This is a genomic window from Nocardia sp. NPDC056952, assembly GCF_042674185.1.
GTDB lineage: Bacteria > Actinomycetota > Actinomycetes > Mycobacteriales > Mycobacteriaceae > Nocardia.
In genome coordinates this window covers 55,825-113,495 of sequence record NZ_JBHURA010000015.1, presented here as the reverse complement: position 1 = coordinate 113,495, position 57,671 = coordinate 55,825, and the positions used below count along the sequence as shown (strand labels likewise).

Annotated in this window: 44 protein-coding genes and 1 other RNA gene (2 of these 45 only partly in view); 21 read left to right on the top strand and 24 right to left on the bottom strand. The window is 68.1% G+C overall.

All coding sequences use genetic code 11. The annotated features are described in order from the left end of the window. Positions 1 to 877, bottom strand: partial view of a GMC oxidoreductase gene (locus tag ACFTS5_RS32420; RefSeq protein ID WP_378638658.1) — the 5' portion only. Its footprint begins 734 nt before the window's first position; the window shows 877 of its 1,611 coding nt (coding positions 1-877); it begins with the start codon at positions 875 to 877; its stop codon lies off the left edge, out of view. Positions 878 to 995: 118 nt separating this feature from the next. Then, positions 996 to 1,763 (bottom strand): sulfite exporter TauE/SafE family protein, encoded by a 768-nt coding sequence (locus tag ACFTS5_RS32415; RefSeq protein ID WP_378638656.1) that lies wholly within the window; start codon positions 1,761 to 1,763, stop codon positions 996 to 998. Between the two features lie 287 nt (positions 1,764 to 2,050). On the opposite strand from ACFTS5_RS32415, the gene leuA reads away from it, so the two are divergent. Both leuA and ACFTS5_RS32405 read left to right on the top strand, forming a co-directional pair. Next, entirely contained in the window at positions 2,051 to 3,847 is a 1,797-nt protein-coding gene (gene leuA, locus ACFTS5_RS32410; RefSeq protein ID WP_378638653.1) for a 2-isopropylmalate synthase, read from the top strand. A 575-nt stretch (positions 3,848 to 4,422) separates the two neighbouring features. Continuing rightward, a complete protein-coding gene (locus ACFTS5_RS32405; RefSeq protein ID WP_378638698.1) occupies positions 4,423 to 5,901 on the top strand; it encodes an AAA family ATPase in 1,479 nt (492 codons plus the stop codon). A gap of 10 nt (positions 5,902 to 5,911) precedes the next feature. On the opposite strand, the gene ACFTS5_RS32400 is transcribed toward ACFTS5_RS32405, so the two are convergent. Further along, entirely contained in the window at positions 5,912 to 6,811 is a 900-nt protein-coding gene (locus ACFTS5_RS32400; RefSeq protein ID WP_378638651.1) for a LysR family transcriptional regulator, read from the bottom strand. Positions 6,812 to 6,882: 71 nt separating this feature from the next. Between ACFTS5_RS32400 and ACFTS5_RS32395 the strand changes: the two genes are divergently transcribed. The 7 genes from ACFTS5_RS32395 to ACFTS5_RS32365 all read left to right on the top strand — a co-directional run bounded on the left by ACFTS5_RS32395 (position 6,883) and on the right by ACFTS5_RS32365 (position 14,620). Beyond that, on the top strand, positions 6,883 to 7,809 hold the full coding sequence (locus ACFTS5_RS32395) for an EamA family transporter (protein ID WP_378638648.1): 927 nt from the start codon (positions 6,883 to 6,885) through the stop codon (positions 7,807 to 7,809). 186 nt (positions 7,810 to 7,995) lie between these two features. Continuing rightward, positions 7,996 to 9,750 (top strand): FAD-dependent oxidoreductase, encoded by a 1,755-nt coding sequence (locus tag ACFTS5_RS32390; RefSeq protein WP_378638695.1) that lies wholly within the window; start codon positions 7,996 to 7,998, stop codon positions 9,748 to 9,750. 62 nt (positions 9,751 to 9,812) lie between these two features. After that, positions 9,813 to 11,048, top strand: coding sequence for a MurT ligase domain-containing protein (locus ACFTS5_RS32385; RefSeq protein WP_378638645.1), 1,236 nt, complete (start codon positions 9,813 to 9,815; stop codon positions 11,046 to 11,048). Beyond that, on the top strand, positions 11,045 to 11,761 hold the full coding sequence (locus ACFTS5_RS32380; RefSeq protein ID WP_378638643.1) for a type 1 glutamine amidotransferase: 717 nt from the start codon (positions 11,045 to 11,047) through the stop codon (positions 11,759 to 11,761). The genes ACFTS5_RS32385 and ACFTS5_RS32380 overlap by 4 nt, the downstream gene beginning before the upstream one ends. Positions 11,762 to 11,910: 149 nt before the next feature. Next, entirely contained in the window at positions 11,911 to 12,777 is an 867-nt protein-coding gene (locus ACFTS5_RS32375; RefSeq protein ID WP_378638693.1) for an ABC transporter permease, read from the top strand. After that, positions 12,774 to 13,832, top strand: a complete 1,059-nt coding sequence (locus ACFTS5_RS32370; RefSeq protein ID WP_378638640.1) for an ABC transporter substrate-binding protein — start codon at positions 12,774 to 12,776, stop codon at positions 13,830 to 13,832. Before ACFTS5_RS32375 ends, ACFTS5_RS32370 begins: the two co-directional genes overlap by 4 nt. Beyond that, positions 13,829 to 14,620, top strand: a complete 792-nt coding sequence (locus ACFTS5_RS32365) for an ABC transporter ATP-binding protein (RefSeq protein ID WP_378638637.1) — start codon at positions 13,829 to 13,831, stop codon at positions 14,618 to 14,620. The genes ACFTS5_RS32370 and ACFTS5_RS32365 overlap by 4 nt, the downstream gene beginning before the upstream one ends. 1 nt (position 14,621) lies before the next feature. Here ACFTS5_RS32365 and ACFTS5_RS32360 read toward each other — a convergent pair whose 3' ends face one another. From ACFTS5_RS32360 to ACFTS5_RS32340, 5 genes are all read right to left on the bottom strand, one after another. Then, positions 14,622 to 15,494, bottom strand: coding sequence for a bile acid:sodium symporter family protein (locus tag ACFTS5_RS32360; protein ID WP_378638635.1), 873 nt, complete (start codon positions 15,492 to 15,494; stop codon positions 14,622 to 14,624). Positions 15,495 to 15,612: 118 nt separating this feature from the next. Continuing rightward, positions 15,613 to 16,680 (bottom strand): putative zinc-binding metallopeptidase, encoded by a 1,068-nt coding sequence (locus tag ACFTS5_RS32355; RefSeq protein ID WP_378638632.1) that lies wholly within the window; start codon positions 16,678 to 16,680, stop codon positions 15,613 to 15,615. A gap of 3 nt (positions 16,681 to 16,683) precedes the next feature. After that, positions 16,684 to 17,580, bottom strand: a complete 897-nt coding sequence (locus ACFTS5_RS32350) for a transglutaminase N-terminal domain-containing protein (protein WP_378638630.1) — start codon at positions 17,578 to 17,580, stop codon at positions 16,684 to 16,686. Further along, the gene (locus tag ACFTS5_RS32345) at positions 17,577 to 20,699 is read right to left on the bottom strand and encodes a circularly permuted type 2 ATP-grasp protein (protein WP_378638627.1); all 3,123 of its coding nucleotides are present in this window, start codon (positions 20,697 to 20,699) and stop codon (positions 17,577 to 17,579) included. The genes ACFTS5_RS32350 and ACFTS5_RS32345 overlap by 4 nt, the downstream gene beginning before the upstream one ends. Before the next feature lie 190 nt (positions 20,700 to 20,889). Next, positions 20,890 to 25,020 (bottom strand): transglutaminase family protein, encoded by a 4,131-nt coding sequence (locus tag ACFTS5_RS32340; RefSeq protein ID WP_378638625.1) that lies wholly within the window; start codon positions 25,018 to 25,020, stop codon positions 20,890 to 20,892. A gap of 148 nt (positions 25,021 to 25,168) precedes the next feature. On the opposite strand from ACFTS5_RS32340, the gene ACFTS5_RS32335 reads away from it, so the two are divergent. Continuing rightward, positions 25,169 to 25,810, top strand: coding sequence for a hypothetical protein (locus ACFTS5_RS32335; protein ID WP_378638622.1), 642 nt, complete (start codon positions 25,169 to 25,171; stop codon positions 25,808 to 25,810). 50 nt (positions 25,811 to 25,860) lie between these two features. On the opposite strand, the gene recR is transcribed toward ACFTS5_RS32335, so the two are convergent. Both recR and ACFTS5_RS32325 read right to left on the bottom strand, forming a co-directional pair. Next, complete coding sequence (recR, locus tag ACFTS5_RS32330; RefSeq protein ID WP_056822003.1) at positions 25,861 to 26,469, bottom strand: recombination mediator RecR; 609 nt, start codon at positions 26,467 to 26,469, stop codon at positions 25,861 to 25,863. Then, entirely contained in the window at positions 26,469 to 26,786 is a 318-nt protein-coding gene (locus ACFTS5_RS32325) for a YbaB/EbfC family nucleoid-associated protein (RefSeq protein ID WP_228536936.1), read from the bottom strand. The genes recR and ACFTS5_RS32325 overlap by 1 nt, the downstream gene beginning before the upstream one ends. A gap of 298 nt (positions 26,787 to 27,084) precedes the next feature. Here ACFTS5_RS32325 and ACFTS5_RS32320 point away from each other — a divergent pair, with 298 nt between their 5' ends. Genes ACFTS5_RS32320 through ACFTS5_RS32310 form a run of 3 tightly spaced genes read left to right on the top strand, consistent with a single transcriptional unit; the run spans position 27,085 to position 28,883 of the window. After that, positions 27,085 to 27,660, top strand: coding sequence for a hypothetical protein (locus tag ACFTS5_RS32320; RefSeq protein ID WP_378638618.1), 576 nt, complete (start codon positions 27,085 to 27,087; stop codon positions 27,658 to 27,660). Between the two features lie 45 nt (positions 27,661 to 27,705). After that, positions 27,706 to 28,533 carry a MerR family transcriptional regulator gene (locus ACFTS5_RS32315; protein WP_378638616.1) on the top strand — a complete coding sequence of 276 codons (828 nt, stop codon included), beginning with the start codon at positions 27,706 to 27,708 and terminating at the stop codon, positions 28,531 to 28,533. Continuing rightward, positions 28,533 to 28,883: a VOC family protein gene (locus ACFTS5_RS32310; protein WP_378638614.1), complete on the top strand. Its 351-nt coding sequence runs from the start codon at positions 28,533 to 28,535 to the stop codon at positions 28,881 to 28,883. Before ACFTS5_RS32315 ends, ACFTS5_RS32310 begins: the two co-directional genes overlap by 1 nt. A gap of 20 nt (positions 28,884 to 28,903) precedes the next feature. Here the strand turns inward: ACFTS5_RS32310 and ACFTS5_RS32305 are convergent, their stop codons facing one another. Beyond that, entirely contained in the window at positions 28,904 to 29,338 is a 435-nt protein-coding gene (locus tag ACFTS5_RS32305) for an SRPBCC family protein (protein WP_378638612.1), read from the bottom strand. Positions 29,339 to 29,518: 180 nt separating this feature from the next. Here ACFTS5_RS32305 and ACFTS5_RS32300 point away from each other — a divergent pair, with 180 nt between their 5' ends. Then, positions 29,519 to 30,961, top strand: coding sequence for an FAD-binding oxidoreductase (locus ACFTS5_RS32300; RefSeq protein ID WP_378638610.1), 1,443 nt, complete (start codon positions 29,519 to 29,521; stop codon positions 30,959 to 30,961). Further along, the gene (locus ACFTS5_RS32295) at positions 30,958 to 32,274 is read left to right on the top strand and encodes a class I SAM-dependent methyltransferase (RefSeq protein ID WP_378638608.1); all 1,317 of its coding nucleotides are present in this window, start codon (positions 30,958 to 30,960) and stop codon (positions 32,272 to 32,274) included. Before ACFTS5_RS32300 ends, ACFTS5_RS32295 begins: the two co-directional genes overlap by 4 nt. Positions 32,275 to 32,308: 34 nt before the next feature. On the opposite strand, the gene ACFTS5_RS32290 is transcribed toward ACFTS5_RS32295, so the two are convergent. Continuing rightward, the gene (locus ACFTS5_RS32290; RefSeq protein WP_378638606.1) at positions 32,309 to 35,848 is read right to left on the bottom strand and encodes a protein kinase; all 3,540 of its coding nucleotides are present in this window, start codon (positions 35,846 to 35,848) and stop codon (positions 32,309 to 32,311) included. 152 nt (positions 35,849 to 36,000) lie between these two features. After that, entirely contained in the window at positions 36,001 to 37,287 is a 1,287-nt protein-coding gene (locus tag ACFTS5_RS32285; RefSeq protein ID WP_378638604.1) for an esterase-like activity of phytase family protein, read from the bottom strand. Positions 37,288 to 37,310: 23 nt separating this feature from the next. On the opposite strand from ACFTS5_RS32285, the gene ACFTS5_RS32280 reads away from it, so the two are divergent. Further along, on the top strand, positions 37,311 to 37,676 hold the full coding sequence (locus ACFTS5_RS32280) for a cupin domain-containing protein (RefSeq protein ID WP_378638601.1): 366 nt from the start codon (positions 37,311 to 37,313) through the stop codon (positions 37,674 to 37,676). A gap of 67 nt (positions 37,677 to 37,743) precedes the next feature. On the opposite strand, the gene ACFTS5_RS32275 is transcribed toward ACFTS5_RS32280, so the two are convergent. From ACFTS5_RS32275 to ACFTS5_RS32265, 3 genes are all read right to left on the bottom strand, one after another. Beyond that, positions 37,744 to 39,900, bottom strand: coding sequence for a 3-hydroxyacyl-CoA dehydrogenase NAD-binding domain-containing protein (locus ACFTS5_RS32275; RefSeq protein WP_358189672.1), 2,157 nt, complete (start codon positions 39,898 to 39,900; stop codon positions 37,744 to 37,746). A 43-nt stretch (positions 39,901 to 39,943) separates the two neighbouring features. Then, positions 39,944 to 41,158, bottom strand: a complete 1,215-nt coding sequence (locus tag ACFTS5_RS32270) for an acetyl-CoA C-acetyltransferase (RefSeq protein WP_378638597.1) — start codon at positions 41,156 to 41,158, stop codon at positions 39,944 to 39,946. A gap of 189 nt (positions 41,159 to 41,347) precedes the next feature. Continuing rightward, a complete protein-coding gene (locus tag ACFTS5_RS32265) occupies positions 41,348 to 43,960 on the bottom strand; it encodes a DNA polymerase III subunit gamma and tau (RefSeq protein WP_378638595.1) in 2,613 nt (870 codons plus the stop codon). Positions 43,961 to 44,405: 445 nt separating this feature from the next. Here ACFTS5_RS32265 and ACFTS5_RS32260 point away from each other — a divergent pair, with 445 nt between their 5' ends. Both ACFTS5_RS32260 and ACFTS5_RS32255 read left to right on the top strand, forming a co-directional pair. Beyond that, positions 44,406 to 45,230 (top strand): hypothetical protein, encoded by an 825-nt coding sequence (locus ACFTS5_RS32260; protein WP_378638592.1) that lies wholly within the window; start codon positions 44,406 to 44,408, stop codon positions 45,228 to 45,230. A 66-nt stretch (positions 45,231 to 45,296) separates the two neighbouring features. After that, positions 45,297 to 46,574 carry an ammonium transporter gene (locus ACFTS5_RS32255; protein ID WP_378638589.1) on the top strand — a complete coding sequence of 426 codons (1,278 nt, stop codon included), beginning with the start codon at positions 45,297 to 45,299 and terminating at the stop codon, positions 46,572 to 46,574. Here ACFTS5_RS32255 and ACFTS5_RS32250 read toward each other — a convergent pair. Together ACFTS5_RS32250 and ACFTS5_RS32245 are read right to left on the bottom strand one after the other, a co-directional pair. After that, entirely contained in the window at positions 46,571 to 47,596 is a 1,026-nt protein-coding gene (locus tag ACFTS5_RS32250; protein ID WP_378638690.1) for a neutral zinc metallopeptidase, read from the bottom strand. The two genes, ACFTS5_RS32255 and ACFTS5_RS32250, sit on opposite strands and share 4 nt — an antisense overlap. 257 nt (positions 47,597 to 47,853) lie before the next feature. Beyond that, a complete protein-coding gene (locus ACFTS5_RS32245; RefSeq protein WP_062990214.1) occupies positions 47,854 to 48,765 on the bottom strand; it encodes a neutral zinc metallopeptidase in 912 nt (303 codons plus the stop codon). Positions 48,766 to 49,043: 278 nt separating this feature from the next. Here ACFTS5_RS32245 and ACFTS5_RS32240 point away from each other — a divergent pair, with 278 nt between their 5' ends. Then, entirely contained in the window at positions 49,044 to 50,666 is a 1,623-nt protein-coding gene (locus ACFTS5_RS32240) for a DUF2207 family protein (RefSeq protein ID WP_378638585.1), read from the top strand. Positions 50,667 to 50,726: 60 nt separating this feature from the next. On the opposite strand, the gene ACFTS5_RS32235 is transcribed toward ACFTS5_RS32240, so the two are convergent. The 3 genes from ACFTS5_RS32235 to ACFTS5_RS32225 form a co-directional block, all read right to left on the bottom strand. Continuing rightward, the gene (locus tag ACFTS5_RS32235; RefSeq protein WP_378638582.1) at positions 50,727 to 52,007 is read right to left on the bottom strand and encodes an ROK family protein; all 1,281 of its coding nucleotides are present in this window, start codon (positions 52,005 to 52,007) and stop codon (positions 50,727 to 50,729) included. Between the two features lie 365 nt (positions 52,008 to 52,372). Next, positions 52,373 to 53,077: a hypothetical protein gene (locus tag ACFTS5_RS32230; protein WP_378638579.1), complete on the bottom strand. Its 705-nt coding sequence runs from the start codon at positions 53,075 to 53,077 to the stop codon at positions 52,373 to 52,375. 105 nt (positions 53,078 to 53,182) lie between these two features. Next, the gene (locus ACFTS5_RS32225; RefSeq protein ID WP_378638576.1) at positions 53,183 to 53,761 is read right to left on the bottom strand and encodes an HhH-GPD-type base excision DNA repair protein; all 579 of its coding nucleotides are present in this window, start codon (positions 53,759 to 53,761) and stop codon (positions 53,183 to 53,185) included. A gap of 76 nt (positions 53,762 to 53,837) precedes the next feature. Between ACFTS5_RS32225 and ACFTS5_RS32220 the strand changes: the two genes are divergently transcribed. Further along, entirely contained in the window at positions 53,838 to 54,644 is an 807-nt protein-coding gene (locus ACFTS5_RS32220) for a methyltransferase domain-containing protein (RefSeq protein WP_378638688.1), read from the top strand. Between the two features lie 42 nt (positions 54,645 to 54,686). Here ACFTS5_RS32220 and ACFTS5_RS32215 read toward each other — a convergent pair whose 3' ends face one another. The 3 genes from ACFTS5_RS32215 to ACFTS5_RS32205 all read right to left on the bottom strand — a co-directional run bounded on the left by ACFTS5_RS32215 (position 54,687) and on the right by ACFTS5_RS32205 (position 56,824). After that, the gene (locus ACFTS5_RS32215; protein WP_378638574.1) at positions 54,687 to 55,970 is read right to left on the bottom strand and encodes an aminotransferase class I/II-fold pyridoxal phosphate-dependent enzyme; all 1,284 of its coding nucleotides are present in this window, start codon (positions 55,968 to 55,970) and stop codon (positions 54,687 to 54,689) included. A 166-nt stretch (positions 55,971 to 56,136) separates the two neighbouring features. Further along, positions 56,137 to 56,231, bottom strand: an RNA gene (ffs, locus tag ACFTS5_RS32210) — signal recognition particle sRNA small type. 26 nt (positions 56,232 to 56,257) lie between these two features. Then, complete coding sequence (locus ACFTS5_RS32205; RefSeq protein ID WP_378638571.1) at positions 56,258 to 56,824, bottom strand: TetR/AcrR family transcriptional regulator; 567 nt, start codon at positions 56,822 to 56,824, stop codon at positions 56,258 to 56,260. A gap of 154 nt (positions 56,825 to 56,978) precedes the next feature. On the opposite strand from ACFTS5_RS32205, the gene ACFTS5_RS32200 reads away from it, so the two are divergent. Further along, positions 56,979 to 57,671, top strand: the 5' portion of a protein-coding gene (locus ACFTS5_RS32200; RefSeq protein ID WP_378638569.1) for a hypothetical protein. It continues 294 nt past the right edge of the window; only the first 693 of its 987 coding nucleotides appear in the window; the start codon lies at positions 56,979 to 56,981; the stop codon falls past the right edge of the window.

Genomic DNA, 57,671 nt, shown 5'->3' with positions numbered 1-57,671 from the left:
CCTGGGCGATGGCGTCGACGCGGTGGCCGGGGAACACCTGGGACTTGCCGGTCTCGCGGGCGTAGCGCAGGTAGTTCTGGTTGAGGTCGAACTTGGCGCCGTTGGAGTTGCCGAGGTTCGAGCGGGCCGAGGTGGCGGACGCGCGGGAGGTGCCCGCGAGCTCGCTGCGCAGCACGTCCCAGGTGAAGATCGAGTCGTTGGGCAGCGGCTGGTATCCGGCCGCGCGCACCTGGTCGTCCCAGGCGCGCGAGTGCGCGAACGGCGCGGAGTTGTAGATGTCGGCCGGCATCGTGTCGAGCCGCAGCATCTGGCGCACCCGCGGGTAGTAGACGCTCTCCAGCTCGCCGTAATCGACGACGCCACCGAAGACCTGGTCGAACAGTCTGCGTTGCGGAGCAACCATCGCCCCGCTGAAGATCACCGAGCCGCCACCGACCGCGGCGGCGCGCCACACGTCGATCCCGGAATATTCGGTCACATCCAGCACGCCGCCGAACGCGCTGAAACTCATCGGCACCTTGGTGACGCCGGTGAAGCTGGTGCGATGCCAGAACCCGCGACCGTCGGGCAGGTCGTCGCCGGTGAAGATCTCGCGCCACGGGTCGTTGGGCCAGTGCGAACCGCGCTCGAGCACGGTGTTGGCGATCCCGGCCTCGGCCAGGCGCAGCGCGGTCACGGCGGCGCCGAAGCCGGATCCGATGACGATGGCCTGCGTGTGCGCGGGCGCGTCCGGGATCGGCGCGAAGATCTCCGGCACCCAGGACTGGAACATCGCCTGGCGCGGATCCGCCGAAGCGGGCGCGCTCGCCAGCGTCGTTCCCACGGCACCGGCAACAGCCGCCAGTCCCGCCGCCTTGAAAAAGGCACGTCTGTGCACCAGGCCACCTCCCTCATCACGCATGGCCGACGCGAAGAATACCCCGCAACATGAAGGATCGCCCGGTGGCGACCACATTTGTCACAAGTCACGACGAGCGCGTGAGGCTACCGGGACCTCAGCTGGTGAGCAGGCGGACCACCGCGATGGTGCCGACCACCACGATCACCCCTCTGAGCACATTCGGCGACAACTTCCGCCCGACCTTCGCGCCGAGCTGCCCGCCGATGATCGAGCCGATCGCGATCAACGCGACCACCTGCCAGTCCACCTCGGCGATCGCGATGAAGATCACCGCCGACACCCCGTTGACGATCAGGGCGAGCACGTTCTTCACGCCGTTGAGCCGCTGGATGTCCTCGTGCACGAACACCCCGAGCAGACCGATCAGCAGCACGCCCTGGGCAGCCCCGAAGTAGCCGCCGTAGATGCCGGTGGCGAAGACCGCGACCAGCAGAATGGGCCCACCGTGTTCCGGCGTCGCCGACGCGCCGTCCGCCCGGCGCCGCTTCACCCACGCGGCCAGTCGCGGCTGCACGACGACGAGGATCAGCGCCACGATGATGAGGACGGGAACGATCGCCTTGAACGCCGCCGCGGGCATCGTCAGCAGCAGGATCGCGCCGGTGATGCCGCCGAGTAGCGACGCGGTGCCCAGCTGCAGCAGTCGGGACCGCTGTCCTTCCAGTTCCCGCCGATAGCCGATGACCCCGCTCACCGAGCCGGGGACGAGCCCGATCGTGTTCGACACATTCGCTGTCACCGGCGGCAACCCGAACGCGAGCAGCGTGGGAAAGGTGATCAGCGTGCCCGATCCGACGATCGTATTGATGCCACCCGCCGCGATACCCGCGGCGAAGATGGCCACCTGTTGTAACCAAGTCATTCGAATTCCTTTGGTACGTCTCGTCGGACGCGAAGGTCCGTACAAGCGTGCGTTATGGGGGAACCGTACTGGTCAACTGGTGAGCGAAATCGGTGAGGTCGATTCTCCAGGCCGCTTACAAGCAGGGGTGGGCACGCGGTAAGCTCGGAGGATCATGCTGCAGCGGGCTCTTCTTCTCGGCCGCCGCGACGGGTCCTGATACGGACCGGCTCCCGTCGCGGGGTTCCAACGCGCCGGTCGACCCGCTCCCATTCACGGGAATCCATCACACCCACGGAGAAACTTGCATGTCCTCGGCTGACGCATTCGTATCCGCTTCGCGCACCATTTCGGCCCCCGGCAAACCCGCACCGGCCGACCAGCCCGCCTGGAACACCCAGAAGAACTCCTCGATGCCCTCGTTCCGGTATCGCCCCTTCGCCGAAGAGGTCGAACCGATCACGGTGCCCGACCGCACCTGGCCGGACAAGATCATCGATCGCGCCCCCGCGTGGTGCGCCGTCGACCTGCGCGACGGCAACCAGGCCCTGATCGACCCGATGAGCCCGGCCCGCAAGCGCCGCATGTTCGACCTGCTGGTCCGGATGGGCTACAAGGAGATCGAGGTCGGTTTCCCGGCCGCGAGCCAGACCGACTTCGATTTCGTCCGCGAGATCATCGAAGACGGCGCGGTCCCCGCCGATGTCACCATCCAGGTCCTGACCCAGTGCCGCCCCGAGCTGATCGAGCGCACCTTCCAGGCCTGCGCGGGCGCACCGAACGTGATCGTGCACTTCTACAACTCCACCTCGATCCTGCAGCGCCGCGTGGTCTTCCGCGCCGAGCGCGACGCGGTGAAGAAGATCGCCACCGACGCCGCGTCGCTGTGCCTGGAGATCGAGAAGCGCTACCCCGACACCGAGTGGCGCTACGAGTACAGCCCGGAGTCCTACACCGGCACCGAGCTCGACTACGCCCGCGAGGTCTGCGACGCGGTCTCGGCCATCATCGCCCCGACCCCGGCCAAGCCGCTGATCATCAACCTGCCCGCGACCGTCGAGATGGCCACGCCGAACGTGTACGCCGACTCGATCGAGTGGATGCACCGCAACCTGGCCCGCCGCGATTCGATCGTGCTGTCGCTGCACCCGCACAACGACCGTGGCACCGCCGTCGCGGCCGCCGAGCTGGGCTACCAGGCCGGCGCCGACCGCATCGAGGGCTGCCTGTTCGGCAACGGTGAGCGCACCGGCAACGTCTGCCTTGTCACCCTGGGCATGAACATGTTCTCGCGCGGCATCGACCCGCAGATCAACTTCTCCGATATCGACGAGGTCCGTCGCACGGTGGAGTACTGCAACCAGCTGGCCGTGGCCGAGCGTCACCCCTACGGCGGCGATCTGGTCTACACCGCCTTCTCCGGCAGCCACCAGGACGCGATCAACAAGGGTCTGGACGCGATGAAGGCCGCCGCCGACGCACAGGGCGCCGATGTGGCCGACGTCGTCTGGGAGGTCCCGTACCTGCCGATCGACCCCAAGGACGTCGGCCGTACCTACGAGGCCGTCATCCGGGTGAACTCGCAGTCGGGCAAGGGCGGGGTCGCCTACATCATGAAGACCGATCACGGTCTGGTGCTGCCGCGCCGGCTGCAGATCGAGTTCTCGCAGGCGATCCAGGCGATCACCGACGGTGAGGGCGGCGAGGTGACGCCCAAGGAGATGTGGGACGTCTTCGCCACCGAGTACCTGAACCCGATCCTGCCGCTCGAGCGGATCAAGCAGAAGGTCACCGCGGCCGAGACCGACGGCGGTGTCGACTCGATCGTGGTGACTGTGAAGGTCGACGGCGTCGAGCAGGAGATCAGCGGTTCCGGCAACGGCCCGCTGGCGGCGTTCGTCGACGCGATCGCGACCGTCGGTTTCGAGGTCCGCGTCCTCGACTACAGCGAGCACGCCATGTCCGCGGGCGACGACGCCCAGGCCGCGGCCTACGTCGAGGTAGCCATCGGCGACAAGGTCGTCTGGGGCGTCGGCATCGCCACCTCGATCACCACCGCCTCGCTGCGAGCGGTCGTCTCGGCCGTGAACCGCGCGGCGCAGTAGCTTGCTCTATGGCGGCCGGGACCTGAGGTCCCGGCCGCTTCTGTGCCTGTGGATAGATTCCCGGGCCTGTGGACAACTTCGGTTCGCCCGGTCGGCCTCGTCCCGGATATACCGGTTGAGCTGGGAGCATTCGAATTCGCTCTGGGACATGGGAGCTACTGCCCCCGACGCGCGAAAATTGCCTCCGTGTTAGCGTTTTAGGGCATATTCAGCGCCGAGCTTTCCTGCTCGTTCAGCGAGCAAGTGGGGGAACTGTGACCAACAACGACCATAATCCGACCTCGCCGCCGTGGCTGCAGAGTCCGTCGGCTGACGCGTCCGAAGCTGCGTCCGGTCCCTCCGGTGTGCAGACCGCGACCGAGGACGACATCGAGCCCGCCGACACCGCGGCCGAGCCGACCGGTGACGCCGTCGAGCCGTCGACCGGTGAGCAGCCCGTCGCCGAGGCCGGCCCGGCCGGCCTCGCCGACCAGACCGTGTACCAGCCCGCCGGTTTCGCGCCGCCGGGCCAGTTCGCGCAGGGCGCTCCGTACTCCGTGCCGGATCCGTACCAGAACAATGGCGGACAGCCGCCGATGAACGGCCCCGAACAGCAGCCGTGGCCGGGTCAGCCGGGCGAGCAGCCGTGGCTTCCTGGTCAGCCGGGCGCTGAACAGCCTTACCCCGGTCCGCACGCGACGGGCGAGCAGCCGCAACCCGGCGTGCCGCCGCAGTACCCCGGCGCCGAGGGTCAGCCGTACCCCGGTCCCGAACAGCAGCAACAGTTCCCCGCCCAGGAGCAGGGCCCGCAGTCCGAGCCCATCTACAGCTGGGCGCCTCCGCCGCCGCCGATGTACCAGCAGCCGATGCAGGGTGGGATGCCGCCCGGTCAGCAGCCGGAACAGCTGGGGCAGTTCCCCGGCCAGCATCCCGATCAGGGACAGTTCCCCGGTCAGCAGGGGCAGTTCCCCGGTCAGCTCGGCCAGCCGGGTCCCCCGCCGGGTCAGCAGTGGGGCGGCGGACCGGCCCCCCAGCAACAGCAGCCGTTCCAGCCGCAGCACATGCAGGCACCGGGCCAGCCCGGCCATTCGGTGAACGACCTGAACCTGCTCAAGCGCGCGCGGAAGTCGCCGCGCAGCGGGTGGCGCAAGGCTGTGCACAAGGTGTCCGGCGGTGTGATCAACCCGGGTGAGTCGGCGGCGGACGTCGTCTACCGCGATCTCGGCGAACGGGTCAACCAGCCCGTGCGCGGCGACTACCGGATCGCGATCCTCTCGCTCAAGGGCGGTGTCGGCAAGACCACCACCACGGTCGGTCTCGGCTCCACCTTCGCGTCCCAGCGTGGTGACCGCGTCATCGCCATCGATGCCAACCCCGACCTCGGCACGCTCGCCCACCGGGTACCGCGCCAGACCCGTTCGACGGTGCGCAATCTGCTCGAAGACCAGCAGATCACCCGCTACTCGGATGTCCGCGCACACACCTCGCAGGCCCCGAGCCGACTGGAAGTGCTTGCCTCCGAACAGGATCCGGCCGTGTCGGAGGCCTTCAGCGAGGCCGACTACCGCAAGGCCATCGGCATCCTGCAGTCGTTCTACAACATCATTCTCACCGACTGCGGCACCGGCCTGATGCACTCGGCGATGTCGGGCGTGCTGGACATGGCGAGCTCGCTGGTGCTGGTCACCTCCCCCGCGATCGACGGTGCGCGCAGCGCGTCGGCGACGCTGGACTGGCTCGATCACCACGGCTACTCCAAGCTGGTCGAACGCACCGTCGTCGTCGTGAACGCTTCGCGCCGTGGCGCTTCCACGGTCGACCTGGATCAGCTGCGCAAGCTGTTCCTCGACCGCACCCGTGCCGTGCAGATCGTCCCGTTCGACGATCACCTGGCCGAGGGCGCCGAGATCGACCTCGAGCTGGTCAGCAAGCCGACCAGGCGGGCCCTGCTCGAACTGGCCGCGATGGTCGCCGACGACTTCAGCTACCACGGTCAGCAGCAACACCAGCAGCAGCAGCCGTATCAGCCGGGCCAGCCCTACCCGGGTCAGCAGTACCAGCCGGGTCAGTTCTGAGATAGAACCGTCAGCGCGCGATCACCTCGCGCGCCGCGGCCTCGAACGCGTCGAGCACCGTCGCGATGGCGGGGCCGCGGTGCGCCTGTGGGCGGGTGATGATCTCGTAGACCCGGGCCGCGCGGACCCCGGCCAGCGGTAGCACCGACAGGTCGGGGTGGGCGACGGCGTAGCGCGGCATCAGCGCGACACCGTAGCCGGAGGCCACGAGCGTTTCGATCACCCGGAACTCGTTGAGCCGCTGCGCGATCCGTGGCCGCACCCCGGTGACGGTGGCGATGGACTCGAGCACGTCGTCGACCGGGAACCCGCCGCGCACGCTCACCCAGGTCTCCTCGGCGAGTTCTTCCGGGCGCACCGACGAACGCCCGGCCAGCGGATGATCCGGTGCGACAACGACATCGATCGGCTCGCGCATCAGCACCCGCGCCGACAATCTCGGCCCGGCCAGCGACGGCGCGCGTTCGTCGCGATGGGTGAGCACGATGTCGTAGTCGGCCAGCAGTTTCGACGCCTCACTCGGCGGGAGGTCCTCGTCGCCCGCGACCAGTTCGACCCCGCTGGTGGCCAGCGTGGCGAGCACGGGTGGCAGCAGCAGTGCCGCGCCGGACGGGAACGACGCCACCCGCACCTGTCCCCGCGGTGAGCCCCGGTAGTGGGCCATCTCGGCGGTGGCCCGGTCCATCGCGGCGAGCACGTCGTCGGCCCGCAGCACCAGCGCCTGGCCCGCGTCGGTGAGCCGCACCCGGCGTCCGTCCGGTTCGAGCAGCGCGACCCCGGCCTCTCTGGCCAGCACCTTCAACTGCTGCGAGACCGCCGACGGGGTCATCGACAGCACCTCGGCGACGGCGGCGACCGTGCCGCGGTCGGCCAGCTCGCGCAGAATGCGCAGTCGCTCTATCGAGAACATGAAGTAAAACTACGTTATCCCTCCATATTTATTCGATTGTGCCGATCTTTAGCGGCCCGCACGATAAGGGCGTGACCTCCCGTGATCGCCTGCTCGGACTGACCGTCGTTGTGCTCTGGGGCCTGAACTTCCTGGCCATCCGCATCGGCCTCGACCACTTCCCGCCCTTTTTCTTCGTCGCGCTGCGCTTCGCCGTCATCGCGATCCCCGTGCTGATCTTCATTCCGCGTCCGGCCGTGCGCACCCGCTGGCTGCTGCTCTACGGCACCGGCTTCGGCATTCTGCAATTCGCGTTCCTGTTCACGGCGATGCGCACCGGCATGCCGACCGGCCTCGCCTCGCTGGTCCTGCAGTCCTCGGCACCGTTCACGGTGCTGCTGGGCGCGGTGCTGCTGCGCGAACGCTTGCGGCCGGTGCAGGTCGCCGGACTCGCGGTCGCCGTGTTCGGCATGGTCATCATCGGCGCCGACCGCATGGCCAACGCCACCCTGCTGCCGGTCCTGCTGACGTTGGCGGGTGGCCTCGGCTGGGCGTTCGGCAATATCGGCGCCCGCCAGGCCGGTGCCGACTCCCCCGGCTACAACCCCTTGCACCTGACGCTGTGGATGTCGGTGGTTCCCGTCGTGCCGATGCTGGCGCTGTCGATGGCTGTCGAGGGGCCTGGCACCGGTTTCCGCGCGGTCGGCGCCGCGTTCTCCGCCGACGGCCTGCCCGCGCTGGGCGCCGTCGCCTATATCGCCGTGCTGGCGACCGTGTGCGGTTCGGGCCTGTGGACCTATCTGATGAGCCGCTATCCGGCAGGCACCGTGGCGCCGTTGTCGCTGCTGGTCCCGGTCGTCGGCATCGCCGCGGCCTGGGTGGTCCTCGACGAACAGCCGTCGGTGGCCGCGCTGATCGGCGGGGCGATCGTGATCGCGGGCGCCTTCGCGGCAACCACCGGCCGGGGCCTCCCGAAGGCACCGTCGCCCGCCCCCAGCCCCGAATTGGCCCGAGCCTGAATCCGAATTCAGCCCATGACCGCTCGAGCTCTGGCTAGCATGTGACCGGTCGCCCGATGTGTTTCCGTGCGACCGGTCGGTTTTGAGCTCGCGAACGACGCACAGGTCGATACAGCCAGGTCTTCGCCGCGCTCTAGAGTGGTAGCAAATCCCAGGCAATACTCGAGCAAGGCAGCTGAACAGCGTATGGCGGAACAGCGGTGGCCCGTTTCGCGAAGGAACCTTCTTCGTGGCACGGTCGCAGCGGGGGTGATATCGGCGGGGGCCGTAGCGGGAGCGCCGGGATTCGCCGCGCCACCGGGGCGCCGGGTCGCGGTACTGGGCGGCGGTGTCGCCGGGCTCACGGCCGCGCACGAATTGGCCGAGCGCGGATTCGAGGTGACCGTCTACGAGGCACGCGCGCTGGGCGGCAAGGCGCGCAGCGTGGGGGTGCCGGGTACCGGCCGCGACGGCAGACCCGATCTGCCCGGCGAGCACGGGTTCCGTTTCTTCCCCGGCTTCTATCAGAACCTGCCCGACACGATGCGCCGGATCCCGTATCCGGGCAATCCCGACGGCGTGTGGAACAACCTCATCGCCGTGCCGGAGGCCAGGTTCTCCCGCCGCGACGGCGACGACATCACGCTCGCGCTGCCCGACAGCATCACCGCCGCGCAGGCGACGCCGGATTCGATCCGCGAAACCCTGGCCGCCACCATCACCACGACCGCCAAGATGTCGGCGGCCGAAGGCCTGTACTTCGCCAATCGGCTGATGGTGTTCAACACCAGCTGCGATGCCCGCCGCTTCGGCCAGTGGGAGCACACCTCCTGGTACGACTTCGTGCACGGGCACGAACGTTCGCACGAGTTCCGCGCGATCGTGTCCCGGTCGCTGACATCCATCATGGTCGCCGCCAAGGAGAACCTGGCCAGCACTCGCACCATCGGCAGCATGGGCGAACAGTTCCTCGGCAACCCGCTCGGCCTCGGCAACGACGGCGGCCTCGACCGCGTGCTCAACAACACGACCAACGCGGCCTGGATCGATCCGTGGGTGCGGCACCTGCGTGAGCTGGGCGTGCGTTTCGAACTCGGCGCACGGGTCAGCGAACTCGAGGTGCGCGACCGGCGAATCCAGGCGGCCCGGATCACCGGCGCCACGGGCGCGCGCACCGTCGACGCCGACTATTTCGTGGTGGCGCTGCCGGTGGAACACGCGAGAAAACTGTGGTCGTCGCAGGTGCTCGCCGTGGCGCCCGAACTCGCCGCGACGGAGCGGCTCTTCGTCGATTGGATGAACGGAATACAGATCTATTTCCGTGCGCCCCTGCATATTTCGCGCGGACACACGGCCTATGTCGATTCGCCGTGGTCACTCACCTCGATCAGCCAGAATCAGCTGTGGACCGATAAATTGCCGTCCTTCGGCGACGGCACGGTGGCCGATTGCCTTTCGATCGATATCTCCGACTGGAATTCGCCGGGAATGCTGTACGGCAAACCCGCCACCGCGTGCACCCACGAGGAGATCTTCCGCGAAGTCTGGGCACAGTTGAGCAGCCATCTCAACGATCGTGAACAATTACTCCGGCCCGCCGACGTGCATTCCTGGTTTCTCGATCCGGGAATCACCTGGCAGGGCAGTCACAACGCGAATGCCGACCCGTTGCTCATCAATACCGCCGGCTCGTGGGATGCCCGCCCCGAGGCGCACGGGTCGATCGAGAATCTCTTCCTCGCCGGTGACTACGTGCGCACCGATGTGGACCTGGCGACCATGGAGGGCGCCAACGAGTCGGCCCGTGCCGCGGTGAACGCGCTGCTCGATGTGGCGGGCTCGTCGGCGCCGCGCTGCCGTGGTTTCCGGCTGCGCCGCACCCCCGAACTCGAGCCGCTGCGCATCATCGATGCCGACCGCTACGCCAAGGGGATGCCCAACCTTTTCGACGAGCCGACCTGACCCGGACAAGCTCACACCGCTCCCGCACGCGCGCCCGGACCGCGCGCACATAGACTCGCGGCGTGGCAGACATCTCGGTGCGTGGGCGCTTGGCCTTGCGAGCAGCGGCGGCAGCGTCGTGGGCTTCGCAGAAGGCGGGTCGCGGCAAGGGTTCGATGATCGGCGGCCTGATCGCGTTGAAGATCGATCCGTCGATCATGACGCAGCTCGGGCGCGGTCGGCGAACGGTGCTGATCACCGGCACGAACGGTAAGTCGACCACCACCCGGATGACGACCGCCGCGCTCGGCACGCTCGGCGACGTCGCCACCCAGGCCGACGGCGCCAATATGGACGCGGGCATCGTGGCGGCGCTCAGCCTGCACCCGGGTGTGGCGCTGGCCGCGATCGAGGTCGACGAGCTGCACCTGCCGCACGTGAGCGACGCGCTCGATCCGGCCGCCGTGGTGCTGCTCAATCTGAGCCGCGACCAGCTCGATCGGGTCGGCGAGATCAACATGATCGAACGCAAGCTGCGTGCCGGGCTGCTGCGTCATCCCGACACGGTCGTCATCGCCAACTGTGACGACGTGCTGGTGGCTTCCATCGCCTACGACCACCCGAATGTGGTGTGGGTATCGGCGGGCAGCGGCTGGGCCGTCGACGCGACGAGCTGTCCGCGCAGCGGCGAGCCGATTGTCTGGGAGGGCGAGAACTGGCGCTCGACCGGCGCCGATTTCCATCGCCCGCAGCCGGTGTGGTGGCTCGAGGGCGAAGACCTGTGCGGCCCTGACGGTTTCCGCGCTCCGCTGCATCTGGCGCTGCCGGGTCGCGCGAATCGCGGCAATGCCGCGCAGGCGGTGGCCGCGGCGGTCGCGATGGGCGCCGAGCCCGCGAAGGCCACCGATGCCACCGGCACAGTGCGCGAGATCGCTGGCCGCTACCGCACCGTCACCGTCGGCGACCACGACGCCCGGTTGCTGCTGGCCAAGAACCCCGCGGGCTGGCAGGAAGCGCTGTCGATGATCGACCCGGCCTCGGCCGGTCTGGTGATCGCGGTGAACGGTCAGGTGCCCGACGGCGAGGACCTGTCCTGGCTGTGGGACGTGCGGTTCGAGCACTTCGAGGGCGTGCAGGTGGTCGCCTCGGGCGAGCGCGCCACCGATCTCGCCGTGCGCCTCACCTACGCGGGCGTCGAACACACGCTCATCCCGGATCCGGTGCGCGCCATCGCCTCCTGTCCCCCCGGACATGTCGAGGTGCTGGCCAACTACACCGCGTTCCGCGATCTCAACCGTGACCTGGAGGCCCGCAAATGAGCGAGTCAACGCTTCGTATCGGCCTCGTCCTGCCCGACGTGATGGGCACCTACGGCGACGGCGGCAATGCCCTGGTCCTGCGCCAGCGCCTGCGGATGCGGGGCTACGACGCCGAGATCATCGACATCACCCTCGCTGATCCCGTCCCGGATTCCTTCGACATCTACACCCTCGGCGGCGCCGAGGACTCCGCGCAACGCCTGGCCACCCGCCACCTGCAGAAGTACCCCGGCCTCCAGCAGGCCGCCGCCAAGGGCGCACCCGTACTCGCCATCTGCGCCGCCATCCAGGTGCTCGGCAACTGGTACGAGACCTCGGCGGGCGAAAAGGTAGACGGCGTGAGCCTTTTCGACGTCACTACCTCGCCCCAGAAGGTGCGCGCCATCGGCGAGGTCACCACGACGCCGCTGGTCCCCGGCCTGAAAGCACCCCTCACCGGCTTCGAGAACCACCGGGGTGGCACGACTCTGGGCTCCGACGCCACCCCGCTCGCCCGCGTGACCCGAGGTGTCGGCAACGGCGTGGGCGACGGCACCGAGGGCGTGGTCCAGGGCTCGGTCTTCGGCACCTACCTGCACGGCCCCGCGCTGGCCCGCAACCCCGAGCTGGCCGATCTCCTCATCGCCAAGGCCCTCGGTATCCCCGCCACCGACCTGTCTCCCCTCGACCTTCCCGAGGTCGATCGCCTGCGCAAGGAACGCCTGCGCGCCTGACCCGACAGCGGATCGACGCCGTCGCGCCGACTTCCGCTCATCGCGACTTTTAACCTCCCGTAACCGCTACCTGCGCCGATAGCGTCTCCCTTCGCAGTGCTGGGCGAATCCGCCCGGCACTGGAGGTGAGGAGTGCCGAGGTGACCGCAGTGGTGTCGACAGTGGACGCCGACGAAGCGGCCGGTGCGAAACCCAGCACTGCGAAGGCGCCTCGGCGGGGTGGTTCGGCGCTGGCCGCGGTGGTGGCGCTCGGCGTCGTCCTGGCCGGCTGGACGGTGGTGACGGCGGCCGGATTGGTCGATCCGCTGTATCTGCCGTCGCCGAGGGCGGTGTGGGATGCCTTCGTGCGGGCCAATTCCACGCATCGGATCGCCGACGGCGTGGATCGATTCGTGGTCGGCGAGCAGAACTACTACCTGTGGGAACACCTGCTGGCCAGTCTCCAGCGGATCGCGATCGGAGTGGGCGCGGCGATCGTCGTCGGGCCGCTGGTCGGGTTCGTGATGGGGATGGTCGCGCCGGTGCGGTGGGTCACCGAACCGATCCTGAACTTTTTGCGCGCCCTGCCGCCGCTGGGCTACATCGGTCTGCTGATCGTGTGGTTCGGCATCGGCGACACCGCCAAGATCTGGCTGCTGTTCCTCGCCGCGTTCCCGCCGATCGTCATCGCGACCCTGGACGGCGTGCTCGGCGTCAAACAGGACTACCTGAACGCGGCGCGCGCGCTGGGTGCCGGTCGCGCACAGGTTGTTTCGCTTGTCGTGCTCCCCGCGACGCTGCCCAACGTGATCAGCGGCATCCGCATCGCGACGGCCTTCGCCTGGACCACGGTCGTCGCGGCCGAACTCAACAACGGCATTCCCGGCATCGGCGGTCTCGCGTATATCGCGGGCACGCAACTGAATACGCCGCTCACCATCGCCTGCATCATCGTGATCGGCGTGGCGGCGATGCTGCTCGACGCGGTGATCGTGTTCATCGGCACCAAAGCTGTTCCATGGAAAGGCAAGTCATGACATCCACACTGCGCAAGGTCGCCGCGACCTCGGCCGCGCTCTCCGCCGTCCTCGCGGTCACCGCGGGCTGCGTGGAGTCGGGGCGCGAGGACACCGGCGCGGCCGCGAGCTGCCCGTTCGCCGCCGACCCCAGTGTCACCAGCACGGTCCGCCTCGGTTTCCAGGCCATCCCCAACGGCGACCTGCTGGTGAAGGACCGCAACCTGCTGCAGGCGTGCCTGCCGAACGCGAAGATCACCTGGAGCCAGTTCTCCTCCGGCGCCGATGTGGTGCAGGCCTTCGGCGCGGGCGGCCTCGACATCGGCACGCTCGGCTCCAGCCCCGCTACCAAGGCACTGTCGGCACCGCTGAACCTGCCCGTGCAGGTGGTCTGGATCCACGACGTGATCGGCACCTCGGAGTCGCTTGTCGTGCGGGACAAGTCGATCACCACGTTGGCCGGACTGGCCGGCAGGAAGGTGGCGACACCCTTCGGCTCCACCTCCCATTACAGCTTGCTCGCCGCACTCGACAAGGCCGGGCTCACCGGCAAGGTGGAGCTGATCAACCTCGCGCCGGACGCGATTCCCGGTGCGTGGCAGGGCAATCAGATCGACGCGGCCTGGGTCTGGGACCCGACGCTGTCCAAACTCACCGCGGCGGGCGGCACAGTGGTCACCAGCAGCGCCGAGACCGCGGCGGCCGGTGCCCCGACCTACGACCTCGCCATCGCCGACAAGAAGTTCCTCGCCGGCAACGCCGCGTTCGCGAAGACCTGGGCCAAGGTGCAGGACTATGCCGTCGGTCAGCTGAAGAGCCAGCAGGCGGAGGCGGCGGTGTCGATCGGCGCGCAGCTGGGCATCGCTCCCGACAAGGTCGTTCCGCAGCTGGCGGGCTACCAGTACCTGCCCGCCGCCGAGCAGGCCGGGGCGAAATACCTGGGCGGCGGCTTCAGCGCGGATCTCACCGGCACCGCGCGATTCCTGTTGAGCCAGGGCGGTATCGCCGCCGTCGGCACCGAGCAGCAGTACCGCGACGGCATCTCCGCCACCGCTGCGGCGGGCGCGGGCTCGTGACCGCGGGGCCGGTGACCGGCGATGCCGAACGGGTGACGTTGACCGGGGTGAGCAAGAGCTACCCCGGCCCCGACGGTGACATCCAGGTGCTCGCGCCGACCGATCTCACCATCGAACCCGGCGAATTCGTCTGTGTCATCGGCCCTTCCGGCTGCGGAAAGTCGACCCTGCTGAACATCCTCGCCGGATTCCTCCCGCCGACGTCGGGGCAAGTGCGGGTCGGCGATCGCGTGGTCGACGGACCGGATCCCGACCGTGGCGTGGTCTTCCAGCAGGCGAACCTCTATCCCTGGCTCTCCGTCCGCGGCAATGTCGAGTTCGGTCCGAAGGTCCGTGGAGTGCCGAAGCAGACGCGGCGCGCGCAGGCCCAGCGACTGCTCGAGCTGGTCGGGCTCGACCAGCTCGGCGACCGTAAACCGTACGAACTCTCCGGTGGTCAGCAGCAGCGGGCACAGATCGCCCGCGTCCTGGTCAACGATCCCGGCATCGTTCTCATGGACGAACCCTTCGGCGCCCTCGACGCGTTGACCAGGGAGCGGCTCCAGCGCGAACTGCTCACCCTGTGGCGCGACCGCCGCAAGACCGTCTTCTTCGTCACCCACGGCATCGAGGAAGCCGTTCTCCTCGGCACCCGAATTCTGGTGATGGGGACCGAACCAGGCCGCGTCGTACACGATGTCCGGCCCACGTTCGAAGCAGGCGCGGATTTCGCCACGATCCGCGCGCTGCCCGAGTTCAGCGCGCTCCGAGACGAGCTCGCCCGCCACATCTACGCGGCCCACGCCTGATCTAGGCGGTGACGCTCACCTGCCTACGGGTGATGAGCCAGCCGACGAGCGCGGCGAGCGGGAACATCAGCACGCCGTAGACCGCCGCGGGAACGGCCAGCTCGGTGCTGTCGAGCACGCTGATCGCGATGGTGATGGCGATGGTGCTGTTGTGGATGCCGACCTCGAACGAGCAGGCGATGGCCTGACGGTCGGCGACGCCGAGCAGGCGCGGCAGGTAGTAGCCGACCGACAGGCTGATCAGGCAGAACACGACGGTGATGGCGCCGACGTCGGCGAGCGAGTCGGTCAGGGTCTCGCGCTCGCTGACGATGGTGCCGACGATCACCAGCAGCAATGTGATCGCCGACCCGATGCGGACCGGCTTGTCCATCCGGTCCGCGAACTCCGCCGACCAGCGGCGCACCAGCATGCCGAGGCCGACCGGGACCAGCACGATGGCGAACACCTGGATCACCTTGCTCAGCTGCAAACCGACGGAACCGTCCTCACCGCTCGGCTCGAAGTAACCGATGGCGAAGTTGGTCACCAGCGGCACGGTGACGACCGCGATGATCGAGTTGACCGCGGTCAGTGACACATTCAGCGCCACGTCGCCACGGAACAGGTGGCTGAACAGGTTCGCGGTGGTCCCGCCGGGCGAGGAGGCGAGCAGCATCATGCCGACCGCCAGGATCGGCGACAGATCGAACAGCAGCACCAGCCCGAACGCGACCACCGGCAGTACCAGCAATTGGCAGGCCAGCGCGATGGCGACGACGCGCGGCGTTTTCGCGATGCGGGCGAAGTCGGCGCCGGTGAGCGAGAGCCCGAGGCCGAACATGATCACCGCCAGCGCCAACGGCAGACCGACAGATACCAGCGGAGAGTTCATAGCCACACACTTCTCGTCGAGCAGTCCGGGTCGAGGTACCGACCGGATTGAGACGCACCGGTCTCAATCTCGAAGAGTAGCTAGCTGTGACGCTCGTCGCAGCGAAATCGACAAGGTATTACCCCGTCGAGACGACAGCCTCCGGCGCGGCGGCATGACTGCCGGTGCACAGATCGTGGACGAAGCGCATCTTCTCCAGCACCCGTTCGGGCAGGACGAAGGGGTACAGGTCGTCGCGTCCCATCGAGCGGTTGACCATGTTCAGCGACCAGGTCAGCGGCAGCCAGAGCTCGATGATCTTGTCGAACCCGGCGCGGCCGATCTGGGGGCGGTCCAGCGTCGCACCCGCCGGGGCGAGTCCGAAGGCGGCGGCCGTGTCGAGGGTGTCGCGGATGTGCAGGTAGTGGGCGAAGGTCTCGGCCCAGTCCTCGGCGGCGTGCATCGTGGCGTAGGAGGAGACGTAGTCGCGTTTCCAGCCGCTGGGCGCACCCTGGGAATAGTGGCGGTCCAGTGCCGCCTGGTAGTCGGCGAAGGGATCGCCGAACAGGTCGCGAAAGCGTTGCAGGGCAGCGTCGTCGGCGACGAGCACGGAGAAGTAGTAGTGCCCGGTCTCGTGCCGGAAGTGGCCGAGCAACGTGCGGTACGGCTCGGCCATCTCGATGCGCAACTGCTCGCGGTGCGGGTCGTCGGCCTCGGCCAGGTCGAGGGTGACCACTCCGTCCATATGGCCGGTGAGCACGCCGTCGGTCCGGCTGGACAGCAGATCGAAGGCCAGCCCGTGTTCGGGATCCTCGTCGCGGCCGACGATCGGCAGACCGAGCTCGACCAGCTCGAAGATCAATCGCCGTTTGGCCGTCTCGGCTTCGGCGAACGCGGCGAGGCCGTCGGTGTCGGTGTCGTTGGGCCTGGTCCTGGTGAGCTTGCACGACACGCACAGGCCGGGACCGGACGCGTCACCGTCGACCAGCCAATTGCACTGCGCCACATGCAGGTTGTCGCACAGGCGGAAGCGATCGCTGTCGACGACGCCGGCCACGTGGTCGATCGCCTCGTCGCTCGGCGGGTCACCGATCACCACCAGTGCCCGTTCACCCAGGCTGAAACCCAGTGCGCTGCGGCACGATAGGCAGACAGAGTTCTCGAAAGCCAGCTGCTGGCCACAATTCGGACAGACGAAATCACGCACGGACTACACCTCCACCGGGGCTACATCGACCGATACCTTGATTGTGGACTGCTTCGCGTCGGTGTAGATGATGCCACGCAACGGCGGAACGTCCTGGTAATCGCGACCCCACGCCACCGTCACGTACCGCTCGTCGGCGAACTGGTCGTTGGTGGGGTCGAAAGCGATCCAGCGACCGGTGCGATCGGTGTCGTCGACGCCGGGCAGCCAGACCGCGGCCCACGCGTGGGTGGCGTCGACGCCGACCATGCGTTCCTTGCCCGGCGGCGGGTCGGTGGCGAGGTAGCCGGAGACGTAGCGTGCGGCCAGGCCCTGTGCGCGCAGGCACGCCGCGCCGATTCGGGCGAAGTCCTGGCAGACGCCTTCGCGGGCGGCGAACACGTCGGCCACGCTGGTGCTCACCGTCGTGGACCCCGAGCGGTACTGGAAGTCGTTGTGGATGCGCGTGTTCAGCTCGGTCACGGCTTCGAGCAGCGGCCTGCCCGGCGGGAAACTCTCCACGGCGTACGCGACGACGTCGGGGGTGATCTCGGGCGGGAGCAGGTCGAGGGTGAACTCGACGGCCAGCGGTCCGGTGGCAGAGGTAGGACGCGCGGACTCCCATGGCATGTCGGCACCCGGCAGCGCCGCCGGGTCCTCGCCGTCGACATCGATGAGGGACTCGCCGGTGACCTCGAGGTTGCGATGCTCGGAGGTCACGTGGAAATACGTCGTGGTGTTGCCGTAGACATCGGTGCCCACCGAGCGGTCCGAGGGCACCGGGTCGATGTAGATCTCGTGCTCGAGCAGGCGCTGACCCGGATATTCGCGCGGGGTGAGGTACGCGCGACCGTAGGAGCTGGTCACCTCGTCGGAGTAGCTGTAGGTGGTGCGGTGCACCACCATGTATCGCCGGGTCATCCGACCATCCTGGTATTACCCCAGAGGGGCTGGATACCCAGCGGGACAGTGAGTTTGGTGGTCTCGAACGATTCGGCCAGCTTGCGCAGTCGCAAGTGCACCCCCTCCATCAGTTCCACCAGTTCGGTGCGCACGCCGTCGTCGTCGGTGTGTTCCAGGTCGGCCGGGTCGACGCGGCGCAGCATGCGCTGGGCGTCGGCGAGCAGGCGCTGCGAACGCGAGGCGCCGGAACCACCGGGTAGCGCCTGGAAGTCGGCCTCGAGACGGTCGAGCTGATAGATCAGCGACCGCGGGTTGCCCGGGTCGAACAGCAGCAGTCCCGCGAGCGCGGCCACGTGCGCCGAACCACGATGGCGGCGACGGTAACTCACCGCCGACTCGGTGGCGGTGAGCACGGCCTCCGCGACCACCCCTTGCACTTCGGCCGAACTCCGTCGCCCCAGTGCCGCATTGATCAGCGACGTCACGGCCAGCCCGCGCTCGATCCGTTTGCCGATGTCCATGACGTACCAGCCGGTGTCGCGCACCAGTGACTCCGCGCCGATCCCCGACAGCGACAGCAGCGCCGCCAGCGTCAGCGAATGCACCGACGACAACGCCGTCTCCTGTTCGGTACTGGCACTGCGGAATTCGGCCAGTGCGCGGTCGACGGCACCGATGATCATCCAGGTGTCACCGGACAGCTGATCGCGCACCGCCCGTGCGGCGGACCCGTAGTGATCCACCGCGTACGACAACGAACCGGCCAGCTCACGGTCACCGGTCAACGAAGCCAGGTACCCGAACCCCTCGGCTGACGCTCCGGCCACCGCCCGTCGCGCGGCCACACCGTCCTGACCGCTGGAATCCATGGCTCGATGGGTGAACTGACCCTGCGCCTGTCGCGACCGCGCGAGCACCGGCTCAGGCTCGGGGGCCGGCACCGGCTCCGAACCACGCTCCGGCGTGACACCGGTGGTGCGCAGCGCGCGGGCCAGGGCACTGGTCCCCGCCCGCTCCCACGGCGCCTCGGCCTCGGCCTCGGGTTCAGGCTCATCCGCTGTGGGCTGATCCTGACCAGCGGACTGGCTCTGCCCCGCCGACTTCGGTTCAGCGGGCGCATCGTGCTGCACCACGCCCGTTCCTGCCTCTTCGCTGGACGAGGACCGCGATGACCGCGTCGCCGCCGGGTCGGCCGCCTCGGTGCCTACCGAATCACGGTGCCCAGCATCAGGATTCGGATCTTCGGGCGCGGGTCCGTCGCCGGATCGCACGGCCACCAGCTGACCGATTCCGTTGGGCAGCACCGACTGTGGAGCGACGGTGCCCGTGGTGATCGACAGGGCACGCATGAGGATCGGCAAGGCTTCGGCGCCATCGAGCCACGGCCGGTAGCGATAGTCCTGATAGACGTCATGGGTGGCGGCGAGCAAGCGGACCACCGACTCGGCGCGTTCGCTGTAGCGGCCCATCCAGAACAGGTCGTTGAGCACGCGCGGCGAGCTGATCGCCTCGACGACCGGTACCGCCCGGCGCAACCGTTCCTCGTGCGGCGCTTCGGAACTCGCCGCGGGAACCGTGGCCGGAGCCGCGCGGACCCACACGTCCTTCGCGGCCACCTTGATCACGCTGCGGGTCGGTTCGAGCCGCATGCGCTGCTGACCGAGACCACCCGACATCGCCGTATAGCTGCCCCGTCTGGCCAGCGAGAACAACCGCATGCCCACCGGCGCCGGCGCCAGCCCCGCCGGGCCGTCGACCGCGGGCGCGACCGAGAACTCGGCGGGCTCCTGCCCGACCCACTTCCATCGCTCGACCTCGATCCGGGCGGCGAGATCGGCGCGCTCGGCCGCCGACAGGCTCGGTCCGAAGATCGTCGAGCCGTCGACAGCGGAGCGGATCACCAGGTCACCGACATGCGACACCAGGTGCGCGCGCTCGGTCTCGTCGCCGCCCCAGTAGGTGGGGGTGGCATCGAGCAGCAGATCCTCGCCGAGTACCGAGCGGGCGATGCGCGGCAGGAACGGGCTCAGCGCGGGCGATTCCAGCAGCCCGCTACCGAGGGTGTTCACCACCGTCACCGCACCGCGGCGCAGCACCTCGACCAACCCGACCACACCGAGCCGCGAATCGGGGCGCAGATCCAGCGGGTCGGAGAATTCGGCGTCGACACGCCGCAACACCACGTCGACCCGTTCCAAGCTGCCGAGCGAGCGCATCCACAGCGCACCGTCGCGCACCACCAGATCGGAACTCTCCACCAGCGGGAACCCGAGCATCTGCGCGAGATAAGCCTGGTCGAAGGCGGTTTCGGAATGCGAACCCGGGCTGAGTACGACGACGACCGGCTCTTCCCCATCGGCCAGTTCGGGCGCCGCCTCCTCGAGCATCAACCGCATGGCCCGCGCGAACGGGCTGAGCGGACGCGGTCCCGCGTGCTCGAAAGCCTCGGGAATGGCCGAAGCCACCACACGACGGTCGGCCAGCGCGTACCCGGCGCCCGAGGGTGCCTGCGCCCAGTCGGCGAGCACCCGGAACTGCCCGTCACTCCACCGGCTGATGTCGCAGGCGTGCAGGAACAATTGGTGGGTGCCGGGGATCGTGATGCCGTGCGCGGCCCGCACATACCCGGTATTGCCGAACACCACCTCCGGCGGCAACAGGCCTGAACTCAGCAGCCTGCGCGGGCCGTAGACGTCGGTGAGCACCTCGTCGAGTACCAGCGAGCGCTGCACCAGGCCGGTTTCCAGGCGGGTCCAGTCCTCGGCGGACACCAGCAGCGGAATCGGGTCAAGACGCCACGGTTGCGGTATCGCGGTGTCGTCATCGCCGCCCAGGCCGACCTCGGTGTAGGTGACACCGTCGTCCTCGATCTGCCTGCGCACCCGGTGATCGATCCGGTCGATCCCGCCGATCCCCTGGTCGATGAAGTCGGCCGACAGCTCCGACCACATCGACCGCACCCGCCCACGCCCGTCGACCAATTCGTCGTAATAGCCCCTGGTCGGCCTGCCGCACTCGTCGAACCGCGCCCCCGCCGAACTGTCAGCCCGATACCGCGCGAACTGCTCGGCGACCTGAGCGCGAACGCCCGATCCCGGCCGATTCCCGCCCCGTTGCGCTTCATCGCGCTGAGCCACCGAGCCTCCTGTGTTTATTTGCGGCTGGCGCCGCGGGGTTTTGCGGCCCCGATTGTCCCGATTCTTCCCTCCTCCGGTCAGTCCGGAATCGGGACGGCCGCAAAACCCAAAGCCGGTGCCTTCCATCGGTTGATCGACCAGATCGGTCTGCGGGACGACCGAGCGTTCGGTGGCGCGGCGATCCTTTCGACTACTGGCCCCACACTGTTCGCGCGCGGCGTAGGTCCAGGATGCCTGGTGCGCCGACATCGGTCGACTGTGCCGCGATCTTCGCACGGAGTTCGGCGGGATCCATCGGGTTCACCGTATGACCGGCGGCCTCGAAACGGCGGTTGCGGCGCGACTGGGCGGCGACGGCGTTGACGGGTGCGTCGTCATAGGCGCGGCCGCCGGGGTGCACGACGTGGTAGGTGCAGCCGCCGCGGGAAATGCCCGTCGCGACGTCTATCAGGTCGAACACCAGGGGGGCGTCGACGGTGATCGAGGGGTGCAGGGAGTTCGGCGGCTGCCAGGCGCGGTAGCGCACGCCCGCCACCTGCACATCGGATTTGTCGGTGGCCAACAGCGGAACCGGCATGCCGTTGCAGGTCAGGACATAACGGCCACGGTCGGCGCCGACCAGTCGCACCTGCAACCGTTCCACCGAGGAGTCCACGTAGCGCGCGGTGCCCTGGCCGGTGGTCTGTTCGCCGAGGGTGAGCCAGGGTTCGATCGCCCCGCGCAGTTCCAGCTCCGCCTCGCCGATCATGGCGGTGCCGATACGGGGGAAGCGGAATTCGGTGAAGGGGTCGAGCCAGGCGGTGTCGAAGTCGACGCCCGCCGCGCGCAGGTCGGCGGCCACTTCGGCGATGTCGTTCATCAGGAAGTGCGGCAGCAGATAGCGGCCGTGCAGGTTCGACCCGTGCCGGATCAGCGGCGCGCGCAGCGGCTTGTCCCAGAACATCGCGACCAGGCCGCGCACCAGCAGCGATTGCACCATCGCCATCTGGAAATGCGGCGGCATCTCGAAGCCGCGCAGTTCGAGCAGCCCGAGCCGGCCGCGCGCGGAGTCGGGGCTGTACAGCTTGTCGATGCAGAACTCGGCGCGGTGGGTGTTGCCGGTGAGGTCGGTGAGCAGATGACGCAGCGCGCGATCGATATGCCACGGGGCCGACTGGATTTCGTACGGCGTCGGCCCGTGGGCTTGCTCGGCGGTGAGCCTGGCGACCTCGGCGAAGGCGATCTCGAGTTCGTAGAGCGCACCTTCGCGACCCTCGTCCGCGCGGGGCGCCTGCGAGGTCGGGCCGACGAAACGACCCGCGAACAGGTACGACAGCGCGGGATGACGCTGCCAGTAGGTGAGCATGGAGACCAGCAGGTCGGGGCGGCGCAGCATCGGCGAACGCGCCGGGGTGACCCCGCCGAGGGTGATGTGGTTGCCGCCGCCGGTGCCGCCGTGCGTGCCGTCCACGTCGAACGACTCGGTGCTCAGCCGGGCGAGCCTGGCCTGCTCGTAGAGGGTGTTCAGCACCTCGGCCTGCTCGGCGAACGAGCTGGTGGGCATGATGTTCACCTCGATCACGCCCGGGTCGGGCGTCACCGAGAACGTCTGTAGCCGTGCGTCACTCGGCGGGGCGTAGCCCTCCAGCACCACCGGCTGCCCGATCGCCACCGCGGCCGCCTCGACCTTGGCGATCAGATCGAGGAAGTCGTCGAGCTCGGTGACCGGCGGCAGGAACACGTGCAGCCGCCCCTGCCTGACCTCGGCGACCAGCGCGGTCGTCGGCGTGAAATCGGCGGGCTCCACCGCGGCGGGCGGCTCGGCCCGTTCCGCGCGCAGCGGTTTCTGGTAGAGCGGGTCGCTGTCGGGCAGGATCGGCGGCGCGTGCCAGGACACCGACCCGATCGGAAGGCGAAGTCCGGCAGGCGAATCACCATCGGCCAACACGATCCGGCCGCGGCCGCCCTCGGCACGCCCGCGACGCAGCTGCCAGTCGGCACTGGCCCAGCCCGCGCCGTCGGCCCGTCGATGAATCGGCAGCACATACGCCGACGGCTGATCGACCGACTCCTCCAGGCTCTCGAGCAATACCCGCCGCACCTCGGGCGAGTCCTCGGCCGGATCGATGTCGGCGGGCGGCGGATCGCCGTACGGCGCGCTCACGGTCGCCGCCAACCGCGCCAGCGGATCCTCGAACGCGGGCCGCACCTGTCCATCGGGCAACCCCAGGGTGCCCGCGATCTCGGCGATCAGCGCCTTGGCCGCGCCGATATCGGCAGCGGGCGCCCGGTCGGGGATCACCCCGGCGGCCGAGTTGATCGGCTGCGAACGGGCGAGCTGGATGGGCGGGTAGGCCGACGGCGGCGCACTCGCCTTGTCCTTCTTCCCGCGAAGTTTGCTCTTCCGCAGCACTTTTCGCAGTGGGGCCTCGGCCTTCTCGGCAGCCTTGGCCGACTCCTCGGCTTCCTTCGTCGGCTCCTCGGCCTTCTCCGCCTCCTCGGCCTTCTCCGCCTCCTCGGCCTTCTTCGCCTCCTCGGCCTTCTTCGCGGGGCGAACGGAACCGCCGGCTTCAGCGCTGGCCTGCTGACTCTCCGCGGCCCGGCGGTGTTCGGCGGCGACGAACTCGACGGGCTCGTCGATCAGCGCCGGTCCGTCGTCGAACTCCACCACCTCCAGGTCCGCGGCCTCGACAGCAGGTTCCGCCGTTTCCACAAGATCGGCCTCGTCGAACACATCGATACCGACCGGCTCGCTATCGCGCAGGACATCGTCATCGTCGGCGAGCCCCAGCGCGACGACAGCGGCAGCGAGTTCGTCACCGCCCACCCGACGGCGCGCGTCGAAGACCGCGACCATGTCGACCGGGCCCACAGGGGGTAGCTGCGCATCGAGCACCGACACCGCGTCGACCGGCCCCGGCACGTCATCGACCACGTTCACGCCGGACTCGTCCGCCAGGCCCAGCGCGACAACAGCGGTCGCGACCTCGGCGCCGGCGGGGGCGTAGCCGTTCGAGTGCCCGGCGGTCTCGGCGACCGGCTTCACCGGCGTGTGCTGCGAAATCGGTGTCCACGGGTCGGTGAGCAGGTCCTGACGCTGCCAGACCGGCTCGCCATCGGCCCGCCACGCGATCGCGATCTCCCAGCGGGGCAACGGTTCTCCGGGATACCACTTGCCCTGGCGATACTGCACGATGCCGGTGGGCGCGTAGATCGCGCGGAGCCTGTCGGCCAGGTCGACGGCGCGCTCACGTTTGTGCCTGCCGTCGGCGTCGGTGGTCCACTGGGCGCTCACCTGGTCGTCGATGGAGACGAAGGTGGGCTCGCCGCCCATGGTGAGGCCCACATCGGCCGCGGCCATCCGCGCGTCGATCGCGGCACCGGAGGCGACGATGCGGTCCCACTGGGAATCGGTATAGGGCAGCGTGACTCGCGGATCCTCGTGGATACGGCGAACCACGTTGCTGAAATCGAGGGTGGCCTCCGTGATCCCGGTCGCCCCCGTGATCGGGGCGGCGGCGCCGGGATGCGGGGTGGCGGCGAGTGGGATGTGGCCCTCGCCCGCGAACAGTCCGGAGGTGGGATCCATCCCGACCCAGCCCGCGCCGGGCAGATAGACCTCGGTCCAGGCGTGCAGGTCGGTGAAGTCGGCGGCCGGGCCCGACGGGCCGTCCAGCGAGGGCACGTCGGAGGTGAGCTGGACCAGGTAGCCGGAGACGAAGCGGGCGGCCAGCCCCAGCTCACGCAGCACGCCGACCAGCAGCCAGGCCGAGTCGCGGCAGGACCCGAGCGCGGTGCGCAAGGTGTGATCGGGTGTCTGCACACCCGCCTCCATGCGCACGGTGTAGTCGACCGAATTGCGCAGCGCGTAGTTGAGCTCCACGAGGTAGTCGATGGCACGGGTCCGGCCCTGCGGCCGGTGTACCCGCGCCCATTCCCGCAACAACTCGCCAGGGCCGCTGCCCGGTTCCGCCTCGTCGACGCGCCGCAGATAGGGCGCGAGATCCTCGGCGAGTGCGGTGTCGTACTCGAACGGGAAGAACTCCGCGTAATCCTCGATGAAGAAGTCGAACGGGTTGACCACCTCGAGGTCGGCGATCAACCCCACGGTGATCGACAACTCCTTGGTCGGATTCGGAAACACCAGGCGTGCAACGAAATTGCCGAATGCGTCCTGCTGCCAGTTGACGAAGTGCTCGGCCGGCGACACCTCGAGCGAATACGCCTCGATGGGCGTGCGCGAGTGCGGCGCGGGGCGCAACCGCACTTCATGCGGATGCACCTCGACGAGACGATCGAAGGAGTATGCCGTGCGGTGCTCGAGTGACACCTTGATGCCCATCCACCAAGTGGACCACACTCCCCCGACACCGCGCGGGCCGACGAAACCTGAGTTTCCCGACCGGCCCCCCTTTCGAAACACGCTGGTAATAGCGCGGGGCAGGGACCACATCGATTACCGCCGACTCCGCTCCCCGTAGGCTGGCCGGGTGAGCTACGACCACATCCTCCTGCCGTCCGGCGTCGCCAGCTCTGTCGACGAGATCGACGCGTACCTGGCCGCCCAGGAAGGCGTGACCGAGTCCGCATCGATCGCCGAGATCGCGGCCGAGCTGAACGCGCGCAACGCCGAACTGCCGGTGGACGACTCGTTCCTCAGCGTCGAATCCGTCGGCGGCCCCAGCGGCGACACGCTCTACATCCCCTCGCCGTACGACGCCATCGGCTTCGTCCGCAATCTGCTCTTCGACCTCGCCACCCCGCGCGGCTACGCCGTCTACGATCCGCAGCTGACCTGGCTCATCGACCCGGCAGGCCACATCCCGATCAACGTCACACACGGCGGCGCGGGCGAATTCCCCTATCTCACCGAGGAATTGGCCCACCACTGGGTGGCCGGACTCGCCGCGCCCAACCCGTATCTCATCGTCGAGCAGGGCGAACAGCGCTACATCCAGACCTATCGCGACCCGAACGGGCCCTACACCCTCGAATATCGCGACGGCGGCCCCGACCGGCATTTCGGCACGACCCTCGACGACCCGGCGCAGGTCGCCCGCATCATCTGGGAGTGGGCCAACGGCAAGCCCGCCACCACCGACGGCGTCGCCTGGACCCGCGTCGAGCTCTGATCCCGGGACGGACGTGACCGGCGGCGACCAGCGCGCCTGCCCGATCCGTCCTACAGCGTCCGCCTGCCGGACAGTGCCCGTCCGAGGGTCAGTTCGTCGGCGAATTCCAGGTCGCCGCCCATCGGCAGCCCGGAGGCCAACCGGGTGACGGTGAGCCCGGGGAAATCGCGCAGCATCCGCACGAGATAGGTGGCCGTCGCCTCGCCCTCGGTATTCGGATCGGTCGCGATGATCACCTCGCTCACATCGATGCCGTCCTCCTGATTGCCGATGCGGGTGAGCAGTTCCCTGATCCGCAGCTGATCCGGCCCGACGCCGCTGAGCGGATCGAGCGCACCACCGAGCACGTGGTAGCGACCACGGAACTCGCGGGTGCGCTCGATCGCCTGCACATCCTTGGGTTCCTCGACCACACAGATCATCGTGCGGTCGCGGCGTGGGTCGGCACAGATCCGGCACAGCTCACCATCGGCGACGGTGCCGCACGACACACAGAACTGGACGCCGTCGCGCACCTTCTGCAGAGCGGCCTGCAGCCTGTCGATATCCGGCGGCTCCACCTGCAGCAGATGAAAAGCGATGCGCTGTGCGCTCTTCGGACCGACGCCCGGCAGTTTGCCCAGCTCGTCGATCAGATCCTGAACCGGCCCCTCATACATCAGAAGTCGGGCAGACCGGGCATCGAGCCGCCGCCGAGACCCTGCGACAGCGGGCCGAGGCGCTCGGCCGCGAGCTGCTGCGCATTGGCCATCGCGTCGTTGATCGCACCGATGACCAGGTCCTGCAGTCCGTCGACGTCCTCCGGATCGACCACCTTCGGGTCGATCGTCAGCGCGATCACCTCGCCGCTGACCTTGATCGTGGCCTGCACCAGACCGCCGCCGGCCTGACCCGCCACCTCGGTCTCGGCGAGCTCGGCCTGCGCCTGCATCACTGCCTGCTGCATCTGCTGAGCCTGAGCGAGCAGTGCCTGCATATCGAACTGACCATCACCGGGTTGCACAACACTCCTGTGTTTTTGGCGGCTGACGCCGCGGGGTTTTCGGCCCTGGGGGCCTCGCACCCGAGGGACGATACTGCGCCTTCGGCGTTCCGTCTCGCCCCTCGGGTGCGAGGCGGCCGAAAACCGTGGGGTACGTCGGGTGCGGGGCATGGCCGCGTGCGGTAGCCAGTTTAGTCGTGGGAAACGGTCACTGAAACGATGACTCCGCCGGGGAATCGATCATACGATCGTGCTAGCTCGGGCAATGATTCAGCAATCTCTAGGAGATCAGATGAATGCATCCTGTGCGCGCCTGGCATCGATATCAGCCGTGTTCGCGTCCGTCGCCAGCCTGCTTCTTCTCGCACCCACCGCCGCATCGGCCGATTCCGGAACCGACATCACGAACTATGGCAACGGCTGCGTTCTCGACCCCGGCAATCCGGCGGCGACCGTTGATTCGCTGCGCTTTCGCTGCAGTGTCACCCAGCAGGACCAGATCTACCGCGACGCACAGGCGGGCGCGGTGGCCAACGGCCTCACCAACGGCTGGGTGACACGCCCGCCGCAACTCGGAGCGGCCGCACCGGCGCTGTGGATCGGCAAAGTGTTCCGCACCGGGCCCGACGGCGGCACACTGACCAACCGGGTCACCGGGGCCGGGATCGAGGCGTTTCCCGCCGATGTCTATCGAGCACCGTCGATCCTCGACGGCGCCCCCACCTGGGCGCTGAACTACGCGCCGTCACCCACTCCGCAGGTCTACGACGAGATCCGCGAGGTCACCCCTGGCGTCTGGTTCGGCTATTCGTGGTGGCGCGAGGGCTCGTGGCCACTGCTCGCCGCCTTCGTGCTGACGCCCGCCTGATCGGTTCTTGACCCTCCACCCGCTGGAGGGTGTTCCCTGGATCTCATGACAGCAACCGTGGCGATCGGCGAGTTCGCCCGCCTCACCCATCTGAGCGTCAAGACGCTGCGGTACTACCACGAGATCGAGCTACTCGAGCCCGCCGCCGTAGACGCGGGCACCGGCTATCGCCGATATTCCACCGACCAGGTGGAGCGGGCGCATCTGATCCGCCGCCTGCGCGACCTGGACATGCCGCTCCCGGAGATCCGCACCGTGCTCGCCACCGCGGATCCCGCCGAGCGTGACACCACCCTGCGGGCGCACCTCACCAGGATGGAGGCGGCGCTGCAACGCACCCGCGAGGTGGTGGTCTCGCTGCGCGCCCTGCTCACCGCACCCCCGCTGCCGATCGAGGTCGACTACCGGATCGAGCCCGCCTTCACGGCGCTCACGGTCACCGACCGGGTCGAGCGCACCGCCATCGCCGACTGGTGCGGCACGGCGTTCGAGCAGCTGTACACGATCCTGCTGGCGTCCGGTGTCGACCCGGGAGGCGTTGCGGGCGCGACGTATTCGAACGAGTTCTTCACCGAGGACAACGGCGAGGTCACCGCGTACGTGCCGCTGCTGCCCGGTGCCGATTTCGTCCCCACCCGGGGCTTCGCCATCGTCGGCTTTCCCGCCCGCCACTTCGCCGTGGCGGTGCACGACGGCCCGTTCGAGGACTTCGACCGCACCTACGGCGCACTCGGCAGCCACGTCGCCGAGCACGGCACCGCACTGCCCGACGAGCCGGTCCGCGAGCGCTACCTCGTGGGACCCGACATCACCGATAACCCGGCCGACTACCGCACCGAAGTGTGCTGGCCGATCACCGAAGGAGAGATCTGATGACCATCGCCCTGGCGAACATCACCATGGACTGCCACAACGCCACGGCCCAGGCCGAGTTCTACGCGCAACTGCTCGACGTACCCGTCGACCCGGAGGCCTCGCAGTTCTTCGCCACCGTCGGCAAATCCGCCGGTCTCGCCCCGATCCTGATGTTCATTCAGGTCCCCGACAAGACACCCGGCAAGAACGTGGTCCATCTGGACTTCCACACAGCCGAGTGGGCCGAGTACATCGAGCGCGCGATCAGCCTGGGCGCCAAGCACATCGGCGACTTCGACGAGTACGGGATCCAGTGGACCACCCTCGCCGACCCCGAAGGAAACCTCTTCGACATCGGCAAGGACTGACCTACTGCGGTGAACTGAGCTCAGGCCAGTTCACGCGAGAGGTTGCCCAGGACCTCGGCCTGGATCTTCTTCAGGCCGAGCGGGGCGAAGATGCCCTCGAAGATGCCCGAGATGCCGCCCGCACCCTTCCAGGTGGTCTCGACGGTGACCTTCGAGCCGGCGCCGTCGGGGGTGACGGTCCAGGTGTTGACCATGGTGGAGTTGGCGTCGCGCTCGGTGAGAACCGAATCGGCCACCGTCACGGTCGCGCGCACGTTGCGTGAGCGCTTCTCGGTAGCCTGCAGCGTCCACTCCACCACGGTGCCCGCTCCGTTGCCGCCCTCGACAACCTTGTAGTCGCGGTAGTGCGAGGAAAGAATGCGCGGCCGGATCGTCTCGTAGTCGCCGATCGCGGCGAGCGTGCGCTGCGGATCCGCGGCGACGACGATCGAACTGCTGGCGCTGACCTGTCCCACTGTTGACTCCTTGCTGGGGGGTGTGGCGATATCTCGACCGGGTTACATCCTGCCCTGTCCCCGACCGCTTCTCCCGACCAGGTTCGGGCCGTGCGGGAACATGTGCGTGACATTTTGTCGCGGCGCGCAAGTATCCGGTGGCCCGGCGGACATGGTCGTACTAGCGTCAAAGGGGTGGCAGTGAGTCTTTTGGGTAGGGCTGGTCACGAACCGGCCACACGCGAGTCCGGATATGCCGCGCATCGAGCGGGAGTGGAGCGACTGCTGGAAAGCTATCGCGCCATCCCACCCGGTGCCGTCGTCCGGCTGGCGAAGAAGACATCGAACTTGTTCCGGGCCAGGGCGGCACCCACCGCGCCCGGTCTCGACGTGTCCGGCCTCGGGCAGGTGATCGCGGTAGACCCGCAGGCCCGCACGGCCGACGTCGCGGGCATGACCACCTATGAGGACCTGGTGGCGGCCACCCTCCCCTACGGGCTGGCGCCGCTGGTGGTGCCCCAGCTCAAGACCATCACCCTGGGCGGGGCGGTGACCGGTCTCGGCATCGAATCCACCTCGTTCCGCAACGGTCTACCCCACGAATCCGTCCTGGAAATGGACATTTTGACCGGGGCCGGGGAGATCGTCACCGCGACACCGACCGGCGAGCACGCCGACCTGTTCCACGGCTTCCCCAACTCCTACGGCACTCTCGGATACTCCGTCCGGCTGAAGATCGAACTCGAACCCGTCCTGCCGTTCGTGGAATTGCGGCACGTGCGCTTCCACGACCTGCGCGAACTGGAAGCCGAACTCGATCGGATCGTCGTCGACCGCCGCTTCCAGGACGAAGCTGTCGACTACATCGACGGCGTGGTGTTCAGCGCGAACGAGAGCTACCTGACCCTTGGTCGCCAGACCGACGAGCCCGGCCCGGTCAGCGACTACACCGGCATGGACATCTTCTACCGCTCCCTGCAGCACGCCGACGGCGTGATCCGGGACCGGCTGACCGTTCACGATTACCTGTGGCGCTGGGACACCGACTGGTTCTGGTGCTCGCGCGCGTTCGGCGCGCAGAACCCGAAGATCCGCAGGCTCTGGCCGAAGTCGCGCCGGCGCAGCAGTTTCTACTGGAAACTGGTCGCGCTCGACCGCAAGTACCACATCGATGACCGCAGGCAGGCCCGCAAGGGCAACCCGCCGCAGGAACGCGTCGTGCAGGACATCGAGGTGCCGGTCCAGCACACCGCCGACTTCGTCGAATGGTTCCTGCGGGAAATACCCATCGAGCCGATCTGGTTGTGCCCATTGCGCTTGCGTGCGCTCGACGACGCGCCGGCGACGGACGGTGCGCGTCCGTGGCCGCTGTATCCGCTCGAACCACAGCGCACCTACGTCAATGTCGGATTCTGGTCGGCGGTGCCGACCGAGCGAGGTCAACCGGAAGGGGCGGCCAACCGCGCCATCGAGAAGATCGTGTCCGCGTTCGACGGACACAAGTCGCTCTACTCGGACTCCTACTACGACGAGGCCGAGTTCGCCGAGCTCTACGGCGGCGACACCTATACCGAACTGAAGACCCGTTACGACCCGGACCAACGACTGCTGAATCTGTATTCGAAGGCGGTGCAACGCAAGTGACGACATTCAAGGACCGATCCGAGGTATTGGCCGAGCTGGGCACCCGGCTCAATATCGCCGAGGTCGTCGAGAGCCTCGTAGACGGCGAAATCCCCGTCCGCCTGACCGCCTACGACGGCAGCGCGACCGGCCCGGAGGACGCGCCCTACGCGCTCGAGATCAAGACCCCACGCGGCATCAACTACCTGGCAGGCGCCCCCGGCGACCTCGGCATGGCGCGGGCCTATATCGCCGGCGACATGATCGCCGAGGGCGTGCATCCCGGCGACCCGTACGACATCTTGAAAGCCATGCAGGACATGAAGTTCCATCGTCCTTCGGCATTGTCGCTGGTCACCATCGCGCGCTCGCTGGGCTGGGAGCGGCTCAAGCCGATCGCGCCCCCGCCGCAGGAAACGCTGCCGCGCTGGCGCCGGATCGCGCTGGAAGGCTTGCGCCACTCCAAGACTCGCGATGCCGAGGCGATCCACCACCACTACGACGTCTCCAACAAGTTCTATGAGTACGTCCTCGGCCCGTCGATGACCTACACCTGTGCGGTGTACGGCGACGAGGACTGGACGCTCGAGCAGGCACAGGAGAACAAGTACCGGCTGATCTTCGAGAAGCTGCGCCTGAAGGAAGGCGACCGGCTGCTCGATATCGGCTGTGGCTGGGGCGGCATGGTCCGCTATGCGGCGCGCCGTGGCGTGAAGGTGATCGGGGCGACGCTATCGGCCGAACAGGCCGCCTGGGCACAGCAGAAGATCGCCGAGGAAGGTCTCAGCGAGCTCGCCGAGGTTCGGCACAGCGACTACCGCGACATCCCCGAGGGCGAATTCGACGCGGTCTCCTCGATCGGCCTCACCGAGCACATCGGTGTGCACAACTACCCGTTCTACTTCGGCTACATCAAGGACAAGCTGCGGGTGGGCGGCCTGTTCCTCAACCACTGCATCACCCGCCACGACAACACCCGCACCACCAAGGCGGGCGATTTCATCGACCGCTACGTGTTCCCCGACGGGGAGCTGATCGGCTCCGGACGCATCATCTCCGATATCCAGAACGTCGGCCTCGAGGTACTGCACGAGGAGAATCTGCGCGAGCACTACGCGCTGACGCTGCACGAGTGGTGCAAGAACCTGGTCGCCAATTGGGACGCGGCCGTCGCCGAGGTCGGCGAGGGCACCGCGAAGGTGTGGGGCCTGTACATGGCGGGATGCCGGCTCGGCTTCCAGCGCAACGTGATCCAGCTGCACCATGTACTCGGCGTGAAGCTCGATGCGAACGGCGCCTGGGACGTCCCCTTGCGCCCCTGGTGGCAGCCGTAGGTCGCTGATCGCGGCCCGGGCTACCGGGCCGCGATCAGGCGAGTAGTTCGTCGAGGAAGTGACCGGGCAGGGCGCGCAGGATCGGATGGTCCTGCCCGTCATGGGATTGCGTGCGCAACACGTGGAGCAGGCCGACGACCCCCGGCCCCGCGTCCAGCAGCGGTCTGGTCCAGCCCAGTTCGGCGCAGGTGCGCAGGACCGGAAGCACCAGCCCGGTCGCCTCCCCGACCCACCCCGCCGACGCGAGACACTCCGCGAGCAGCAAGGTCGCGTCCAATTCCGCCCGCGGACGGCCCTGTTCGAGAGTCTTCGCGTAGATCACCCGCGCGTGGCGGGCCGCGCGATCATCAGCACGCAGCCGTTGCTCGGCCAGTAGCCTCCGAATGTCGGCGATGGCCCGCGCCTCGGTGATCAGCGCGGCGGCGCCCTTCTTGCGCCGTGCGCCGTTACCGGAGCTGTCGGGAACGAAGGTGTCTTCGCCGGTGGGGAATCCGAGCCTGGCCCGCTCGGCCCGCACATGCGCGTCCAGGCGAGCCAAGCCGTTCTCCGCGGCCACTCGCGCGCCTTCGTCGAGGCGGGCCGAGGCGGTGTACTGATCGCCGAGAGCCGCCTTCACCCTGGCACCGACCACGAAGGTCGCGATCAGGAAGTCGACGGGACCGACCCGGGTGACCAGTTCGTGGCTCTCGTCGAGGAGCCGATCTGCCAGCGCCAGATCGCCACGGCGATAGGCCACTTCGCCGAGCAGGGCGGCCGCGATCCGTGCGGCGTCCGAGCGCGGCCCCGACTTGGTGCGCGCGGCCTCGTATGCCTGCTCGAAAGAGGTGGTGGCGGAGGCGATGTCGAGTTGCTCGTAGGCGGCGTCGCCCAGCGCGCACAGCCCGAATACCGGACCGAGTGGGTCCTTGGACTGTGTGTGATAGTCGGCGGCCCAGTCCTGGAGCTCGGTCACCGCGCTGAAGTCGAACTCGCACAGCCGAACGAACGACATCAGATTCGCGGCGGTCGACACCGTCCAGGCGGGCAGATCGCCGGGTTCCTCCAGAATGGGCACCAGACTGTCGGCCACCTCGGCGATGTCGTCGTGGGCTACCCGGTCGGCGGCATCCAGCACCGTTGCCACACAGCGCTGTTCGGTCAGTTCCGGTTCACCGGACGAACTGCGGGCCAGCAGATTCGAGAGCCGGCCGAGCGCGTTGCGGGCGGTCCCCGTCTGCTGCATGTTCATATTCGCCCTGGCCACCGCCATCAACAGCTTCGACCGTGAGGTCACCTGCTGCACAGGTAGTTTCGAGACGGTACCGAGCAGGGTGGCGAGCCGGGATCCGTCGATCAGGTCCATGCCGCCACTCTCGAGCAGGTCGGCGGCGAGTTTGAGATCGGTCGCGGCCAGCGCGTGATCCACCGACTTGCGCAGCAGCTGATGCTCGGCGTACCAGCGAGCGGCCTTGCGGTGCAGGGCTTTCGAACGTCCGGGATGTTCACGGTCGAGACGGGCGCGCAGATGCTCGGCGAACAGCGGTTGCATCCGGTACCACTCCGGATCGTGCTGGATCCGATGCAGGAAGAGCTCACGCTGCTCGGCCTGCTCCAGCATCGCCGCACCATCGGGGACGTCGGCGAGCAGCCCGGCCAGTGACCCGTTCACCCGCTCGACCACCGAGATCGCCATCAGGAACTCCAGCTGCTCGGGCGCCAGCGCGTCGAGCACGTTCTCGGCGAGATACTCGCGCATCCCGTGCCCGCCCTCGGCGAGCGAGGCGAGCAACTGGGCCGGATCGGCCTTACCGCGCAAGGTGAGGCTCACCAGCTGGATCGCGGCGGGCCAGCCGTCGGTCGCGAGGTGGATCTGTTCGACCTGCTCGTCGGTGAGCGCGAAACCGTTGCGCTCCACCAGGATCTGCCGGGTCTCCGATTCGGTGAGCCGCAGCGCGGCCGCGTCCAGCTCGACGAGTTCGTCGCGCACCCGCAACCTGCTGATCGGCAGGCCGGACTGATCGCGGCTGGTGATGACGAACCGCACGTGGTGGCAGCCGTTGTCGAGCAGGGTCGCCATCGCGCGTTGCACGCCGGGATCGCGTACCCGGTGCCAGTCGTCCACCACGACGACCACCGGGCGCCCGCTCGCGTGGATCTCGTCGATCAGGGTGGCGATCACGTAGGCGACCGCGTCGGCGGGCCGCTCCTCCAGAACCTGCTCCAGACCCGCGCCGACATCGGGGCGCACCCGGCGGATGGCCTCGATGAGGTGGGCGAGGAACCAGATTTCGCTGTCGTCGTCCTGGTCGACGCCCAGCCACGCCACCGGAATGTCGCGGGTGGCCAGGTCGGCGCGCCACTGCGTGGCGATGGTGCTCTTGCCGAAACCGGCGGGCGCGTGGATCAGGGCGAGTCGGCGCTCGCCGCCCTCCCGCAGCACGTCGAGCAGGCGCTGGCGCGGGAAGGGTTCGCGTGCGGGCGTGGGCGGGCGGAATTTGGTGGCGGCGGTCGGCGGAAACGTGCCGGTCGTCGAGCTCGGCATGGGCACCGAGGCGCCTGCGGCCTGCAGGGTCAGCGGCCAGCTGCGGCGGCCGGTGACCGACTTCAGGACCTCCGGGGCGTCATCGGTGGTCTCCTCGGAGTCGAGCAATGCCATTTCGTCGGGCATCTGGCCGTGCGCGCGCTGCACGTCGCGGAGCAGTTCGCCGAACTCGTAGGCCGAGGCCGGGCGGTCGGCGGGCTCGGGGGACATGGCCCGTTCGATCACTTCCGCCACGTCGCCGGGGATGTCCTGGGCGCGCAGGTCGGGGACGTGCTGGGTGGTGATGCGCAGGAATTGCGCGACCACCTTCTCCCCCGCCTGGCGTTCGAACGCGGCATGGCCGGTCAGCAGGGCGAACAGGGTCGCGCCGAGGCCGTAGACATCAGACTGCACGGTCGGTTCACTGCCCCTGAGCAATTCCGGCGCGGTGAACGCGGGCGAACCGGTGATCAAGCTGCTCGACGTCTGGAATCCGCCGGGAATGCGGGCGATGCCGAAGTCGGTGAGTTGCGGTTCGCCATACCCGCTGATCAGCACGTTCGCCGGTTTCACATCCCGGTGCAGGATGCCCGCCCGATGCGCCGATTCGATCGCCGCGGCCAGCTTCACTCCGGCGCGCAGGGTGTCCGACCAGGTCAGCGGGCCACGATCGTGGATGAGGCGTTCGAGCGAGCCGCGCGAGGCGTAGGGCATCACGATCAGCGGCAGCCCGGTCTCGGTCACGTCGACCTGCAGGATGTCGACGATATTCGGATGTCCGGACAGCCTGCCCATCGCCTGTTCCTCGCGCAGGAACCGTTCCCGGCTCTCCACATCGATCTCCGAGGACAACACCTTCACCGCGACCACGCGATCCAGCGCCGGCTGCAATGCGCGGTACACCACGCCGAATCCGCCGCGCCCGATCTCCTTGGCCCCCGTGAGTCCCATGGCATCGAGTTCCGCGATCACGGCCTCGTCGGGTACCCCCGGCGCCACCGCCCGCTGCGTATTCAGCCCCACCGGCGCCGCCTCGGCCAGGCCGCGCTCCATACGCGTCTGCTCCGGATCCATGTGACCACCTCTCACCATCGGCGTCACCGGCGTTTCGGTCGGCATGCGGGGAGGTCACCGACATCACCGCACATATCCAAGCTAGCGCGATCCGGCGTCTATCGGGTGGAGATTCGACGCTGTGGCGGCAACGGTTGTCCGAAACCCGCGGTTCAGCGCACCGCGAGCGCGATCAGCTGAGTGCGCTGTTCGGACGCGAAGTTGTTGTCCGCGACCAGCACCAACGTGCGCTCACCCGAGGGCAGTCGCGGGCCCCAGGTCATTCCCTCGATGTTGTCGACGGCCTCGATCCCGAGATCGGCGAGGTCGGCGACGAGCCGCTTGGCCACCGGGCGAGCACCCGCGATCGGCGCGTCGAGCACAGTGCTCGCGGCCGTCGTGTCGATCTCGAAGATCCGCACCCGATTCCCCACCCCCTTGGCGAAAGCCCGTTCGACCACCAGGAATCGGGTCGGATCGACGGTGTCGTCGGCGAGGATCGCGGTGACGCCGTTACTCGCCTGCCCGGCCTCCGGCCGCGACTCGGCGAACACCGGCTCCAGCGGGTACGCGTACTGCGCGAGCACCGGCCCGAACCTGGCCTGGACGGTGATCCGGGTCGTTGCCCCCGCCGTCGTGGTCGCGCCCGGCCCATCTTGGAGCAGCGGCCCCTCCATCGCGGTCACGAACAACGCCCCACCGGCCGCGAACGTCGCCCCCTCGAGCGCCTGGTTCTGCCGTGGCCCCGAATCAGCGCGCATCCGTTCGTTTTCCGGAATCGGCAGCTCGGCGACGAACCCGCCATCCGCGCGGGCCACCCGTACCGAAGGATCGGCGAGCACCTCACCGGCCCGCTCGCCCTCCTGCGTCCAGAAGTAGTCCCCCGTCCACGGATCGACCCGAATATCTTCGGGGTCCACCGATTTCGGCGAATACGTGGCTCCGTCAGCCCGCAGCAGAGGCTTCGTGCCCGTGAAGCCGACGGGGCCGATCCCATCCTCCCCCAACGGAATTCGAGCCGTATACACCCTGGCGGGGCCCTTCTCCGATCGGTCATCGCTGATCAGGACGAATTCGCCGGTGGCGGAACGGTAGTCGATGCCCGACAGCCCGCCGACCACCGTCCCCCCGAATTCGGCATCGTGCCCGACGACCTGCTCCCCCAGCACCCGCACGCCATCGACCGCGGCCCCCGCATCCGGCACCGCGACCCCCGCGACGACAATTCCCAGCACCGCTGCAGCCACCCGACGTCCCATGACCGACAAGCTATCCACCGCACCACACCCCCAGGTGAACACCACCCGAACTGTCGGTCGCCGCCCCACCACCTCGACGCCGCCGAAGCCCGAGCTGGACTCTTGCGTCGCACCGCCGATCGGCGAAGACTTGAACTCTCGGTGGGCGCCGCCGTGGGCCGTGCTGCCCTCCACTCGGTGGACCACGACATCATCGCTCACCACCCGAGCCGAAGTGAGATGTCATGTCCACGCTGGTACGCATGAGTTTCGACGCGCCCGAGGAAACCCGGCCGTTCGAGCAGGGAAAGGGTCGACTCGACCTCGTCAATATGGAAAGCGGCCCGGTGGGCCGCGCGGTCTTCGAACCAGGTTGGCGATGGAGTGAACACGTGAAACCGATCGCGGGCACCGACAGCTGCCAGGCCGCGCACATCGGGTACTGCCTGTCCGGCCGGATCGTGGTGGCGATGGACGACGGCAAAGAGCTGGAGTTCGGGCCCGGCGACGTGATGATCGCGTCCCCCGGCCACGATGCCTGGGTCGTCGGCGACGAACCGTGCGTGGTCCTCGACTGGCAGGGCTACGCCGACTACGCCAAGCCCCGATAACGGCGAACGCCCGCCACCTCACTGAGGTGACGGGCGCCGACCCGGTGCGAAACCGGGAACTACCGACTTACTTGCGCAGCGAGGCCGGGACCTCGAAACGCGGGCCGAACTTCGCGGCCAGCTCATCGGCGCGGGCCACGAAGGCCTCCTGGCCACCGGGGTAGCCGACGATGAACTGGTGCGAGCCACCCGACCAGGCCGGGAAGCCGATGCCGAAGATCGAGCCGATGTTCGCGTCGGCGGTGCTGGTGAGCACGCCTTCGTCGAAGCACTTCTGGGTCTCGATGGCCTCGGCGAACATCATCCGGTCCTTGAGGTCCTGGAAGGTGACACCCTCCGGGAGCTCACGGCTCGAGCTGAAGATCTCGCGCAGCTCGTCCCACAGGCCGGTGGCCTTGCCGTCGACGTACTCGTAGAAGCCCGCGCCGCCCAGCTTGCCCTTGCGGTCGTACTTGTCGATCAGGGTGTTGAGGACCTCGGCGGTCTTCGCGGACGCGGCATTGAGCTCGCCACCGGCAGCAAGGATGGCCTCGGAGGTCTCCTTGTAGATCTTCTGCATGGTGGTGAAGTTCAGCTCGTCGCTGAGCTTCAGCGGCGCGGCCGGGTAGCCCGCCTGCAGACCGGCCTGCTCGACGGTGGCCGGATCGACACCCTCGGCGACCATGGAGATGGCCTCGTTGATGAAGGTACCGATCACGCGCGAGGTGAAGAAGCCACGGCTGTCGTTGACGACGATCGGGGTCTTCTTGATGGCGAGGGTGTAGTCGTACACCCGGGCCAGCGCCTCGTCGGAGGTGTTCTTGCCCTTGATGATCTCCACCAGCGGCATCTTGTCCACGGGGGAGAAGAAGTGGATACCGATGAAGTCCTCGGAGCGCTTCACACCCTCGGAGAGCAGGGTGATCGGCAGGGTCGAGGTGTTCGAGCCGAGCAGAGCATCGGCGTCGACGATGTCCTCGATCTCCTGGAAGACCTTGTTCTTGAGGTCCGGGTTCTCGAACACGGCCTCGATGACGAAGTCGACACCCTTGAAGTCGGCCGCGTCGGCCGACGGGGTGATGCGAGCCAGCAGCGCGTCGGACTTCTCCTGGGTGGTCTTGCCACGCGAGAGTGCCTTGGCCTCGATGGCCTCGGCGTAGCCCTTGCCCTTGACGGCGTTGGCGAGCTCGACGTCCTTGAGCACGACCTCGTAGCCGGCCTTGGCCGAAACGTAGGCGATGCCCGCGCCCATCATGCCGGCGCCGATGACACCGATCTTCTTGATCTCACGCTTGGGCACATCCTCGATGGACGGACGCGAGCCGCCACCGTTGATGTGGTTGAGGTCGAAGAAGAACGCCTGGATCATGTTCTTCGCGACCGGACCGGTCAGCAGGCTCGTGAAGTAACGGCCCTCGATGGTCAGCGCGTTGTCGATGTCGACCTGCGCACCCTCGACCGCCGCGGCCATGATGGCGCGCGGGGCGGGCATGTTGGTGCCCTTGATCTGCTTGCGCAGGTTGGCCGGGAACGCGGGCAGGTTCGCCGCGAAGGCCGGGGTGGACGGGGTGCCGCCGGGGATTCGGTAGCCCTTCTTGTCCCACGGCTGCGCCGCTTCGGGGTTGGCCGCGATCCACACCTTGGCGGCGGGGATCAGTTCCTCGACCGTGGCGACGACCTCGTCGATCAGGCCGATTTCCTTGGCCTTGGTGACGCGGTGACGCTGGCCCTGCAGCAGCACCTGCATCAGCGCGTTCTGCAGGCCGAGCATGCGCACGGTGCGGGTCACGCCGCCGCCGCCGGGCAGCAGGCCCAGGGAGACCTCGGGCAGGCCGATGGCCGAACCCTTGACGTCGGCCGCGATGCGGTAGTGGGTGGCCAGCGCGATCTCCAGGCCGCCACCGAGGGCGGCGCCGTTGATGGCGGCGACGACCGGCTTGCCGAGCTGCTCGAGGCGACGCAGCGGGGCCTTGACGTCGGTGACCATCTTGACGACCTCGGCCGCGTTGTCCGGGCCGACCTTCATCATGTTCTTCAGGTCGCCGCCGGCGAAGAAGGTCTTCTTGCCGGAGGTGATGACGACACCGGTGATGTCGTCCTTCTCCGCCTCGAGGCGGTCGACGGTGGCGTTCATCGACGCGAGGTACGCGTCGTTCATGGTGTTGGCGCCCTGGCTGGGGTCGTCGATAGTGAGGACGACCACGCCGTCGGCGTCCTTCTCCCAGCCGATGATGTTGTCAGTCATAGTTTTTCGTTCTCTCCTATGAGAAGTGAAAGTCGGCCGGAGCTCAGACGCGCTCGATGATGGTGGCGACGCCCATGCCGCCGCCGATGCACAGGGTGATCAGGCCGTAGCGCGCGTTGCGACGCTCCAGCTCGTCGAGCACCGTGCCGGTGATCATCGCGCCGGTGGCACCCAGCGGGTGGCCCATCGCGATCGCGCCACCGTTGACGTTCAGCTTCTCGTCCGGGACGTTCAGGTCCTTCTGGAACTTCAGCACCACGGAGGCGAAGGCCTCGTTGATCTCGACGAGGTCCATGTCCTCGATCGTCAGACCGGCCTTGGCCAGCGCCTTCTTGGCGGCCGGGGTGGGACCGGTCAGCATGATGGTGGAGTCCGCACCGGAGGTGGCGGTCGCGACGACGCGGGCACGCGGGGTCAGACCCGAGTTCTTGCCCGCTTCTTCGGAACCGATCAGCAGCAGGGCGGCGCCGTCGACGATGCCCGAGCTGTTGCCACCGTGGTGGACGTGGTTGATCTTCTCGATGTAGGTGAACTTCTGCAGCGCGACGGCGTCGAAGCCACCCATCTCACCGATGCCGGCGAAGGCCGGGTTCAGCTTGCCGAGGTCGGCGGCGGTGGTGCCGGGACGCATGTGCTCGTCGTTGTCGAGCACGACCAGGCCGTTGATGTCCTTGACCGGGACGATCGACTTGGCGAAGTAGCCGCCGGTGGTCGCCGCGGCGGCCAGGTCCTGCGAGCGCACCGCGTAGGCGTCGACGTCATCGCGGGTGAAGCCCTCGATGGTGGCGATCAGGTCGGCCGAGATGCCCTGGGGCACGAAGTAGCCGTCGTAGTTGGTGGCCGGGTCGAGCGCCCAGGCGCCGCCGTCGGAGCCCATCGGTACGCGCGACATCGACTCGACGCCGCCGGCGATGACGAGGTCGTCGAAGCCGGAGCGAACCTTCTGCGCGGCCAGGTTCACGGCCTCGAGGCCGGAAGCACAGAAGCGGTTGAGCTGGAAGCCACCGACGGTGTCGGGCAGGCCGGCGATGGTGACCGCGGTGCGGGCGATGTCCATGCCCTGGTCACCGACGGGGGTGACCACGCCGAGGATGAGGTCCGAGATCTGGTCCTCGTCGAGGTTCGGGAAGCGGCCACGCAGCTCCTGGATCAGACCAACAGTCAGATCGATCGGCTTGACCGAGTGCAGCGAGCCGTTCTTCTTGCCGCGGCCGCGCGGAGTGCGGATGGCCTCGTAGATGTAGGCCTCTGTGGTCATATCGGAGTGTTTCCTTCCTTGGGGTGCGGTGGCCGCACGAACGCCACGACCAATTGTCTCGACGCCGTACAAATCCCGGCAAACACCAGCGGAGCATAGAACCATGCTCATCCGGTGAAACCGGCCACCCGTTCATACTACCGTGGTGTGCGAACTCCGGTTAACTTAACGCGGTACGGACGGTGGCTGTCAACCATCCAGACTCTTTGCTCCGAACTGTTCACGTAGCAACGCCAGCGCGACCTCGTCCGGGTCTTGACGGTCACCGGGAGCCACCGGCACCGCGGCGGCGGCCAGCATCTCCCGTTCTTCCTCCGGGGTCGGCGGGGCGAGAACGGCGGCACTGCGCGCGGAATCGCCGCCCGACCGGGAGTCGGACCCTTCGTCCGGGCCGGGGTCGTCGGGGAGGTCAGGGAAATCCGGCGGCGGAATGTCATCGTCGGACGGCCGGTTCGCCCGGTTCGGCGACTGATTGCCCGCCGCCTGGCTCGGCCGCGAGAACTTGGGACGTCCCGCGGGCTTGCTCTCCGGATTTCCCGGCCCCCGCGCGGGCCCGGCCTTGGCGGCGGGCGCGGGTCGCGGCGCGGGCGCACCGGTCTCCCAGCGCACATCCAGTTCACGCCCGAGCACGGCCCGCACCGCCGAACGCACCGCCTCGATATTGCGCGGATCGGACAACCGCTGCGCCAACGGCGCGGCCGGATGCGCGAAAACGATCACCTCGCCCTCGACCCGCGACACCGCCGCCCCCGACAACAGCGCCTGCAAGGTAGCCCCGAACTCCCGCACCCTGCCCTTGATCTCCGGCCACGCGGCATCGACGATCCCGACCAGATCCTCGGTGGGTGCCGCGCCGACCTGCGGCGCCGCCTGCGCGGCGACAGACTCGACCCGCGGCGGCGCGTCGGCGTCGCCCAGGTCGGGTTCTGGCTGAGCCGACGAATCCGCCTGCGACGCTGCTGCTTCCGATGCCGGAGTCGAGTCGTTGTCCGCGCGAGGCGTGTCACTGCCGGTCGACGGCCTGGAGAACCGTTCGGGGCCCGAGCCTTCCGATCGAAGGCCGGAGTCGGACTGCGCGGGGCGGTCCGCTTCGACCGGGGGAACCTCTGCCGCAAGCTGTTGGGGAGCAACCCCTTCCGCAGGGGTATCGACGTCGCTCCGCCCAGAATCGATCGGTGGCGCGGCGGGGGTTGGCGACTCAGGCGTCGCCGGGGGCACGCTCGGTGCGGTAGTCACCGGTGACGGCGGCACGGCCGGCGCCGTCGGCGCGGCCGATACGGGTGACTCGGCCGCTTTGGGCGGCGTAACCGATGTGGACGGCGCGGGTGCAGATGCGGCCGGGGGCACGCTCGATGCGGAAGTCACCGGTGACGGCGGTGCGGACTCGGCGATCGGCGCAGCCTCATCAGGGGGCGGTGCGGAAGTTCTGGGCGCGGCCGGGGTGGCGGCCTTCTGCTCCGCGGCGACGGGACTCGCGGGGCCGGGCGTCGGCGAACCGCTGGTCGCCGCCCCCTTTTCAGCCAGAGCGGCGGCGAGGAGTTCCGCACCACTACGGCGGCTCTCACCACTCGCCGAGGGCACAGCGGGACGTTGCGCAGCAGGCTCACCCGCGGAGGATCCCGGGCGGGCCGAGGCGGGGACCGATCCGCTCGCGAATCCGCGTTCCAGCCGTTCCAGCCGTTGCAGGGTGGCCGACTCGGCGTCGGACACCGACGGCAGCAGCATGCGGGCGCAGATCACTTCGAGGAGCAGGCGCGGGGCGGTGGCGCCGCGCATTTCGCCGAGGCCCTCGTGCAGGAGTTCGGCGTAGCGGGTGAGGGTGGCGGGGCCCAGGCGTTCGGCCTGGTCACGCATTCTTTCCATGACGTCGCCGGGACCGGAGACCAGGCCGCGGTCGGCGGCGTCGGGAACCGCGCGCAGCAGGATCAGGTCGCGCAGCCGTTCGAGCAGGTCGACGGCGAAGCGGCGCGGGTCGTGGCCCGCTTCCATCACCGAATCGACCGTGTTGAACAGGGCCGCACCATCATTAGCGGCCAGCGCGTCGATGGCGTCGTCGATCAGCGCCACGTCGGTGACGCCGAGCAGCGAGACCGCGCGCGGGTAGGTGACACCGTCGGGCCCGGCGCCGGCCAGCAGCTGGTCGAGCACGCTCAGGCTGTCGCGCGGCGAACCACCACCGGCGCGGATGACCAGCGGATACACCGCCTCCTCCACCGGTACGTGCTCCTGCTCGCAGATCTTGCCGAGCAGTCCGCGCATGGTGGCGGGCGGCAGGAGCCGGAACGGATAGTGGTGCGTGCGTGAGCGAATCGTCGGCAGCACCTTGTCCGGCTCGGTGGTGGCGAAGATGAAGATCAGGTGGGCCGGCGGTTCCTCGACGATCTTGAGCAGCGCGTTGAAACCGGCCGTGGTGACCATGTGTGCCTCGTCGACGATGAACACGCGGTAGCGCGACTCGGCGGGCGCGTAGAAGGCGCGATCGCGCAGCTCGCGGGTGTCGTCGACACCACCGTGACTGGCCGCGTCGAGTTCGATCACGTCGAGATTGCCCGAGCCACCCGGCCCGAGCGCCACACACGACGAGCACGTACCGCACGGGGTCGACGTCGGCCCGTCCACGCAGTTCAGCGACCGCGCGAGGATGCGCGCGGACGACGTCTTACCGCAACCACGCGGCCCGGAGAACAGATACGCGTGACTGATCCGTCCGGTATCCAGCGCTGTACTCAGCGGGTCGGTGACGTGCTCCTGACCCACTACTTCTGCGAATGTCGCCGGTCGATACTTCCGGTACAGAGCCACGACCCACAGGCTACCGAGAGCGTCCGACAGGGTTTATCGGCGGATGGCACTGTACCCACGCGCGGTAACGAAGCCTTGATAATGATGTGATCCAAATCACATTGAATTTCGCGGTATGGAGCGTAGGTGCAAAGCGTGCCGCTAGGCGCAACGGCTGAGCTATCGACTGCTGCATACGTGGCGAATCCGCCATCGAACAGTCTGTTGATACTGGTTGCCACGGCAATGCAAACCAATTCCCCGGTTGACGGCCCCTTACCGGATGTAACGAAATAATGAACGGTCGTGACAGCGGCGCAAGTGCCTGGCTACCGTGGATCTCGGCAACTTCGGTGGCCAAACCTTCATCAGGTTGGTGACCCCGGCCGGTCCCTCATCCCGACCGGGGCACAACCTTCGCGCACCGATCGCTCCCCCACCGCACCGACCGGAGGAACGTTTCACCGTGCTGTCGTGTGATGACATCGCAACCGCCTGGCTCGCCCACACCGACTTCGCCGGCGACAACGCCGCAGTCGGGCTACTGAGCCGGGCGATCAGCCCACAAGACTTCGACATCAAACGCGACTCGTTACCCGTCGCTGCCGCAGCCGACCCGGCGACCGCCGACGCCATCCTGCAACTGCTCGAACGCGGGCAGGTGCCGACGATGGCGGCCATTCGCACGCTCACCGCGCAGAACGAGATGCGCCGCGAGGCCGAGCGGATCGAGCGGCTCGGCCGTCGCGCCCAGCGCAGCATCGACGAGTTCGGCCGCGTCCTCGCCCGTCTCGCCGCCGCGCACTGGACCGACCACGATATCGGCCCTACCAGGCGCGATATCCTCGCCGATGCCGAGGTCTGCACGCTCATCGCCGAACGGGTGGGTGAGATCGCGCCGTCGGCGGTCAAGCATCTGTGGCTGATCGAGCGGGCACAGCGCGCGGGCTGGATCGCCTCGAACGCGAGCCCCGGTTCACTGTGCCCGGCACGGCGCTGGCACACCACCAAATACGGCAACCGGGTCTCGCAGAAGCCGGTCAACATGATCGGCAAGCTGGTCGCCGGCTTCGTCGTGGAGCACACCGCCGACCGGGGCAAACCGCCGAGCTGGGCGGTGCTCGCCCGCGACGCGCGCGACGATCGCGGCCGCCGCCTGTTCTTCGACGTGGCCGACGCACATGCCCAGCGACGCTGGCTCACCACCGCCGAGTGGCTCGCGGACGGCGATGACCTGCCCGTTCCCGGCAAGCGCGGCACGCGGGCGCTGGCCAAGGAAAACCGGGGCTAGCGCCGCCATCCGTGGTGAGTGTTCGGTAACTTTCTCGCAACGCATCCACGCGTGAAAGGAGTTACCGTGCCCGCAACGATCGACCCGGCGGCCACTGCTTGGCTACTCGCGGCCACCGCCATGGTGCTGTTGATGACGCCGGCACTGGCCGTCTTCTACGGCGGGATGGTGCGCTCGACCGGCGTGCTGAACATGCTGATGATGAGCTTCATCGCGATCCCGCTGGTCACCGTGGTCTGGCTGGTCGCCGGCTACAGCCTCGCGTTCGGTGACGACGCGGGTGGTGGCCTCATCGGCGATCTCGAGCATCTCGGGCTGGCCGGGATCAATCCCGACTCCGTCCGCGGCACCATTCCGGAACTGCTGTTCGTCACCTTCCAGCTGACGTTCGCGATCCTGACCGCCGCCCTGGTCTCCGGCGCCATCGCCGACCGTGCCAAGTTCGCGGGCTGGATGGTGTTCGTTCCGCTGTGGACGCTGGCGGTGTACGCGCCGATCGCGCACTGGGTCTGGGGACCGGACGGCTGGCTGCTGAACTTCGGCGCGCTCGACTACGCGGGCGGCCTGGTGGTCGAGATCGCCTCCGGCGCTTCCGCACTGGCCCTGGCGCTGGTACTCGGACCGCGAATCGGTTTCAACATCGATGCGATGCGTCCGCACAACCTGCCGTTCGTGCTGCTCGGCGCCGGTCTGCTGTGGTTCGGCTGGTTCGGTTTCAACGCGGGCTCCGCACTGGGCGCCACCGGCACCGCGGCAGCTGTCTTCCTGAACACCCTGGTCGCGGGCAGTCTCGGCATGCTCGGCTGGCTCATCGTCGAACAGATCCGCGACGGCAGGCCGACCACGTTCGGTGCGGCCTCGGGCGCGGTGGCCGGTCTGGTCGCGATCACCCCGTCCTGCGGCGTGGTGAACACTCTCGGTGCGGTGCTGGTCGGCCTGGCCGCCGGCGTGGTGTGTTCGTTCGCGGTCGGCTGGAAACACAAAGCGGGCTACGACGATTCGCTCGACGTGGTCGGCGTGCACTTCGTGGGCGGCATCGTGGGCACGGTCCTGATCGGCCTGCTGGCCACCCAGGTGATGACCGGCGGCGTGAACGGGCTGCTCTACGGCGGCGGCCTCGCCCAGCTCGGCAAGCAGCTCGTCGCGGTCCTGGTGGTGGCGGCCTATGCCTTCGCGGTCTCGTGGATGCTCGGCAAGGGCATCGACAAGATCATCGGCTTCCGCGTGAGCAAGGAAGACGAGACAGCGGGCATCGACTTCGCCCTCCACGCCGAAACCGCCTATGCCGAAGGGGTGCACGGCTCCTCTCCCCGCCGCTTCGGCGAGGGTCACTACGGGACTTAGCTGACTTCGTCGGCTGGTGCCAGCCAGGTGTTGCATTGGAAGTTGCGGTTCTTCGTGTAACCCTGGTTGTACCAATTGCCGTTGTGGTCGGGGGTGCCGTGATCTCGGTGGCGGCCGTTGCCGTCACCGAGGTCGTAGTGGTGCTTCACCGCGGCGTAGCCCTCCTGCGAGGTCCATGAACCGCCTGCTTCCGAAGAGCCGATGTACATGCCGCCGAAACAGCTGGCCTGCAACTCCATTCGACGCGACGTCTCCAGCCCGCCCGCCGACATCGTGCCCTGCTCACGACGCTGATTCGACGACGCCTGCATCACGCCGGTGAGCCCCTGAACGTGGTGACCGTACTCATGCGCGTAGATCGACAGCGCTTCCATCGGCGGATACGGCGTGTTGTGCAGGACCAGCCCCACCGTCGACATGTAGATGGTGCTTGAAGCGCTGCAGTAGAACGCGCCGCTGGACGAGCCACCGCACGGCGATGACAGCTCCGAGGAGTTCTCCGCGACAACAAGCCCCGGACTCTTGAAGGGCAGATTCGCGGCGGCCAAGTTCGACCGCCACATCTGATCGAGGCAGACCTGAGCCGCCGCGAAGAAGGCTTTGGCCACTGCCGCGGCGGTCGACCAGCGCGGCAGATCGCAGTCCATGTTCGTCAGCCCCGCGTCGTCGTCCTTGAACAACGGATGCTGACCGAGGGCGATCACGGGTTGCGGCCCCGCCGGTTTGGTCGTTGTCGGCGTGGTGGTGCGCGCGGTGGTCGTGGCTCGCGCCGACGTGGGATTCGTGGTCGGCACCGGCGAATTCGAGCTGTAGGTGAAACTCGGCGGCGTCGTCTTGGCGACCGAGCCGGGCGAGCTCTGATCGGACAGGGCCACCGCGGCGACCAGCAACCCGATGACCCCGAACACGGTCAACACCGTCAGCACCGCACCGACGGCCCCCGATCCACCGCGACGCGGCGGCGGATACCCCTGCGGCGCATAACCGTACGGCGGCGGCAACGGCCTACCGTAAGGCGGCATCACGGGCCGACCGTACTGTGGCATCTGTCCCCCATACGGCGGCATCTGCCCGCCATACGGCGGCAGGGGCCTACCGTACGGCGGCTGCGGAGGAGGCGGCGGATACATAGAAATCACCTGACAACTGATCACGCACGGACATGGGTAACTCACCGGGAACGGGCTGACTCACCCCGCACCACACCGTCAGCCGCCAACGCTACCTACGTGGCACACGAGTCCGGCCAGAAGACGCGGGGAGGCGGAACAGCACAGCCTCAGTTCACTTCGCTCGCGGACACCGTGAAGGTGTTGCACTGGGCCGTGAGGTTGCGATCCAAGCCGGTTTCGAACCACTGGCCGCCGTGCTCGGCGGTGCCGTGGTCGCGCATGTCGCCGGGGCCGTCACCGCGGCCGTAGGAATCCTTGGTGGCGACCGTGACCTGCGAGGAGGTCAGCGAGCCACCGCCCTTCGAGGAGGCGATGAACATGCCGTCGAAGCAGTTGGCCTGCAACTCGACTCGGCGCGAGAGCTCGAGACCCTTGGCCGAGCGGGCGCCCGCGTCGACGCGCTCGCTGTTGGCCTTGCGCAGGATGCCCGACTGAGCCTGCACGTGGTGGCCGTACTCGTGCGCAAACACCGACAGGTACACCACCCAGTTGTCGCGGAACTGCTCGGTCTGCAGCTGGCTGATCGGCATGTAGATGGTCTTGTTCGCCGGGCAGTAGAAGGCGGCGAAGTTACTCGTCGACCCGGTGCACGGGGTGGTGATGCCGTCGGTGGTCGCGGTGACGCTGAGCGTCGGCGACTCGAAGGGCAGATTGTTCTCCGCCAGCAGCGGTTTCCATGCCGACTCGAGGCACTTCGCGGCCGACTCGAAGAAGGCGCGCGCCTTGTCCACCTGGGTGCCCCACGGCGCGTAGTTGCACGATGCCGGGACCAGGGTGCCGTCGGAGTCGGTGAGCAGCGGATTGTCGCCGGTCGCGGCGGGCGCGGTACCGGGCTGCGGGGTATAGGTGGTGGTCGGTTTCGGGCCGATCGCGCCGATGCCCAGGTCGACGCCGGTATTGACGGCGTACTTCACCAGACCGCCGACCAGCAGGAAGATGACGACCAGGATTGCCGAAGTGAAGCCACCGCCCCGCTTTCGCGGCGGCGGAGTCGGCCTGCCCGGCGGCCCGTAGGGCATCGGCGGCGGGCGGTATCCCGGCGGCGGACCATACGCCGGACGCTGCCCATAACCCTGTGGATAGCCCTGCGGCTGTGGATAACCTGGCTGCCCGTAACCCGGTTGTGGCCGGTATCCCGGGGGCGGACCATAGCCGGGGGGTGGTGGAACCGGTCGTCCACCTGGGCCGTTCGGCCCATAACCGTACGGTGGTTGAGTCACTCCCCCGTACCCCCCTCGTCTCATGAGTCGTCGACAGCCGCTGACGCAGAATAGCAAGCTGTCTAGAGTAAGCACCCATGCTGACTTTTCGGGGGGGCGCCGCAGGCGCGCTGCTGCTCGCTGCGGCGGGTTTGCTCGTGGCCGCGCCGGTAGCCCATACGGAGCCCTCGACCTCCGGTGTTTCGATCACCGCCGACCTCACCCTCACCGAAACCGGTGTGCTCGAAGTCATCGAAACTGTCGCGGTCCCCGCCGACGGAAATTTCACGATGTCGCTGCCGTTGCGCCTCAAGGTCGGTGACGACGTCGAACGGGTCTTCAAGGTCACCGATGTGACCGCGAGCGGTACCGGCACCGCCACCACCGTCAACGACCAGTTCGTCGTCGAGGCGAAGCCGGGCGAATCGAAGTTCACGTATACGGTGCACAACACCGTCTCCGACATGCCGGGCACGCAGGTGTTCCACTGGCTGGGCGTGCTCAACGCCGATATCGCCGTGCTCGACGTCTCGGTGATCAGCCCGAGCTTCCAGATGGGCATCGTCGACTGCAAACTCGGCTCGGCGGGCAATGCCAAGCCGTGCGCCGATGTCCACACCGAACCCGACGGCGTGCTCTATCTGCACCAGACCGACCTGCGCAAGGGCGATGCCATCGACCTCACCTTGCAGATGCCGCCCGGCACCGTGCCCGCGAATGCCGATGTGCGCGGCGGCGGTACGGGCCCGTTCGCCTTCACCACCCCCGTGCTCGCGGCCTTCGGCGCCTTCCTGCTCGCGCTGGCCGGCATGATCGCCTACGTGCTGCTGGCACGGAAGCGGGCCGCCGCCGCGGTGGCGGGCAGCGACGCCTTCGATCCGCTGATCCAGCAGGCAGGCCGCGTGGAGTTCACCTCCCCCGATGGCGTGCTCCCCGGCGAGGCCGGCCTGATCATCGACGAACACGCCGATCCGGTCGACATCGCCGCCACCGTCGTCGATCTCGCCGTCCGGCGCTACCTGTGGATCACCCCGGTGAACGCGCGTGGCGAAGACGATTGGCGCATCAGCCGCGTCAACGCTCCCGACGACCAGCTGCGCGAATACGAGCGCACCGTCTACGACATGCTGCTCCCCGAAGGCACCGACACCGTCGCCGTCCGCGAACTGCGCGCCCCTGGCCGCCTGCAACTGGACCCGATCCGCGCGGCCATGCGCAACGACGCCGTCGCGACCGGCGCCTTCGCCGACCCGAAACAGCGCGCTCTCCCCCGCTGGATCGGCGCCGCCCTGATCGTCCTCGGCCTGATCATCACCGTCACCCTCGCCCTGACCGCGGGCCACGCCCTGGTCGGCGTAGCCATCGCCCTGGCGGGCGGAGCGGCGATGCTGCTGCCCAACTACCTCCCCACCCGAACCCCACTCGGCGACACCGTCGCCGGCCGAATCCGCGCGATGCACCGTGGTCTCGACACCGTCGTGCGCGATGGGATCCCGCCCATCGACCAGGAAACGATCTTCTCCCGCGCCCTCCCCTACACGGTGATCAGCGGCCGAGCGGACAACTGGATCCGCACCTTCCGTGACATGAACCCCGCAGCCGACTCCCAACCCGGCCTCTACTGGTTCGCCGGCTACGACCGAGACCCCAACCTGCACCGCTTCGCCGCCCAGTTCCCGTTCTTCATCACGGCACTGGAGGGAGCCTTCAACCCGCGCTGAGCGACCCGGGATACGAAAAGGCCCTGCTACTCGTCAAGAGTCGCAGGGCCTTTCGCTGTGCTATACCCGGCGGACAGCCGCCAGCGGGTCCGCGTACAACGCGCTCAACGACGTCACCACCGCGGCGAATTCCTGGACCTTCCCCCCGAATCCGCTGATCCGGATATCGGTGGCGGCCAGCTGCGTGCTCTGCGAAAACGCCCGAGCCACATGCCCCAGAGCGGGCCGGTACCCCGTGAAAGCCTGCCCGCCCAGCACAACTCGATCCGGGTTGAGCATGTCGCGAACCAGCGCGACGGTCTGTCCGAGCATCGTCGCCCGCTCGGCGAGCAGTTCCCGCGCCGATTCGGACCCGGACTCGGCCGCCCGATACAGATCATTGATCGTGGTCCCGGCAGTCCCGTTGTGGGCCGGAATGATTCCGCGTCCGACAGCCCGAGCCTGCAGGGCCCGATCACCGACGGTCACTTCCAGGCATCCACGCCGGCCGCACGTGCACTGCACATCGGAGCCCGTCGGCAGATGCGCGATCGACCCGGGCCCATTGCTCGGGGTGTGTACCCGGCCGTCGAGGGTGACGGCGATGCCCGCGGTCTCGCGGACGTAGAAGTAGAGGCTGCTGCCGTGCTGGGCAGCGGGAAGTTCGGTATCGGGCTCGGGCCTGCGCGCGTCGAAGGTGGGCAGCAGCAGCTCCGAGGCCGCCATCGCCTCGACGTGCGGTGCGACGGAAACCGGCAGCTCGAGCACATCGCCGAGCACCTGCCCGATCGGCGCGCCCTTCCATTCCAGCTTCGGATGGTCGACCACACCGCTCTGCGGATCCACCCGCCCACCGATGGCCACACCGGCCCACAGCGGCGTCCGCCGATGCCACCGCTGCAGGAACGCCTTGGCGCTGCGCGCGACGGTGGTGACCGCGAATTCCTGCCCGGTCTGGGGTGTGGCGATGGCGAGCCCGCCGAGAATGCGGCCACGCAGATCAGCGGCGACGATCTTCGTCGCCTCGGCGCCGATATGAATGCCCAGCGTGAGGTAGGCGTCGTGATCGATCTCGAAGGGCACCCGCGGCCTGCCGACCGCGCCCGCGGCGGTCAGATCGGGCCGCTCACGCAGCAGTCCCGCCGAAAGCAGCGACGCCACTTGCCGATTGACGGTGGCGATACTCAAACCCGTTGCTCGCGCGGCATTGTCGCGCGAGACCGGGCCGGAGGCCGCGGTACGCAGCACCGCTGCGGCGGGGTTGTCGCTACGCCGCAGCTCCGGCGGCACAACGGGGCGGGAAACACGAGGGCGACCGGCGCCCGTCCGGGAGACGGGGCGATCGATGATGGGAGCAGACATATGAAGTTCCTTGCCAAAAATCCCGTTATCCCAACGGGATTGCCTACACGTGGGGCGTGGCAGCTCACGAACCTGAAGGGCTCAGCTGCAGAAGCAGGAACGACACAGTTCGCGCGTCAACGGCAACCGCAAGCCCAGAGCGGCGGTCACGTAGGTGACCCGCTGGGCGGTGAGATGGTTGCTGGACATAACAATCAAGTTAACACCGAATCCCGACCCATCCAAGCCAAACCGGCGAATTGTGCGCTGCGGCACATCATCGCCGCAGGTCAGCGGTGCGCATGACAGGCGCAATGGGTGTCAACGACAAAACCCCCCGCGGGGAACCGGAGTTCCCGCAGGGGGTTTCGACGACCCGGCCGGACCTACTTGGCCGGGGCGTTGAACGGCGCGGAGATCGTGGAGAAGTACTGGATCGCAGCACCGATCGCCACCGGGGCGGTGATGAAGATCTGGCCCAGGATGACGCCGAGGGCACCGATCGTGGTGGCGCCGACGACGCAGCCGCCGATGCCGCCGGGGAGGGCGCCGAAGATCGCGCCGAGCACGCCACCGGCGACCAGGCCGCCCGCCGCACCCGCGACGCAACCGAGCGCGGCGCCGCCGAGGCCACCGACCAGGGTGCCGATAGCGGCACCCAGCGAGATGGTGGAGGTCAGACGGCTCCAGGCAGCCTGCTCACGCTCGTACTCGGTCTTCCACGGCGCCTTGTCCTCATAGGGCAGCGCGACCGGCTTGTAGACCGCCTTGGCCGGATCCAGCTGCGGGGTCAGGGTCGCGGTGTTGCCCGAGATCTCGGCCGCGATCGGCAGCTCGAACTCGTCGAGGCGGAAACTCAGGGGGGTGCCCGCGAGGGTGGCGCCGTTGGGAGCCTTGATCTTGAAGACACCGTCCTCTTCGACCAGCGAGCCGGCATCAGTGGTGATGACGGCCTTCGAATCGTCGACGACCTCGGCGGTGTAGTTGATCGGGGCGGCTTCCTCGGCCGGCGCGGCGTTCACGGTGCCCGCCGTGATGCCCGTAGCCACGGTCAGGAGCGCCGCGACAACGGCGAACTTCCTCATCTTCATAAAACTGCCAATCCCTCATCTGTTGTGGAGCTGTTCGAGATGCAAGCTTCGAGCAGATCCACCCTCGTGACGAGGGAAAAAAGCAGCTAGATCTTAACTAGGAATTCATTTGGAGGCTTTGGCCGCCGCCTTGGCCTGCTTCTTGAATTCTCGTACTTCCGACAATGTTTCGGCATCGACGACATCGGCGACCGAGCGTCGCGACCCGTCATCGCCATAGGATCCGGCCGCTTTTCGCCAGCCGTCGGGCTGCACGCCGCGCTGTTTTCCGAGCAATGCGAGAAAGATCTTCGCCTTCTGCGCCCCGAACCCCGGCAGGTCCTGCAACCGGCGCAGCACCTCCGCGCCGTCGGGATCGCCCGCGGTCCAGATCTGCGCAGGTACGCCGTCATAATGCTCGATCACATACTGGGCGAGCGCTTGGGACCGCCGCGCCATCGACCGCCCATAACGGTGAATCGCCGGTGGGGTGGCCGCGAGTTCCTCGAATTCGGCCGGATCCGCTTCGGCGATGCGGCGCAGATCGAATCCGCCCATGCGCTCGGCGAGTTTGCGCGGCCCACGAAACGCGTGCTCCATCGGGTACTGCTGGTCGAGCAACATCCCCAGCAGCAGCGCGAAATCGTCGGTGCTGAGTAGTTCGTCGGCCTCGGATTCCTGCGCGAGGCACAGCGTGCGAGTCATACATTCATCGTGACACATTTCACCAGTAGCCTCTGAGTCCATGCTCACGAGGACTGCTCCCACTCTGGCGGTGCGAATGACCGACTACACCCCACGCCCGGCCCGCTTCGACCGAGCGGCCCGGGATCAGCTGATCGACGCCCATGATCTGGAAGTCACCCGGCCCGGTATGCGCGCGCTCGGCGCCTGGAGTCACCACGCGCTGGCGCTGCGGCCCGGCGAGAGTGCCCTCGATATCGGATCAGGCACCGGTTCGGAGGTGTTCACCTTCGCCGAGGAGGTCGGGCCCCACGGCACCGCGGTCGGCGTCGAGCCTGATCCGAATCTGCTGGCCTCGGCGCAGCGCCGTGCGGTGGAGTCCGGATCGAGCGCGAGCTTCGTCTCCGGCGATGCCTACGGCTTACCGTTCGGCGCCGACACCTTCGACGCGGTGCTGTGCGAACGGGTGTTCCAGCACCTCACCGCACCCGCGCGGGCGGCGGCCGAGATCGCCAGGGTGTTGCGGCCCGGTGGACGCGCGGTGGTGGTGGACTGCGACTGGGCGACCGCGATCGTGCATCCCGGCAACCCCCGGGTGGTGAGCGCGGTGATCGACACCCTGATCTCCTCGACCACCAATCCGCTCTCGGGCCGTCGCCTCGCCGGGCTGCTCAGCGCCACCGGCCTGGTGGTCGACGAGATCGGCTCACACGCGCTGGTGCAGGACCGAACGGTCGGCGCGGGCGCGCTGGTGCGCCGCATCGCGGACCTGGCCGCCCTGCGCGGGGCGATCACCGCGAGCGATCGCGATCAGCTCCTCGCCGACCTCCAGGCAGGCGCGGACCGCGGCGACATCCATATCTCGGTCACCCTGTTCGGCACGCTGGTGACCAAACCGAACTGAGCGTGGGCGGGGCCTCGGCGGGCCCCACCCACGCCGGTGATCTCAGAGCAGCTTCTCCGTGGCCGCGAGCAGCACGCAGGTCGCGAGTCCGTCCATCGCCTTCTCCAGTTCCGGCAGCTGCGGGAAGCTGGGGGCGATGCGGATGTTCTTGTCCTCGGGATCCTTGCTGTACGGGAACGCCGAGCCCGCGGCGGTGAGCGCGATGCCCGCCTCCTTGGCCAGCGCGATCACCCGGGCCGCGGTGCCCTCGAGCACGTCGAGGCTGATGAAGTAGCCGCCCTTGGGCTCGGTCCACGACGCCACCTTCGACGCGCCGAGGCGGTCTTCCAGGATGCGGCGCACGAGCGCGAACTTGGGTTCGAGCAGCGCGCGGTGCTTCTGCATGTGCTCGCGCACACCCTCGGCATCGGTGAAGAAGCGCAGGTGCCGCAGCTGGTTGAGCTTGTCGGGGCCGATGCTCTTCTTCGCGGCGTGCGACAGATACCAGTCGATGTTGGCCTGCGACGCTCCGAAGAAGCTCACGCCCGCACCGGCGAAGGTGATCTTGGAGGTCGACGCGAACACCAGTGGACGGTTCGGGTTGCCTGCCGCCTCGGCCAGGCCGAGTACGTCGACGACCGGCGCCGCGGTGTCGGTGAGCGGGTGCACCGCGTAGGCGTTGTCCCAGAACAGCCGGAAGTCCGGTGCCGCGGCCGGCAGCGAAACCAGTTCGCGGACAATCTCTTCCGAGTAGACGACGCCGGTGGGGTTGGAGTAGTTCGGCACCGCCCACAGGCCCTTGATCTGCGGGTCGTTCGCCAGCAGCGTCGCGATGGCGTGGACATCGGGGCCGTCGTGGCGCATCGGGATGGTGATCATCTCGATGCCGAGCGCCTCGGTGATGGCGAAGTGCCGGTCGTAGCCCGGGGCCGGACACAGCCACTTGATCGGCTCGTCGTCGACCCAGCGGCGCGGGGAGTCGGGGGTGCCGTAGAGCATCGAGAACACGATGATGTCGTGCATGATCTCGAGGCTGGCGTTGTTGCCCGCCAGCAGTCGCTCCACGGGGATACCGAGCAGTTCGCCGAAGATCGCGCGCAGTTCCGGCAGACCGGTGAGGCCGCCGTAGTTGCGGCAATCGGTGCCCGAGCCGTCGCGGAAGTCGCCCTCGCCCGGCAGGGAGAGCAGCGACGAGGACAGGTCGAGTTGCTCCGGCGAGGGCTTACCTCGGGTGAGATCCAGCGTGAGCTTCTCAGTTTTGAGCGTCGCGTATTTCGCGGTCTGGGACTCGTGCTCGGACACGAGTTCCTCGTGGCTCATCAAACCGATCTGCGTTTGCCGGGGCATCCTGGGCAGCCTTTCGAAGCAGCAAGGTGGGTTGCACGCTGTGCGTGCTGACAGGCGCAACGTTACCCGGCGGTTGCTTGGAATCGGCGGGGTATCGGCGCTGGGATCAGGCTCGCACGCTGCGAAGGTGCGTAGGCCGATCGGTCGGAGCGAGGACCCCTGAAATTAAAGGGGACCCCGCGCACCCGGCAGAGCCCGTTGACCCTTGCTGCCTTCCGGCCCTGGGGGAGTTCACAGGATGCTCGCCGCGCGGGATCCGTCGGCCAGTGTAGCGGTTGTTCGCGGTACTAGCGATTCCGGTCTTCGAACAGCAGGTCGGCGGCGCGCGTGAGGACCTCGACGCGGGTGCGGCCCGCGTGATCGGCGGCAAGGAAGTGGCTGCCGATGGTGGCGCAGAAGGCGAGCAGACTCCTGGCTTCGACCTCGTCGGGATCTTCGCAGAACACGCCGATTGTCTCGCGCAGCAACGCCATTCGCGTGTTGTCGACGCGGCGAAGGCGTGCGGCGACGTCGTCGTCGCGGCGGGCCCAGTCGCGGATCGCGAGGTCGATCGGGAGCAGTCGATTGCTGGAGAAGGTGAGCAGGCCCGCCACGCGCGCCTTGGTCTTCGGGTCGAGGGTTTCGACGCGTTCGAGCACCTGGTCGGTCGCTTCGCTCTCCCACACGTCGAGCATCGCGGTGAGCAGTGCGTCGCGGTCGGCGAAGTAGCCGTAGAACCCGCCTTTGGTCACGCCGATGCGCTTGGCCAGCGCCTCGACCCGCACGGCGTCGACGCCGGAGGACGCCAGTACGGCCAGGCCTTCCTCGACCCATCTGGCCCGGGGCGTGCGCGCGGTACCCACGACGTGTTCCACCTCATATCCCTCGACGACGGCCACATCCGACCAGTCGATACTCGAGTGTACGCAACCGTATAACCGCCGCGCCGACGGTGACGCTGGCTACGATCTATCCGATATCGGCAGCGGGGGGTTCGGTGTTCCCCATGACTGGAGAGGGGGCCCGATCGTGACCGGCCCGAATCAGCGACCACCCGGCGACGGTGTGCCGCCGTCCGACCCCACCGTCGCATGGTGGGAACGACCAGGCGAAGGCGCAGGTCAGAACCCCGCCCAAGCCGACCCGACAGTGCTGCGCGGCAATATCGGCGCGCCCGGCCCGTACACCGCACCGCCCGGGCCCTATCAGAGCGGCGCGAACCCCCAGCCCTACACCGCACCGCCCGGGCCGTATCAGAGCGGCGCGAATCCACAACCGTTCCCGCAGCCGCAGCAGTACGCCCATCCGCAAGCGGGCGCCTATCAGGCGCCGCAGCCGCAATGGGGCGCACCGCCGCGGCCGCCGTCGTCGGGCAACAAGGCGGTCTGGTGGATCGTCGGTGGCGCCATCGTGGCGGTGGGCGCGCTCGTGATCGGGCTGATCGCGTTCACGGCCAACAAGGTCGACGACAACCCCTTCGGTCCCGATCCGGACAAGTGGGCGGGCAGCTACGTCTACAAAGACGGCAAGAACGCCTGCGACCTGGTCGATCTCACCGTGCTGAACCAGTGGTCGTCCACGCGCGAGACGACCACCCACACCGAGCGTGGCCCGTCGGAGTACATCGGCGGCGGCTCCTACGACTGCGACGCCAAGAATCAGGAGTCGGGCCGCAACGCCAACGACGCGGCCCTGGGGCTCGAGGTCGAGTTCAAGACCGAG

Excerpts from the sequence above, each read along its gene's own strand:
- ACFTS5_RS32340 (WP_378638625.1), bottom strand. The coding sequence starts at position 25,020 with ATGGGCATCAAGGTGTCACTCGAGCACCGCACGGCATACTCCTTCGAT.
- ACFTS5_RS32380 (WP_378638643.1), top strand. The coding sequence starts at position 11,045 with ATGAGCGAGTCAACGCTTCGTATCGGCCTCGTCCTGCCCGACGTGATG.
- ACFTS5_RS32400 (WP_378638651.1), bottom strand. The coding sequence starts at position 6,811 with ATGTTCTCGATAGAGCGACTGCGCATTCTGCGCGAGCTGGCCGACCGC.
- ACFTS5_RS32290 (WP_378638606.1), bottom strand. The coding sequence starts at position 35,848 with ATGGATCCGGAGCAGACGCGTATGGAGCGCGGCCTGGCCGAGGCGGCG.
- ACFTS5_RS32270 (WP_378638597.1), bottom strand. The coding sequence starts at position 41,158 with ATGACCACAGAGGCCTACATCTACGAGGCCATCCGCACTCCGCGCGGC.
- ACFTS5_RS32310 (WP_378638614.1), top strand. The coding sequence starts at position 28,533 with ATGACCATCGCCCTGGCGAACATCACCATGGACTGCCACAACGCCACG.
- ACFTS5_RS32370 (WP_378638640.1), top strand. The coding sequence starts at position 12,774 with ATGACATCCACACTGCGCAAGGTCGCCGCGACCTCGGCCGCGCTCTCC.
- ACFTS5_RS32235 (WP_378638582.1), bottom strand. The coding sequence starts at position 52,007 with ATGTCTGCTCCCATCATCGATCGCCCCGTCTCCCGGACGGGCGCCGGT.
- ACFTS5_RS32405 (WP_378638698.1), top strand. The coding sequence starts at position 4,423 with ATGAACGGCCCCGAACAGCAGCCGTGGCCGGGTCAGCCGGGCGAGCAG.
- ACFTS5_RS32250 (WP_378638690.1), bottom strand. The coding sequence starts at position 47,596 with ATGCCGCCTTACGGTAGGCCGTTGCCGCCGCCGTACGGTTATGCGCCG.
- ACFTS5_RS32225 (WP_378638576.1), bottom strand. The coding sequence starts at position 53,761 with ATGACTCGCACGCTGTGCCTCGCGCAGGAATCCGAGGCCGACGAACTA.
- ACFTS5_RS32240 (WP_378638585.1), top strand. The coding sequence starts at position 49,044 with ATGCTGACTTTTCGGGGGGGCGCCGCAGGCGCGCTGCTGCTCGCTGCG.
- ACFTS5_RS32230 (WP_378638579.1), bottom strand. The coding sequence starts at position 53,077 with ATGAAGATGAGGAAGTTCGCCGTTGTCGCGGCGCTCCTGACCGTGGCT.
- ACFTS5_RS32320 (WP_378638618.1), top strand. The coding sequence starts at position 27,085 with ATGAATGCATCCTGTGCGCGCCTGGCATCGATATCAGCCGTGTTCGCG.
- ACFTS5_RS32215 (WP_378638574.1), bottom strand. The coding sequence starts at position 55,970 with ATGCCCCGGCAAACGCAGATCGGTTTGATGAGCCACGAGGAACTCGTG.
- ACFTS5_RS32315 (WP_378638616.1), top strand. The coding sequence starts at position 27,706 with ATGACAGCAACCGTGGCGATCGGCGAGTTCGCCCGCCTCACCCATCTG.
- ACFTS5_RS32245 (WP_062990214.1), bottom strand. The coding sequence starts at position 48,765 with ATGCCCTACGGGCCGCCGGGCAGGCCGACTCCGCCGCCGCGAAAGCGG.
- ACFTS5_RS32275 (WP_358189672.1), bottom strand. The coding sequence starts at position 39,900 with ATGACTGACAACATCATCGGCTGGGAGAAGGACGCCGACGGCGTGGTC.
- leuA (WP_378638653.1), top strand. The coding sequence starts at position 2,051 with ATGTCCTCGGCTGACGCATTCGTATCCGCTTCGCGCACCATTTCGGCC.
- ACFTS5_RS32325 (WP_228536936.1), bottom strand. The coding sequence starts at position 26,786 with ATGCAGGCACTGCTCGCTCAGGCTCAGCAGATGCAGCAGGCAGTGATG.
- ACFTS5_RS32220 (WP_378638688.1), top strand. The coding sequence starts at position 53,838 with ATGACCGACTACACCCCACGCCCGGCCCGCTTCGACCGAGCGGCCCGG.
- ACFTS5_RS32360 (WP_378638635.1), bottom strand. The coding sequence starts at position 15,494 with ATGAACTCTCCGCTGGTATCTGTCGGTCTGCCGTTGGCGCTGGCGGTG.
- recR (WP_056822003.1), bottom strand. The coding sequence starts at position 26,469 with ATGTATGAGGGGCCGGTTCAGGATCTGATCGACGAGCTGGGCAAACTG.
- ACFTS5_RS32415 (WP_378638656.1), bottom strand. The coding sequence starts at position 1,763 with ATGACTTGGTTACAACAGGTGGCCATCTTCGCCGCGGGTATCGCGGCG.
- ACFTS5_RS32350 (WP_378638630.1), bottom strand. The coding sequence starts at position 17,580 with ATGACCCGGCGATACATGGTGGTGCACCGCACCACCTACAGCTACTCC.
- ACFTS5_RS32280 (WP_378638601.1), top strand. The coding sequence starts at position 37,311 with ATGTCCACGCTGGTACGCATGAGTTTCGACGCGCCCGAGGAAACCCGG.
- ACFTS5_RS32390 (WP_378638695.1), top strand. The coding sequence starts at position 7,996 with ATGGCGGAACAGCGGTGGCCCGTTTCGCGAAGGAACCTTCTTCGTGGC.